Origin of the sequence: Nonomuraea sp. NPDC050310 (assembly GCF_040655795.1) — a bacterium.
Lineage (GTDB): Bacteria > Actinomycetota > Actinomycetes > Streptosporangiales > Streptosporangiaceae > Nonomuraea.
Genome location: NZ_JBFAKP010000029.1, coordinates 1 through 56136 on the forward strand (window position 1 = coordinate 1; position 56136 = coordinate 56136).

Consider the following 56136-nt stretch of genomic DNA (forward strand, 5'->3'; position numbering starts at 1 on the left):
GCACTGGCTTTTAACACACTGTTGAGTTCTCAAGAAACGGACGCGTTCACCGTCGTACCGCCCGGTGGCGCTTTTTCGTTTCGTTCGTTGTGTCTCTATTCTAGCGCCTCGCATTTTCGTGTCAAATTCGCTGATTTGACAGAATTCACGCAGGACGACAGGAATATCGACCACCCCGTCTCCGGGGCAACCCTCACAACTTACCGTGACATCTGCCCGCTGTCGAATCAAACGGTTTTCCGCCGATGCGAAGCCAAGCCGATGGAGGCTAGCCGAGAGAGTGGGTTCCGCCCCGGGCCCGTCCACCGCGTGGGTGTCCGGCTCGCTCCGTGGGCGAAGAGAAGACTAAGCCGGGATCGCGCCGCCGTCAAATCACGGCTCGGAACCGGCGCGGCGGCCCCGCTATCCTCGCCAGGTGACCAGCGCCCCCACGATCGCCAGACCGGAATCCGCCCGCCGGCGCCGCCCCGCCGTACCGCTGTGGCCCTTCCCCGCCGTGGCCGCCGGGGTCATCGCGCTGGCCGGCAGCACGACGCCCACGTTGAACGGCGACGAGCTGGCGACGCTGAGCGCGGCCAGGCGGTCGGTCTCCGGACTGTGGACGCTGGCCCAGCACATCGACGGGCACTTCCTGCCGTACTACCTGTTCATGCACCTGTGGCAGTTCGCCGGGGAGTCGGTGCTGTGGTTGCGGCTGCCGTCGATCCTGGCGGTGGCGGTCGCGGCGGGGTTGCTGACCGACCTCGGGCGGCGGGTCGGCGGCCCCTTGGCGGGGCTGGTCGCGGGCGGGTTGTTCGCGGTGCTGCCGTCGGTGTCCTACTACGGGGCCTTCGCCCGGCCGTACGCCTTCGCGGCGGCGGCCGTGGTGTGGTCGTTCTGGGCGTTGCACCGGGCTGTCGCCGGAGAGGGCGGAAGCCAGGAGGAGCACAAGGACGAGCGACACGAAGGGCGATCAGGAGCGCGGCGAACGGGACGGTGGGTGGTGTACGGCTGCTCGGTGCTGCTGGTCGGGTGCACGCACCTGTTCGCGGTGCTCGTGTTGCCCGCCCACCTGCTGCTGGCCCGCCGTACCACCGTGGTGAGGCTGGTGACGGCGCTGGCCGCCGGGTCGGTGCCGGCGCTGGCGCTCGGGGTGCTGGGGTACAGGGAGCGGCACGCGATCTCGTGGATCCCGCAGCGCGGACCTGACGTTCTGCTGAAGTATCCGGACATGGTGGCGGGGGCGGCGCTCCCCGGTCTGCTCCTGTTCGCCGCAGCCCTGCTCCCCCTGGTCCTGCTGCGCAAGCGGAGCCCGTGGTGGGCCTACGGCTGGTTGCTCCTGCCGCCTCTGCTGCTGCTGGCCACCTCACACCTGCTCACCCCGGTGTACGTGGACAGGTACCTGTTCGTCGCCGCCCCCGCGTTGGCGCTGCTCGCCGCGCTGGGCGTGACGGCACTCCCCCGGCCCGTCAACGCCGTCGCCTCCGCGCTCGTCGCCGTGGCGGCGGTCGGCCTCGCCGTACCCACGCACCTGGAGCTCCGCGAGCCGAACGGCCGGTTCGACAACCTGCCCTGGGCGATCTCCAGGATCGACGCCGAACCGGGTGACGCCCTGGTCTACGGGCACAGCCAGCTCCGCACCGGTTTCGAGTACTACGGCGGCCGGCTGCCGGACGACGTGCTCAAGCTGGGGCCGGACCCGCGGCCGGGCGGGTTCAGCTTCGACGAGCGGCCCGCGGCCCCCGAGGTGTTCGAGAAGCACGAGCGGGTGTGGCTGGTCTGGCGCGGGGATCGGAAGGCGGCGGCGAGGTTGCGCCGGGTGGCCGAGGTCGAGGCGGCCGGGTTCGAGCAGGCCCGGTCGTGGCACTCGGGCGACAGCCCCGGCCTGACCGTCGCCCTCTACACGCGCTCCTGAATCACCCGGCGAGCTCGTCCGCGCGCGCAGCCGACCAGATGCGGCTGCGCAGGTCGAGCCCCCTGATCACCTGCACCCGGTACGGCTCCAGCCGCAGCACGTGAAGCTTGGGATCGGCCGGGCTCTTCCAGAAGCTCCCGAGCGGATACCCCGCCCCTCGCGGGCTGCCCTTGCCGTACAGGCTCCAGACGTGCCGCTTGACGTCGATCTCGTCCACCCAGGTCGCCACCGTGTCCACGGCGACCGCGTTCTGCTTGGGCGTCCAGTAGGAGAAGCCGGCGTGCGGGTTGCCCGCGAGGTGGGCGGCCTTGACCGGGGTCCTGTACGTGGCCAGCCAGCCGAGCGGCCGGCCGTCCACGATCTCCCACACGGGGATCAGCACCCGGGCCCGGGGCCGGCCCCTGCCGTCCACGGTGGTCATGGTCGCGTACACGATGTCGCCGATGTACGTCTCGAACTCGTCCCTGATATCCGCGAAGTCGGTCATGACACCAAGGTGCCGTGACCGACTTCGGGTTCCCTTCGGATCTACTGCGGAGCGACCTCGACGCCGCCGATGGACTTCTTGCCCCGGCGCAGCACCAGGTAGCGCCCGGCGAGCAGGTCGGACTCGACCGGCACGTAGGACTCGTCGGCCACCCGCTCGTTGTTCAGGTAGGCGCCGCCCTCCTTGACCGCCCGGCGGGCCTCCGACTTGGAGCCGACCAGCCCGCTGTCGGCCAGGAGGTCCACCAGCGTCGCGCCGAGCGCGGGCACCTTCACGAAGGGCACCTCGGCCAGCGCCGCGCCCAGCGTCGCGGCGTCGAGCTCGGCCAGCGAGCCCTGCCCGAACAGCGCCTTGGAGGCGGCGATCACCCGGTCGAGCTCCTCGCGCCCGTGCAGCAGCGCGGTGAGCTCCTCGGCCAGCGCGCGCTGGGCTTCGCGGGCGAAGGGCCGCTCGGCGACCGCCTTCTCCAGCTCCTCGATCTCCTCGCGGGTCTTGAAGGTGAAGACCTTGAGGTAGTGGATGACGTCACGGTCGTCGGTGTTGAGGAAGTACTGGTAGAAGGCGTACGGCGAGGTCATCTCCGGGTCGAGCCAGAGCGTGCCGGTGCCGGTCTTGCCGAATTTCTGGCCGTCGGCCTTGGTGATCAGCGGCACGGTCATCGCGTGCACGTGCGCGCCCTCGACGCGGCGGATCAGGTCGGTGCCCGCGGTCAGGTTGCCCCACTGGTCGCTGCCGCCGACCTGCAGGACGCAGCCGTGCCGCCGGTAGAGCTCCAGGAAGTCGTTGGACTGCAGGATCTGGTAGCTGAACTCGGTGTAGCTGAGGCCGTCACCGGCCAGCCGCGCCGAGACCGACTCGCGGGCCAGCATCCGGTTGACCGGGAAGTGCTTGCCGATGTCGCGCAGGAAGTCGATGGCCGACATCTGCGCGGTCCAGTCGAGGTTGCTGACCATGACGGCCGGGTTCGGCAGCGCCTGGTCGAAGTCGAGGAAGCGCGAGACCTGCCCCTGCAGCCGCTTGACCCAGTTCTCGACCACGTCGGTGGCGTTCAGCGAGCGCTCGGAGTTGCGTCCGCTCGGGTCGCCGATGAGGCCGGTGGCGCCGCCGACCAGGCCGATCGGCCGGTGCCCGGCGAGCTGGAAGCGCCGGAGCGTCAGCAGGGGCACGAAGTGACCGACGTGCAGAGAGGCCGCTGTCGGGTCGAACCCGCAATACAGCGTGACCGAGCCCTCCGACAGCGCCTTGCGCAGGGCGTCGAGGTCGGTGGACTGCGCGATCAGGCCTCGCCAGGCGAGGTCATCGAGGATGTCGGTCACGTTTCTGACTTTCCTGAGGTGGATGGACTTGTGCGTACAGCCTGCCTGATCATCTCAGAACCTCGCCACTCGGATAACCTCGTTGTCCATGTGGAGGGTGCGCCGGGAACCGACGATCGCCAAGACGCTGGCCGCGCTGGCCTGCGCGGCGCTGGGCGTCTACTGGTATCTGCAGGGCGACGTCCGCGGGGTGATCCTGGCCGTGCCGGCGACGCTGCTGCTGGGGGCGATGGCGCTGCGCGACTTCGTGGCTCCGGTACGGCTGGCCGCCGACCACGACGGCCTCACCGTGGTCCACGGCTACGCCGGCCGGCTGCGCATCCCGTGGGAGCAGGTGCAGGACATCAAGGTCGACGTCACCCGCCGGTACGGCAGGCGGGGCGAGATGCTGGAGATCGACACCGGCGAGAACCTGCACATCTTCAGCCGCGCCGACCTGGGCACCTCGCCCACCGAGGTGGCCGCCGAACTGCGCCGGCTGCAACGCGCCTAGGTCCGTTTGCGCGGCACGTGCCGCCGGTAGGGCGACACGGTCGGGTCCCCGTCGATCCAGAAGCGCCACGGCGTCTCCGCCCCGGTCGCGACGCCGGTGCGCGGCCCGGCCTGGATCGTGCCCGGGGGCGTCCCGGTGAGCACGTCGCCGATCATGTCGCGGCCGTTCTCCGCGCGAGCGATCCCGAGCGCCACCGCGAGCCGGGCCGGTCCCCGGGCCAGCTCCCGGTCGGCCACCGCGCCGCCCCGCCTGGCGCGGGCGAGCTCCAGCCCGTCCACGATCTCGCCGCCGCGCAGCAGCACCCCGGAGCCGTGCCCCTCGGGCAGGCAGACGAGGTTGGCGCAGAAGTGCATGCCGTAGGTGAAGTAGACGTACAGGTGCCCGGGCGGCCCGAACATGACCGAGTTGCGGGGCGTCATCCCCCGGTAGGTGTGCGCCGCCGGGTCCTCGCCCGGCAGCCCGTAGGCCTCGACCTCGGTCAGCCGCAGCGCGACGCCGCCGTGCACGACCACGCGGCCGAGCAGTTCGGGGGCGACCAGCGAGGCGTGCCGGTCGAAGAAGGCACGCGGCAGAGCCGGGCCCCACGGGGAGACCCGGCTGTCGAAGGCCGCCGTGCTCAGGAGCCCGCGGCCCAGGCCGCCTGGCCGTCGACCGTCTCGCGCAGCGCGCCGAGCTGGTCGCGGACCCGGTCGGGCGCGGTGCCGCCGAAGGCCTTGCGGGCGGCGAGCGCCCCGGCCACGTCGAGCACGTCGCGCACGTCGGGCGTCAGGTGCGGGGAGACCTTGACCATGTCCTCGTCGGACAGCTCGTGCAGGTCGACGTCGTTGACCTGGCAGTAGACCACCAGGTGGCCGACCGCCTCGTGTGCCTCGCGGAACGGCACGCCCCGCCGTACTAGCAGCTCGGCCAGGTCGGTGGCCAGCGCGAAGCCGTCGGAGGCGGTCTCGGCCAGCCGGGAGGTGTTGACCCGCATGGTGGCGACCAGGCCGGCCATCGCGGGCAGCACCAGGAGCAGGGTGTCGACGGTGTCGAAGACCGGCTCCTTGTCCTCCTGCAGGTCGCGGTTGTAGGTCAGCGGCAGGCCCTTGAGCACGGTCAGCAGCGACATGAGGTTGCCGATGAGCCGGCCGGACTTGCCGCGGGCCAGCTCGGCCACGTCGGGGTTCTTCTTCTGCGGCATGATCGACGAGCCGGTGGAGTAGGCGTCGTCCATCTCGATCCAGCGGAACTCCTGCGAGGCCCACAGGACGATCTCCTCGCCCAGCCGCGACAGGTGGATGCCGATCATCGCGGCGTCGAAGAGGAACTCGGCGGCGAAGTCGCGGTCGGCGACGGCGTCCATCGAGTTGGGCGCGGCGGCCGAGAAGCCCAGCTCCTCGGCGACGGCGACCGGGTCGAGCGGCAGCGAGGAGCCGGCCAGCGCGCCGGAGCCGAGCGGGGAGACGCCCGCGCGCTTGTCCCAGTCGCGCAGCCGGTCGATGTCCCGCGCGAAGGCGTGCACGTGGGCGAGCAACTGGTGGCCGAAGGAGACCGGCTGGGCGTGCTGCAGGTGGGTCATGCCCGGAGCGGCGGTGTCGGCGTGCCGCTCGGCCTGCTCCATCAGCGCCGTCTCCAGCTCGACCAGGCGCGAGACGATGTTGCGCACGTGGTCGCGCAGGTACAGGCGCAGGTCGGTGGCGATCTGGTCGTTGCGCGAGCGGCCCGCGCGCAGCTTGCCGCCGAGCGAGCCGAGCCGCTCCAGCAGGCCGCGCTCCAGCGCGGTGTGCACGTCCTCGTCGGCGACGGTCGGCCGGAACTCGCCCGCCTTGCAGGCGCGCTCCAGGTCGTCGATCGCGCCCAGCATGCGCTCGAGCTCCTCCTGGCTCAGCAGGCCGGCCCGGTGCAGCACCCGCGCGTGCGCGCGGGAGGCCGCCAGGTCGTACGGCACCAGCCGCCAGTCGAAGTGCACGCTCACCGACAGCCGTGCCAGCGCGTCGGCCGGTCCGCTCTCGAACCGTCCGCCCCACAGCCGCATCGGCTTGCCACCTTCACTCATGGTCACGAATCCTAGCTTCGTTCGTTGTTCTCGGCCGACCGCTTGTCAGTGACGCCGGTAGTCGGACGCCGGATGTCAGTGACGCCGGTCGGCCAGTCTCAGCAGGGTCTCGGCCAGCACCGGGCCGCCCTGCGGGTCACGGCTGATGACGAGGATGGTGTCGTCCCCGGCCACGCAGCCCAGGATCGACTCCCAGCCGGCGTGGTCGATGGCCGAGGCGAGGTACTGGGCGGCGCCCGGCGGGGTACGCACGATCACCAGGTTGGCCGACGCCTCGGCCGAGACCAGCAGTTCCTCCGAGAGCCGGCGCAGCCGCGCCCCGGCGTCCTCCCCCGTGCCGACGCGGGCCAGCGGGATGCGCCGGCCGCCCTCGCCGGGCAACGCATAGACCAAGGAGCCGTCCTCGGCACGCAGCTTGAGCGCGCCGAGCTCGTCCAGATCGCGGCTGAGCGTGGCCTGGGTGACCTCCACGCCCTCCTCGGCCAGCAGCTTGGCCAGCTCGGGCTGCGAGCGGACCACCTGCCGTTCGAGCAGCTCGGTGATCTTGGCCTGCCTGGCGGCCTTGGTCATGGGAATCATCGTCGGGTCACCAGCCAGTGGAGCAGGGCCTTCTGGGCGTGCAGCCGGTTCTCCGCCTGGTCCCACACCACGCTCTGCGGGCCGTCGAGCACCTCGGCGGTGATCTCGTAGCCGCGGTAGGCGGGCAGGCAGTGCAGCACGACGGCATTGTCTCGCGCCCGGCGCATAAGGGTGGCATCGACCTGGTAGGAGGCCATCGCGGCGATCCGCTCCTCCTTGTCGTCCTGCCCCATGGAGACCCAGGTGTCGGTGGCCACCACGTCGGCCCCGGCGATGGCGTCCTCGGGGTCGGAGACGATGTGCAGGGTCGCGCCGGTCTGTTCGGCGACGGCCGCCGCGGCCTCGACGACCGCCGGGTCGGGCTGGTGGGTGGCCGGGGTGCCGATCCACACGTGCATGCCGGCCGCCGCGCCGCCGAGCAGGTAGGAGTGGGCCATGTTGTTGGAGCCGTCACCCAGGTAGGCCAGGACCAGGCCGCGGGTGTCGCCCTTGTGCTCGCGGATCGTCTGCAGGTCGGCGAGGATCTGGCAGGGGTGGAACAGGTCGCTGAGCGCGTTGACCACCGGCACCCGGGAGACCGAGGCCATGGCCTCCAGGTTGGCCTGGTCGTAGGTCCGCCAGACGATCGCGGCCACCTGGCGGTCCAGCACCCGGGCGGTGTCCTCGGCGGGCTCGCCGCGGCCCATCTGGGAGGAGCCGCCGTCGATGACCAGCGGCAGGCCGCCCAGCTCGCCGACGCCGACGGCGAAGGAGACGCGGGTGCGGGTGGAGGGCTTGTCGAACAGCACGGCGACGGTCTGGGGGCCCTCGAAGGGGCGGTAGCCGAAGCGGTCCTTCTTCATCGCCGCGGCCAGCTCGAGGACTTCGAGCTGCTCGGCCGGGGTGAGGTCGTCGTCGCGCAGGAAGTGTCTAGGCATGGTCGAGTACCCCGGGGACGGCGTCGAGGAAGGACTGGATCTGCTCGCCGGTGATGGTCAGGGGCGGCGCGAGCCGTACCGCGTCGGGCTGGAGGGCGTTGACGAGGAAGCCGGCGTCCTGGAAGGCAGCCTGCACCTCGGCCGACCTGGGCTCGGTGAGCACGAGGGCCAGCCACAGGCCGCGGCCGCGCACGCCCTTGAGCAGCGGGTGGCGCACGGCCTCCAGGCCGGAGCGGAGCTGCTCGGCGACGACCTGGACGTGGGCGAGGTCCACGTTGGCCAGGACGGCGAGCGCGGCGGCGCAGGAGACCGGGTTGCCGCCGAAGGTCGAGCCGTGGTCGCCCTTGTCGAACAGGGTGGCCGCCTGGCCGAAGCCGACGCAGGCGCCGATCGGCAGCCCACCGCCCAGGCCCTTGGCCAGCGTCAGGATGTCGGGCACGAAGCCCTCGGCCTGGTGGGCGAACCAGTGGCCGGTCCGGCCGATGGCCGACTGGATCTCGTCGGCGACCAGCAGCGCGCCCTGCGCGGCGGTGATCTCGCGGGCCGCCCGCAGGTAGCCGGGTGGCGGCGGCACGACGCCGGCCTCGCCCTGGGTGGGCTCCAGGAAGACGGCGACGCAGTCCTCGGTCACGGCCTGCTTGAGCGCGTCGGCGTCGCCGTAGGGGACGAAGCGCACCTCGACCGGGAACGGGCCGAACTGCTCGCGGATGGCGGGCTTGCCGGTGAGCGACAGGGCGCCGATGGTCCGGCCGTGGAAGCCGTTCTCGGTGGCGACGAAGAAGCTGCGGCCGGTCTGCTTGCCGTACTTCACGCAGAGCTTGTAGGCGGCCTCGTTGGCCTCGGTGCCGGAGTTGGCGAAGAAGACCCGGGCCGGCCGGCCGAGCAGCTCGACCAGCTTCTCGGCGAGCAGCACCTCGGGCTCGTGCAGGAAGAGGTTGGAGGTGTGGGCGAGGGTGGCGACCTGGGTGGAGACCGCCTCGACCAGCGCCGGGTGGGCGTGGCCGAGCGAGGTGACCGCGATCCCGCCGATCAGGTCGAGGTACGGCCGGCCGTCCACGTCCCAGACGGTGCAGCCCTCGCCGCGGGCCAGCGCGAGCGGCGGCACGCCGTAGTTGGGCATGAAGACCTGCTCGAAGCGGTCGCGCAGGGTCATGACGGCATCACCATGGTTCCGATCCCCTCGTCGGTGAAGATCTCCAGGAGCAGGGCGTGCGGTTCGCGCCCGTCGAGGACGTGCGCCTGGGGGACGCCTCCCCTGACCGCGGTGAGGCAGGCCTCCATCTTGGGGACCATGCCACTGGACAGGCCGGGCAGCAACGCCTCCAGCTCGCCGGCCGACAGCCGCCGGATGACCGTCGGATCGTCGGGCCAGTCGCGGTAGAGGCCTTCGACGTCGGTGAGGACGATGAGCTTCTGGGCCTGCAGGCCGACGGCCAGCGCGGCGGCCGCGGTGTCCGCATTTACATTGTAGATTTCTCCGTCGGCGCCGACCGCGATGCTGGAGACGACCGGGATGCGGCCGTCGTCGAGCAGCGCCCGGACGGCTCCGGGGTCGACCGCGACGATCTCGCCGACCTGGCCGATGTCCACCTTCTCCCCGTCCACCTCGGCGAACTTGCGCTCGGCGGTGAACAGCCGGGCGTCCTCGCCGGACAGGCCGACGGCGAAGGGACCGTGCCGGTTGATCAGGCCGACCACCTCGGGGCCGACCTTGCCGGTCAGCACCATGCGGACCACGTCCATGGCCTCCGGCGTGGTGACGCGCAGGCCGGCGGTGAAGTGCGACTCGATGCCCTGCAGGGCGAGCTGACGGTTGATCTGCGGGCCGCCGCCGTGCACCACGACCGGCTTGAGCCCGGCGTAGCGCAGGAAGACCACGTCCTCGGCGAAACGCTCGCGCAGGGACTCCTCGGTCATCGCGTTGCCGCCGTACTTGATGACGATGGTCGCGCCGTGGAAGCGGGCCAGCCAGGGCAGCGCCTCGATCAGGATCTCGGCCTTGCTCATCGAGGCGCTCACGAGCTGTAGGCCGAGTTCTCGCGGACGTAGGCGGCGGTCAGGTCGGTGGTGTGGATGGTGGCGCTGTGCGTGCCCGCCGACAGGTCGACGGTGATGGTGACGTCGCGCGGGCGCATGTCCACCTTGGACCGGTCGTCGCCCACCGCGCCGCCGCGGCAGACCCAGATGCCGTTGATCGCCACGTTGAGCCGCTCGGCCTCGAAGACCGCGTCGGTGGTGCCGACCGCGGCCAGCACCCGGCCCCAGTTGGGGTCCTCGCCGTGGATGGCGCACTTGAGCAGGTTGGAGCGCGAGACCGCGCGGCCCACGGTGAGCGCGTCGGCTTCGGAGGCCGCCCCGACCACCTCGACCGCGATCGCCTTGGAGGCGCCCTCGGCGTCCACCAGGAGCTGGCGGGCCAGGTCGGCGCAGACCTCGGTGACCTTGCGGGCGAACTCCGCCAGGTCGGGCCGCACGCCGGAGGCGCCCGACGACAGCAGCAGGACGGTGTCGTTGGTGGACATGCAGCCGTCGGCGTCGAGCCGGTCGAAGGTGGCGGCGGTGGCCGCGCGCAGCACGGCGTCGAGCTCGTCGCTGCTCACCTCGGCGTCGGTGGTGATGACGCAGAGCATGGTGGCCAGGGCCGGGGCGAGCATGCCCGCGCCCTTGGCCATGCCGCCGACCATGTAGCCGCCCTCGCCGCGCTTGAAGGAGATCTTCGAGACGGTGTCGGTGGTGCGGATGGCGTCGGCCGCGGCCAGGCCGCCGTCGCGGGTGAGCTGGTCCTTGGCGGTCTCGACGCCGGCCAGGAGCTTGTCCATGGGCAGGCGCTCGCCGATCAGGCCGGTGGAGCAGACGGCGATCTCGCCGGCCGAGTCCGCCAGCAGCTCGGCGACCTTCTCGGCGGTGGCGTGGGTGTCCTGGAAGCCCTCCGGGCCGGTGCAGGCGTTGGCGCCGCCGGAGTTGAGGATGACCGCGCGCAGGCGGCCGCCGCTCAGCACCTGCTGCGACCAGAGCACCGGCGCGGCTTTCACCCGGTTGGCGGTGAAGACGCCGGCGGCGGCGCGGCTCGGGCCGTCGTTGACGACGAGGGCGAGGTCGCGGTTGCCGCCGGACTTGATGCCGGCGGACACGCCTGCGGCGCGGAATCCCAAGGGGGCGGTTACGCTCACGGAGCTACTCCAGTGAAGGGGAGGCCGGTGGTCTCGGGCAGGCCGAGGGCCAGGTTGACGCTCTGGATCGCGCCCCCGGCCGTGCCCTTGGTGAGGTTGTCGATGGCGATGACGGCGACGATGCGCCGGGTGCGCTCGTCGAGGGCGACCTGGACGGCGGCGGTGTTGGCGCCGTAGGTCATCTGCGTGGCGGGCCACGTGCCCTCGGGCAGCAGGGTCAGGAAGGGCTCGGCGGCGAAGGCCTTGGCGTAGGCCTCGCGCAGGCCGAGCTTGGTGACGCCGGGCACGGCGGGCGCGGTGCAGGTGGCCAGGATGCCGCGGCTCATCGGGGCCAGGGTCGGCGTGAAGGAGACCTTCACCGGGCCGCCGGCCAGGGCCGACAGGCCCTGTTCCATCTCCGGGGTGTGCCGGTGCACGCCGCCGGCGCCGTAGGCGCTGACCGAGCCCATGACCTCGCTGCCCAGCAGGTTCGTCTTGGCGGCCTTGCCCGCGCCGCTGGTGCCGGAGGCGGCGACGACGACCACGTCGGGCTCGGCCAGACCGGCGGCGAAGGCCGGGAAGAGCGCGAGGTTGACCGCGGTCGGGTAGCAGCCGGGCACCGCGATGCGGCGGGCGGTGCGCAGCGGGTCGCGCAGGCCCGGCAGTTCGGGCAGGCCGTAGGGCCAGGTGCCGGCGTGCTCGCCGCCGTAGAACTCGGCCCAGGCGGCGGGGTCGGCGAGGCGGTGGTCGGCGCCGCAGTCGGCGACGACGGTGTCGGCGTCGAGCTGCGCGGCCACGGCGGCCGAATGGCCATGCGGCAGCGCGAGGAAGACGACGTCGTGCCCGGCCAGCGTCTCGGGGGTCGTCTCCTGGATGATGCGCCCGGCCAGTTGCGGCAGGTGCGGCTGGTGCGCGCCGAGCGGGTCGCCCGCGCTGGTGGCGGCGGTCAGCGCGCCGATCTCGATCCCTGGATGCCCGAGCAGCAGGCGGAGGAGCTCGCCGCCGGCATAGCCGGAGGCCCCCGCCACAGCCACCTTACTGCGCTGCATGTTTATTCACCTTTACTCATGTTCTTGCGTTGTGAAGATTATGCACGCGCAGGCATGGACATGCAAGCCGCCTGATCTAGCGCGCCGTACTGACCGGTCGGTAGTGTGAAATCCCGCACAACGTCACCCCTGGAGTTGCGCAACCATGAGCCCTACGAACGCCCAGGTCGAGGCCCAGCTCACCGCCCCTGGTCAGTTGTTCGAGATGGAGGAGATCGGGGACACCGGTGTCCGCACCTGGAAACACGCCCCCCAGCACTTCCGGACGCTCCTGGAGAACAGCCGATGGCAGGGCGCGAACGTCTTCCTGGCCTACGAGGACGAGCACCTCACCTATGAGGAGCACTACCGCCTCGCCGCGACGCTCGCCCGCCGCCTGGTGGAGGACTACGGCGTGGCCAAGGGCGACCGGGTCGCCATCGCGATGCGCAACTACCCCGAATGGGTCATCTCCTTTTCCGCGGTCCTGGCCGCCGGCGGCATCGCGGTGCCGCTCAACGCCTGGTGGACCGAGCAGGAACTGGCCTACGGCGTCAGCGACTCCGGCGCCAAGCTGCTGATCGCCGACGACGAGCGGGCCGAGCGGCTGGCCTCCACCGGCGTCCCGATGATCGTCGCGCGCAGCGAGCAGTGGCGCGAGGTCCTCGGCGAGGTGCGGGCCGACGTCACCCTCCCCGAGGTCGAGCTCACCGCCGACGACCCGGCGACGATCTTCTACACCTCCGGCACGACCGGGCACCCCAAGGGCGCCCTGGGCACCCACCGCAACCTCGGCCAGTCCCCCATGACCGTCGCCTTCGGCCTGATGCGCGCGGTCGCGCTGTCCGGCAAGGACCCCGGCGAGGCCAGCGCGGTGCGCCGGGTGACGCTGCTCACCGTGCCGCTCTTCCACGTGACCGGCTGCTTCTCGGCCCTCACCACCACCATGTTCACCGGCGGCGGGCTGGTCCTGATGTACAAGTGGGACCCGGAGCGGGCGCTGCAGCTCATCGAGCGCGAGCGGGTCACCACCATGATCGGCGTGCCGACCAACGCCTGGCAGCTCATGTCCCACCCCGACTTCGGCAAGTACGACCTGTCCTCGCTGACCACCCTCGGGTACGGCGGCGCCCCGGCTCCGCCCAAGCTGCTGGAACGCATCAACGACAATCTGCCGCAGCGCGCCGCCTCCAACGGCTACGGCATGACCGAGACCACCGCGCTGGCCATCGGCAACGGCGGCGCCGACTATCAGGCCAGGCCGGACAGCATCGGCCAGCCCTCCGCCGTGGTGGACGTGCGCATCGTCGGGCCGATGGGCGACGAGCTGCCGGTCGGCGAGGTCGGCGAGCTGTGCGTGCGCGGCCCCAACGTGATCAAGGGCTACTGGAACAAGCCCGAGGCGACCGCGCAGACCTTCGTCAACGGCTGGCTGCACACCGGCGACCTGGCCCGGGTGGACGAGGAGGGCTTCGTCTACATCGTCGACCGGGCCAAGGACATGGTCATCCGGGGCGGCGAGAACGTCTACTGCGCCGAGGTCGAGGCCGCCCTGTTCGAGCACCCGGCGGTGGACGACGCCGCGGTGATCGGCGTGCCGCACGACGAGCTCGGCGAGGAGGTCGGCGCGGTCGTCCGGCCGGTGCGCGGCGCCTCGGTCTCGCCCGAGGAACTGCGGGACTTCCTCACCGAGCGGATCGCCAAGTTCAAGATCCCGGCGCACTACTGGTTCCGCGAGGACGAGCTGCCGCGCAACCCCGGCGGCAAGATCCTCAAGACCCACCTGCGCCGGGAGGTCCTGGGCGCGTGATCAGGCCGCGGCGTCGTACGGCTCGCCGAGGTGCTCGGCGATCACGCGGGTGATCGGCGTGACGGTCGGCAGCCGTTCGGCGGCGAAGTAGCCGGGTTTGTGCGAGCGCAGCAACGCCTCACCGCTGCGCTCCCACCGGAAGCCCTTGCGGTTGAGCAGCCGCGCGAACACCGCCCCGGCCTTCTCCGGGTCGCGCGCGGCCAGCCGCCGGATCGGCACCGGCGAGACCGCGTCGCCGCGCAGGTAGCCGCTGAGCAGCTCGCGGTAGCGCGGCTTGACCAGCAGCCGCGGGTCGGCGAACACTTCCTCGAGCGCGGCGAAGTCGGCGTAGTAGCCCAGCCCGTCCACCTCGTCGAAGATCAGCCCGACGCTCTCGGCGCGGGTGACGTGCTCGGGCAGGGACACCGGCCCCGGCCGTGGCCCGCCGAGCCGATCGGCCTGGTAGGCGAGATACCCCGCCAGCCGCTCGGCCACCTCCGACCCGTGCGCCACGAACTGGTCGGCCCCGAAGTAGGCCACGAAGCACCGCCGCTGCTCGGCCTGGAGCAGCCGCGCCCGCGACAGGATCTCCGGGTTGCGGAAGACCAGCGCCGGATTGGCCAGCGCGGTGTGCGCCGCGGCCGAGGCGAGCTGCGCCCGCATGGCGGCGGTGTGCACCGCGGGCGGGCAGCTGATCAGCCAGTCCTGGCCGAGCGGCACGAGCCGGCCGACCACGAACATGCCAGGCTCCAGGTGGTCGAAGGCGCCCTTGCCGAGGTCGGAGAAGGTCCGGTAGGTCAGCTCGTCGACCAGGTTGAGCAGCACCACGGCCCGCGCCTCGACCTCGCGCACCTCGAAGATGCCCTCGACGACGTGCTTCCAGCCGAGCAGCAGCTCCCGCTCGCGCTCCGTCAGCTCGGGGTGATCGGCCACGAACCGGTCGAGCACCGTGTCGCCGCCGGGCAGCGGGTGCTGCAGCACGAAGTAGTCGACCGGCAGGGCGGCGTTCGCCTCGTCGGCGGGCGGGCCGGCGGCGTAGAACCGGTCGAGCACCTTGCGCAGCTCGGTGGCGAACCGTCCGGATGTGGCGTAGTGCACCAGCTCGGGCTTCAGCTCAGCGGCCCTCGTCAGCAGACTCATCATCACTCCTCGTGTCGGAAGCGACACTAACGGCATTCGGGGTGGGGGCGCCTGGAAATCGTTTGCTTTGGCCGCCTGCCGTACCTGAGAATCGACACTCGTGCCCGACCGGTTGAAGACTCTGCTGTCCCACCTGCGCATGGACCTCAGTCCGCTGCGCACTTCCAGCGACTTCCGGTTGTTGTTCGGCTCCGGGGCGATCGGCATGTTCGGGTCGTTCCTGTCGATGATCGTGCTGCCGTTGCAGATGTACGAGCTGACCCGCTCCACGCTGAACGTCGGGCTGATGAGCCTGGCCGAGTTCGTGCCCATGGTGGTCTGCGGGCTGTGGGGCGGCGCCATCGCCGACGCGCTCGACCGTCGCAAGATCGTGCTGTACACCGAGGTGGGTCTCTGCCTCGCGGTGGCGGCGCTGCTGGTCAACGCGATGCTGCCGGACCCGCAGGTCTGGGTCCTGTACGTCATGGGCGCGCTGGTGGCCGGGCTCGGCTCGCTGCAGCGGCCCAGCCTGGAGGCGCTCACCCCGCAGGTGGTCCGGCACGACCAGCTCACCGCCGCCGCCGCGATCAGCAGCTTCCGCTGGAACCTCGGCGCGATCGTCTCGCCCGCGCTGGCGGGCCTGATCTTCTCCTGGTACGGCGCGGCCGCCGCCTACGCGATCAACATCGTGACCTACGCGGCCTCGCTGGGGCTGCTCTGGCTCATCCGCGCCCGGCCTCCGGCGGAGCACACGCCTCCCGCGTCCTTGCGCAGCATGGTCGAAGGGGTGCGGTACGCGGTGAGCCGGCGCGACCTGATGGGGACCTACCTGGTCGACATCGCCGCGATGATCTTCGCCTTCTCCACCGCGCTCTACCCGCTCATCGCCGAGCGCTTCGGCGGCTCGCAGTGGGCCGGCCTGCTCTTCTCGGCCAGTGCCGTGGGATCGCTGCTCGCCTCGCTGACCTCCGGGTGGACGGCGCGGGTGCACCGGCACGGGCTGGGCGTCATCCTGGCCGCGGCCGGCTGGGGCGGGGCGGTCGTGCTGGCCTCGCTCATGCCCAGCCTCTGGGGCGTCCTGGCCTTCCTGGCCCTGGCCGGGGCCGCGGACATGATCAGCGGCATCTTCCGCGCCACCATCTGGAACCAGACCATCCCCAACGAGCTGCGCGGGCGGCTGGCCGGGATCGAGCTGCTGTCGTACATGACCGGCCCCATGCTCGGCAACGCCCGGGCCGGGTTCATGGAGCAGCTCGGCGGCTGGCGGTTCTCGCTCGGCGCCGGTGGTGCGCTCTGCCTGGCCGCGGTGGGCGCGCTGGCGGCCTGGCTGCCGTCCTTCCGGACCTACGACGCCCGGACCGACGAGCACGCCCTGCGCGAGAAGGCCCGCCGCGAGGCCGCCGAAGCCGCCGACCACCCCAAGCCAGGCTGACCCCCGGCCATGGCCGGCCGCGCCACGATCCAGGCGGTCGCGGCTCGGCCGGCGGGGCTTTGGGTCAGAGGTCTGCGGACTCGCCTCGCGCGAGCCGGGTGTAGGCCGTCTCCTCCTGCAGCCAGGCGTCGGCGTACTCCCTCCCGATCCGGCTGAGGTGGATGTCGTGGATGGGGAACCCCCGCGCCGGGCGAACGTCCCGGACGAACTGGACGGCCTCGCCGACCTTCAGCCACGGCCCGGCAGCCGGGATCAGCAGCGTCTCCACCTCGGCGTCCGGGACGAACAGCGAGTCTCCCGGGTGGTAGAGGCCGTCCACCACATACCCGAGGTTCGGACAGCCGGGCAGTGCGTCGATCACCTCGGCGTGCCTGCCGCCCACCGCCTGCACGGTGAAGCCCGCGATCTGCCTGCGCTCCCCCGCCTCGATGGCCAGCCCGCCCAGGTCACCGGCCAGCGCCGCATGGGTGTGCACGGTCAGCGCCGGGTCGCCCGCCTGAGCGGCCTTCAGCGCCTCGACGTCCACGTGGTCGGGGTGCTCGTGGGTCACCAGCACGGCGGTGGCCCCGGCGAGCGCCGCCGCGGCATCGGCGAACGTGCCCGGGTCGATCACCAGCGCGCGGTCACCGTCGTCCAGGCGGACGCAGGCGTGCCCGAAATGCGTCAGTCTCATCGGCCCACCCTAGGCCGCGAGGACCCCGGGCACCATCCAGTCGATCACTCCTGCTCGCGCCAGCCGCCCGCCTGCTCGGCCAGCTCGTCCAGCCGGGTCAGGTCCTCGCGGGTCAGCCGGTCGTCCGCGTCCTCCACGACCACGAGCCATTGGGCCGCCTCCGCGTCGTCCTCACCGGCCAGCGTCTCGCGCACCACCTTCGGGATGCCGAGCCATGGGTGCCACTCCGCCACGGTCTCGGCCGCTTCCTCGGCGTCGTCGCGCTCCTCGAACACCAGCAGCTGCCTCATCGCCCCAGTATCCCGCCACCCGCAGGCCTCCCGGAAAACGCCGGCGGGCCCACCGGATCCCCGCAGAGAACCGATGGGCCCGCCGGCCCGCGTGCAAGGTCAGGCGCCGCGGAGGCGGGCGCCCACCCGGTCGGCGGCGACCGCGACGGCGGCGTCACGGGCCGCGGTGGTCTCCTCCACCGTCAGCGTCCGGTCGGCCGCACGGAAGCGCAGCGTGTAGGCCAGGGACTTGTGCCCCTCCCCCACCTGCTCCCCGCTGTACACGTCGAACAACCGCACCGACTCCAGCAGCTCGCCCGCACCGTCGCGCAGCGCGGCCTCGACGTCGGCCACCGGGGTGAAGTCGGGCACGATGAGCGCGACGTCCTGGGTGGCCACCGGATAGGACGCCACCCGCGGCGTCTCGACCGGCCCGGTCAGGTGCGCCTCGACCCGGGTGAGCTCGAACTCCATGGCGCTCGTGCGCGGCGGCAGGCCGTACGCCTCGATGACGCGCGGGTGCAGCTCGCCGGCGTGGCCGACGAGGGTGTCCCCCACGTACAGGGCGGCGCAGCGGCCCGGGTGCCACGGCTCGTGCTGGTCGGCGGAGACGTTCAGCTCGACCCCCGCAGCACGCGCGATGGTGCGGGCGGCCTCGACCGCGTCCGCCCACCCGGCCGCACGGCCCTTGCCCCACCAGCCGGACCGCTCGAACTCACCGGCGAGCACGACCGCGACCCGGTACGGCTGCGCGGGCAACGCCTCGGCGACGGAGGCGAGCTCCTCCGCCGAGGGCCGCCGGTCGACGCGGAGCACGGGCGCCTGGGCAGGAGCCCCGGCCCGCGGCCGGTAGACCAGGCCGTTCTCGAACAACGCGACGTCGGCGAAGCCGCGGCCCACGTTGCGGGCGAGCATCTTGAGCAGCCCGGGCAGCAGGGTGGTCCGCATGAGCGGCTCGTCCTCCGACAGCGGGTTGGCCAGGCGGGTGGCCAGGCGCCGCGAGTCGTCGGCGGGCAGCAGCAGGTTGTCGAGGTCACGCTCACCCATGAACGGGTAGGCCAGCACCTCCACATACCCGGCGGCGGCCAGCGCCCGGCCGACCCGGCGGCGCAGGCGCTGCCCCTCGGTCAGCCCGGCCCCGGCCGGGGCCTTCGGCAGCACGGAGGGCAGCTTGTCGTAGCCCTCCAGCCGGATGACCTCCTCGGCCAGGTCGTTGGGGTCAGTCAGGTCGGGCCGCCACGACGGCGGGGTGACCGTGATCATGTCGTCGCCGATCACGGACAGGTCGACCTCGCCGCCGGAGACGACCCCGGTGGCGTCGACGCCGCCGCGCCGCCCGGCGGGCGAGGAGCCCGCCTCGACGAGGCAGCCGACCTGCTCCAGGCGGGCGATGACCGCCTCGCGCGGGTAGGAGATGCCCGCCACCGCGCCGGGATGCCCGGTCGGGATGGCGATCCGCTGCGGCTCGACCTCGGTCTGGGCGTGCGTGACGCCCGGCCGCACCTGGGCACCGCCCAGCTCGGCCAGGAGCTGCACCGCCCGCCAGGAGGCGATGAGCGGCAGCTCGCGGTCGACCCCGCGCTCGAAGCGCTTGGACGCCTCGGAGACCAGACCGTGCCGGCGCGACTCGCGGGCGATGCCGGAGGCGGAGAAGTGCGCCGCCTCGATGACGATCTCGGTCGAGCTGTCGGAGATCTCGGTCTCGAGGCCGCCCATGGTGCCGGCCATCGAGATCGGGCCCGAGTCGTCGGTGATGAGGATGTCGTCGGGGTTGAGCGTGCGCACGACGTGGTCGAGCGTCTCGAGCTTCTCCCCCGCGCGGGCCCGGCGCACCACGATCTCGCCGGACAGCTTGGTCCGGTCGAAGGCGTGCAGCGGCTGGCCGAGCTCCAGCATCAGGTAGTTGGTGATGTCGACGGCCAGCGAGACCGGGCGCATGCCGGCGCGGGTCAGCCGCGTGCGCATCCGCAGCGGGCTGCGCGCGCCGGGGTCGAACCCGGAGACCTCGCGCAGCACGAAACGGTCGCACGCGCTGTCGTCGGCGATGGAGGCCGGGTAGGAGCCGGGCGCGTCCGCGTCGGCCGCGGCCATCGCCTCGGCGCCGATCAGGGCCGGGTCGCGGAAGGGCACCTCGAAGGCGGTCGCCGCCTCGCGGGCGACGCCGCGGATGGACAGCGAGTACCCCAGGTCGGGGGTGATCTCCAGCTCCAGGACCTCGTCACGCAGGCCGAGCAGCTCGACGACGTCCTCCCCGATCGGGGTGTCGGCGGGCAGCACCATGATGCCGTCGTGGTCGTCGCCCAGGCCCAGCTCGCGCTCGGAGCAGATCATGCCCTCCGACAGCCGGCCGTAGGTCTTGCGCGCGCCGACCTCGAAGCCGCCGGGCAGCACGCCCCCGGGCAGCACGACCGGCACCTTGTCGCCGACGGCGAAGTTGGTCGCGCCGCAGACGATCTGGCGCGGCTCGGCCCCCTGGTTGCCGGGGCCGACCTCGACGACGCAGTGCCGGATCGGCTTCTTGAAGCCGGTCAGCTCCTCGATGGCCAGCACCTGCCCGACCACGACGTTCTTCACGTCGTGGCCGTGGGAGGTGATGGCCTCCAGCTTGAGTCCGGCGGCGGTGAGCCGGTCGGCGACCTCTTGCGCGGTGACCGCGGGGAGGTCGACATACTCCCGCAGCCAGGAAAGCGGGACCCTCATCAGATCTCCATTCCGAACGGGAGGGTGAAGCGGACGTCGCCCTCGACCATGTCACGCATGTCCTCGGCGTTGTGGCGGAACATCAGCGTCCGCTCCACGCCCATGCCGAAGGCGAAGCCGGAGTAGACCGACGGGTCGACCCCGGCGGCGATGAGCACGCGCGGGTTGACCATGCCGCAGCCGCCCCACTCGATCCAGCCCTCCGACTTGCAGGTGCGGCAGTGCGGGTTGCCGGGGATCGCCGAGGCGCCGCGGCAGACGAAGCACTTGAGGTCGAGCTCCGCCGAGGGCTCGGTGAAGGGGAAGTAGTTGGGGCGGAAGCGCGTGGTGATGCCCTCGCCGAACATGACCTCGGCGAAGCGGTCGAGCGTGCCCTTCAGGTGCGCCATGGTCAGGCCCTTGTCGACGGCCAGGCCCTCGACCTGGTGGAAGACCGGGGTGTGGGTGGCGTCGAGCTCGTCGGTGCGGAAGACCTTGCCGGGCGAGATGACGTAGACCGGCAGCTCGCGCGTGAGCAGCGCGCGGATCTGCACCGGCGAGGTCTGGGTGCGCAGCACCTTGCCCGAGTCGGTGGACTCCACGAAGAAGGTGTCGTGGTCGGAGCGCGCCGGGTGGTCGGTGGCGATGTTGAGCGCGTCGAAGTTGAACCACTCGCCCTCCAGCTCGGGGCCCTCGGCGACCTCGTAGCCCATGGCCACGAAGGTGTCGGCGATGCGCTCCTGCAGCGTGGTGAGCGGGTGGCGCGCGCCGACGGGGCGGCGGTCCCACGGCAGCGTCACATCGACGGCCTCCTCGACCAGCACGCGGGCGTCGCGCTCCGCTTCGAGCTCGGTCTGCCGGGCGGCGAGCGCCTCGTTGATCGCCTTGCGCGCGCCGCCGATGCGCTTGCCCGCCTCCGACCGCGCGGCCGGCGGCAGCGCACCGATCTCACGGTTGGCCAGGGCGATGGGCGAGCGGTCGCCGGCGTGCGCGAGCCGGACCTGCTTGAGTGCGTCGAGACTGTCGGCGGCCTTGATCGCCGCGAGGGCGTCGGCCTCCATGCGGGACACCTCGTCGGCATGCAACGGGGTCACCTCGACGGGGTCGTAGTCAGACAAGACATAGCTCCGTATCCAGGGCTTGAGCGGACCCGAGTCTAGCCGGGTCACGCCGAAGGGATCGCGCCGCTCGGGGCGCCTGTGGAAAACCTTGGAAGCCCACCGGGGCCGGCGACCTCGTCAGGCGAAGTCGGGTGTGCCGGTGGGCACGGTAAATCGGAACTCGGCGCCGCCCTCGGGGGCACGCTGCACGGTGATCGTGCCGCCGTGCGCCTCGACAAGGCCCTTCACGATGAACAGGCCGAGACCGGTGCCGCCGCGCCGGCGGCTGTTGCCGCGCCAGAACTGGCGGAAGACGCGCGGAGCCAGCTCGGGCGCGATGCCCTCGCCCTGGTCTCGCACGCTCACAGCAGCTCCCCAGCCGACGGATTCGATGTCTATGGTCACTTTACCGCGTCCGTGGCGCACGGCGTTTTCGACCAGGTTGGCGAGAACCTGGTCAATTTTGTCCTGGTCGAGCCACATCTCCGGCAGGTCGGCCGCGGCCCGCAGGTCGAAGCGGTCGGGCGGCTCCCCGGCGGCGATCCGGCCGGCGATGACGCGCTGGGCGCGGGCGGGCAGGTCGACGACCTGCCGGTGCACCTCCAGGCGGCCCGACTCGATGCGGGAGACGTCGAGCAGTTCGGTGATCAGCCGGGTCACCCGGTCGGCGTCGTGGTTGACCGTCTCCAGCATCACGCGCTTCTGCTGGTCGGTGAAGCGCTCCCACTTGGCCAGCAGCGTGGCGGTGAAGCCCTTGACGCTGGTCAGCGGCGAGCGCAGCTCGTGGGCGACGGTGGTGACCAGGTCGGCGCGGCTGCGTTCGAGGCGGGTGCGGGCCCCGCCGTCCCGCAGGGTGATCGTCACGCGCTGCACCTCGCCGCCGCGTTCGGGCTCGCGCACCAGCCGCGCGGCGACATAGAGCTCCTGGCCGCCGGGCAGGTGCACCGGCCGCTCGGGGACCCGGGTGCGGGTGCGCAGGCCGCTGTGCACGTCGAGCGACTTCCACCACTCGCGGCCGTCGTGGTCGCGGAAGGGGAAGACGTCGTCCATCACCTGGCCGCTAGCGCGCTCGGCGCTGACGCCGGTCAGCCGCTCGGCGGCCCGGTTGACCGCCAGCACCTGCCCGTGCCGCCCGGCGACGATGAGACCGTCGGGCAGGTCGTCGATGGTGATCATGCTCTCGGGAGCCCTCGGGCTCCCGCCGCACGCCGAGTCCGCCGCCTGACCGCCGGTTTCCTCGCCGTGCACGAACCCCGCCTCCTCGACCTACAACGCCGACAATAGCGGGTTTCCCGTCAGGCCGGGGAGCGCTGAGCGCGAGCGGACGCGTACAGGCAGACAGCGGCCGCGGTCGCCAGGTTGAGGCTCTCGGCCTGTCCGTAGATGGGCACCCGGACGGCCTCGTCGCACACGTCGAGCACCTCCTGCGGCAACCCCCACGCCTCGTTGCCGAACACCCAGGCCGTCGGACCGGACAGGTCCACCTCGTCGAGGGTCCGCTTGCCGCTGCCGTCGGCCGCCAGCACGCGCAGCCCCCGCGCCTTCAGATCCTGTACGGCACGCGTCACCGGAGCACCGATGACGACCGGCAGGTGGAACAGGCTGCCCGCGCTGGCCCGCACGCACTTGCCGTTGTAGGGGTCGACCGAGGCGTCGGTGAACACCACCGCGTCGGCCCCGGCGGCGTCGGCCGTCCGCAGGACCGTGCCGGCGTTACCGGGGTCGCGCACGTGCGCCAGCACGGCCACCAGCCGCGCCTCGGCGGTGAGCGCCTCCTCCAGGGGGACGTGCACGAAGCGGCAGACCGCCAGCAGCCCCTGCGGCGTCACCGTCTGGGCCAGCTCGGCCATCACCTCGCCGCTGGCGCGGTGCACCTCGGCCCCGCCCAGCCGCGCCTCGGCCAGCAGGTCGGCATGGCGCAGCTCGGCCTCACCGGTCGCGAACACCTCCAGCGTGACCCCGTCCAGGCGCAGCGCCTCGCGCACCGCCTGCGGGCCCTCGGCCAGGAACCTGCGGTCCTGCTCGCGGAAGGAGCGCTTGGTCAGCCGGCGCGCGGCCTTGACCCGCGGCGCGCGGACGTTGGTGAGCTCGGACCCCGTCATGCGTCCCCCATCCCATCGGAAGCGAGCGGCCCGCCCCGCCGGGGCGCCGCGTGAAAAAGGCGAAGGGCCCACCGGACAACGTCGGTGAGCCCTAGGCGAAGTCGCTGGATCAGCCGGCGACCGGCGCGTTCACGTTCGCCGGAAGGGCCTTCTTGGCGGCCTCGACGAGCGCGGCGAAAGTCTGGCCGTCGTTGACCGCGAGGTCGGCCAGGATCTTGCGGTCGACCTCGACACCCGCCAGGCGCAGACCCTGGATCAGGCGGTTGTAGGTCATGCCGTTGGCGCGGGCCGCGGCGTTGATGCGCTGGATCCACAGGCGGCGGAAGGCGCCCTTGCGGTCCTTGCGGTCACGGTAGGCATAGGTCATCGAGTGGAGCATCTGCTCCTTGGCCTTGCGGTAAAGGCGCGACCGCTGGCCACGGTAACCGCTCGCCCGCTCGAGGACGACCCTGCGCTTCTTCTTGGCGTTGAGCGCCCGCTTCACGCGTGCCATGTTCTTATCTCCCCGGGGTTCGTCGCGTTACTTAGCGAGCAGCTTCTTGATCTTCTTGGAGTCGGCGTCGGACAGCACGACATCGTTCTTGAGACGGCGCGTCAGGGTGGACGACTTCCACTCGTTGTAGTGCGCACGGTTCGCACGACGCCGCTTGATCTTGCCAGAGCCGGTCAGCTTGAACCGCTTCTTCGCACCACTGTGCGTCTTCATCTTCGGCATATGCCGTCTCTCCCTCAAAATCGTCGTTCACACGGAGCAGGGCAGCCGCGATCGCGACTTCCTCCCCCGTCCTCCTGGGCGGTCTGCCGGGCCCGATGGGGATCAGGCCGGTCCCGCCTGGCGCCGCGCGCCGGGCGGGCCTCGGGGCCCGGCCCGGGCGGCGGCATCCCGGTCTGCGGTGGCTGGGTCACCCGCGGCTGTCGCCAGGCCGTCGACGATCGGAACGTCGGCGGCGGCGGTCCGCCAGTAAGGCTAACCCGAACGGAGCGTTACGACTCCCCGTCGTCCAGGCTCTCGCCCGGCTCCGCGCCTTCCCGCTGCGCCTTGGCGGCCGCCTTCTCGGCCTTCGCCTCGGCCTTCTTCTTGTGCGGACCGATCACCATGATCATGTTTCGGCCGTCCTGCTTGGCGTGGGACTCCACGAAGCCCAGCTCGCTGACGTCGTCCGCCAGCTTCTGGAGCAGGCGGAAGCCCAGCTCCGGACGCGACTGCTCACGCCCGCGGAACATGATCGTCACCTTGACCTTGTCCCCCGCCTTGAGGAACCGCACCACGTGACCCTTCTTGGTCTCGTAGTCGTGCGGGTCGATCTTCGGCCGGAGCTTGATCTCCTTGATGATCGTGTGCGCTTGATTCTTGCGCGCCTCGCGCGCCTTCATCGCGGACTCGTACTTGAACTTGCCGTAGTCCATGAGCTTGCACACGGGCGGTCGTGCCGTGGCCGCGACCTCGACGAGGTCGAGGTCGGCCTCCTGGGCGAGCTTCAACGCGTCGTGGATCGAGACGATGCCGACCTGCTCACCGTTGGGGCCGACGAGGCGAACCTCGGGCACACGGATGCGCTCGTTGATGCGGGGCTCAGTGCTGATGGGGCCTCCTAGGTTTGCGATCCCTACGATGCTCGTCGTGCTCGGGGCCCTGGAGAACCTGCTGGAGGAAAACCAAAAGCCCCGCACGTCGCGCATGCGGGGCCACTGAACCCGCTGGTGCGAGTTCCCCGGAGTGAAGTCCGGCGTGATCCTGGACCCGGCCGCCTCGCGGCGACTCAGGTGGGAGGGAGACCTCCGCTTGCGCGTCTGGCGGAAGTGCCAGACCGATCGACGAGCTACGTTACCACAACCACGCGCGAGCTCGAAATCATCCCGGCGGACCGGATCACCGCGCCGACCACCGGGCCGACCACCGGGTTGACCACCGGATCAACCCGCCGGAGCACTCCGCCGGCTCAGCTCGGCCTCGCCCGCCGCGCGCATCGCCTCGACCGGCACGCCGGTGCGGCCGGTCATCAGCTCGACCTGCCGCACCGCCTGATGCAGCAGCATCGCGAACCCGCCGACCACCGTCCCGCCCGCCTGCCGTACGGCAAGCGCGGCCGCGGTGGGCCACGGCGAGTAGACCACGTCGAACAACGCCGGCACCCGCGCCAGCCGTACCGCGTGCTCGTCGGCGGCGCGGCCCGGCAGGGTCGAGACGACGAGGTCCACGTCGAGGAGGGCGTCGAGCTTGTCCAGCCGCTCGACCCGCAGGGCGACGCCGAGGCGCTCGGCGACCGCGAGGGTCTCCCCCGCCCGGGCCGGCTCGCGCACCGCCAGCGTGGCCTCGCCCAGGCCGAGGTTGCGCAGGGCGGCCAGCGCGGAGGCGGCGGTGGCTCCGCCGCCCAGCACCAGCGCGCTGCGCGGCGCGGGCACGCCCGCCTCGGCCAGGGCCTGCTCGATGCCGTACACGTCGGTGTTGTCGCCGTGGGCGCCGCCGTCCCGGAAGATCACCGTGTTCGCCCCGCCCACCTCGACGGCGAGCTCGGAGACCGAGTCGAGCAGCGGCAGCACGGCCCGCTTGAGCGGCATCGTCAGCGACAGCCCCGCCCACGGCCCGTCCAGGGCGGCCAGGAAGGCGGGCAGCCGGTCCTCGCCCACCTCGAAGGCGTCGTAACGCCAGCCGTCCAGGCCCATCGCGGCGTAGGCGGCCCGGTGCAGGAAGGGCGAGAGCGAGTGCTCGATCGGGGAACCGAGCACCGCGGCGCGCATGGCTTGACTGTGACCCACGGGCTCAGACCCTACTGGCTGTTGCGGTTGAGCTCCGCCTCCAGCACCCGGAACTCCGCCTCCGTAGTGGCGAACTTGGTGACGTTGCTGTTGGGGTCGGTCGCCACGAAGTACAGCCAGCTACCCTTGGCCGGGTTGAGCGCCGCGTCCAGGGCGTCCTCGCCGGGGTTGGCGATGGGCCCGATCGGCAGGCCCTCCCAGTAGTAGGTGTTGTACTTCGACTTCGACTGCGTGTCGGCGTGGGTGGCGCGCGTGCCGTACTTCTTGAGCCCGTACATGGTGGTGCTGTCCATCTGGAGCTTCATCGGCAGCGCGAGCCGGTTGTAGATGACCCGGGCGATCTTCGGCATGTCCTCGTGCCGGCCGGCCTCGGCCTGGATGATCGAGGCGATGATGACCACCTGGTGCGGGGTGAGGTCCAGCTTCTTGGCGCCGCTCTCCAGGCCGACCTTGTCGGCGGCCTCGCCGAAGCGGTGGACCATCTTGGCGAGCACGTCGGAGGCGCTGTCCTTGGGCTGGAACTCGTAGGTCGCGGGGAAGGCGTAGCCTTCCAGGCCCTTGGCGTAGGCGGGCAGGCCCAGGTCGCCGAGGTTCTTGGCGGCGGCGGTGAACTCGTCCTTCGGCTTGCCGGTCGCCTCGGCCAGCACGGAGATCGTGTCCGTCAGCCGCAGGCCCTCCTTGATCAGTGCCTTCTTGGTCACCCGCTTGCCGGAGTCGAGCATCGCGACCGCGTTGGCCGCGGACATGCCCTTGCGCATCTCGTAGGTGCCCGGCTGCAGCGAGCTGCTCTTGCCGGCCGACTCGATCGCGTTGGTGAAGGCGCGGGCGCTCTTGACCACCCCGAGCCGGACCAGCTCCTCGGCGACCTCGGCCGCGCTCTGGCCCGACTTGATCTCGACGCTGACCTCGCCGCTGCCGGCGCCGGTGTAGTCGTCGGGCACCATCGCCTGGGTGACCCACAGGTAGCCGTAGTAACCGCCCCCGCCGAGGATGCCGGCGAGCACGATGAAGGCCAGCAACGGCGCCAGGAATCGGCCCCGGCCGGCGCGCTTGCGCCGGCGGCGGGCCGCGCGTCTGTTTCCGCGGGGCTCGCTGCCGAGCATGGTGTCGAAGTCGAGATCGTTCATAGGTGCGCTCGCCAATCTCCCGGTAGGGCCGGGCCGGCGTCAAGGGGATGCGCCAAACCGGTGGGGGTTACCGGGCTGAACGTGGGGGACCGCCGGCCAAGTGCGGGTGACCAGCGATTATCACACTGAGTAGCCATGCTAGGCGACGCGCGGAGCGCCGCCGACACGCATGAGTGATCAGTTCATGCCGAGTTTTTCGTTCAGCTCTTCCCGGTATCTCACGAACTCACTCTCTTTGTCGGTGAATTTCGTGATTCTACGCTGCGGATCCGTGGTCACGAACCAGAGCCAGTCGCCCTCGGCCGGGCGCAGGGCAGCTTGCAGGGCCTTCTCCCCCGGGTTGGAAATCGGTCCGGGCGGCAGGCCCGGGCGCAGATAGGTGTTGTACGGCGAGCGGACCCGGGTGTCGCTCTCCAGCACGCGCAGGGTGTGCCGGCGCTGGGCGTAGAGCACCGTGGTGTCCAGTTGCAGCGGGGTCCCGTTGCGGAGGCGGTTGTAGATCACGCGGGCGATCTTGGGGTAGTCGGCGTCCCTGCCGCCCTCGGCCTGGACGATGCTGGCCACGGTGACCAGTTGCAGCGGCTCCAGGCCCAGGCGCTCGGCGCCCTCGGCGACGCCGAGCTGCTCGGCCGCCTGGGCGAACCGGGCGACCATGGCCTTCAGCAGGTCGGCGGCGGTCTGGCCGGGTTCGACCTCGTAGGTGGCCGGGAAGAGCAGGCCCTCCAGGCCCTTGCCGTACGGGGTGGAGACCTCGGCCGAGCGGAAGTCGGCCAGCGGGAAGCCGGTGGCCTTGGCAGCCAGGGCGAAGACCTCGGTCAGGCGCAGGCCCTCCGGGACGGTCACCTTCTTGACCACCCTCGACACCGGGGCCAGCAGGAGGTCCAGGGCCGCTTCCGCGGCCATGCCGCGGCGGAGCTGGAAGTGGCCGGGGCGCAGGCTGCCCGCTTTGCCACGTTCCATGGTCACGTTGGTGAAGGAGCGGGCGCTGGCCACCACGCCCGCGCCGGCCAGGGTCTCGCCGACCTGGGAGGCGGTGGCGCCCGCCGGGATGTGGACGGTCACCGAGCCGGTGCCGGCGCCCTCGAAGTCCTCGGGGACCAGGCGGGGTTTGACGACCAGGTAGGCGACCGTGCCCAGCAGGGCGGCCGAGACGGCCAGGCCGGTCAGGAGGCGGACGGCCTTCCGTTTCGCGGTAGGCCCGCCCGTCCCCGGCTCCCCGGAACCGGACCCGCGGGCTGGAGTGGATCCTGGGGAGGGGACGCCGGGCTCGGCGGACGCACCGGCTGCGGTGGATCCTGAGGAGGGATCGCCGGGGTCGGCGGACGCACGGCCTGAGGACGGGTCGCCGGGGTCGGCGGACGCGTGGGCTGGGGTGGACCCTGGAGAAGGGGTGGCACCCTCGGTGGACGCGTGGGCTGGGGTGGATCCTGGGGAAGGGTCCTCGGATCCACCGTCCGTTGCGGGCTCGGGGGTGTCGTCGCGCCAGAAGAAGCCGGAGTCGTCGTCGCGCTCACGCATCGCCGGCCCCGCCGTCCGCCGCAGGGGGCGGATCGACGGGTTTGCCGGGTGGTTTCCCGGTGGCGCGCTCGACGTCGAGCGCGTCCTGGAGCAGGACGACCGCGGCGGCCTGGTCGACCACCCCGCGCTGCTTCTTGGCCTTCACCCCGCTGGCCCGCAGGCCGGCGGCGGCGGCGACGGTCGTGAGACGCTCGTCGAACAGCCGCACCGGGATCGGCGCCAGCCGTACGGCGAGCTGCTCGGCGAAGGCGCGCGCGAGCGCGGCCGCCTGCCCCTCACGGCCCGACAGGGAGGTGGGCAGGCCCACCACGACCTCGACCGCCTCGTGCTCGGCGGCCAGCAGGGAGATGCGGTGCAGGTCGCCCTTGCCGCGCTTGACGGTCTCGACCGGCGTGGCGAGCATCCCCGAGGGGTCGCTGCGCGCCACGCCGATGCGGACTGACCCGACGTCGATGCCGAGCCGCGTGCCGAACCTCATCTCAGCCGAGCTGTCCCGAGACGGACTCGCCCACCTGGCGCAGTGCGTCGGCAATGGACTCGACCCGAGTCCCCCCGCCCTGCGCGACGTCGTCCTTACCGCCACCGCCACCCCCAAGCGCCTTGGCGGCGACGCCGACAAGCTGGCCGGCCTTGAGCCCGCGCGTGCGTCCCGCCTCGTTGACCGCGGCAACCACGACCGGCCTGTCGCTGGGGGCTCCGGCGATCACCACGACCGCCGCGCGGTCGGCCGGGAACCTGCCGCGCACATCAAGCGCGAGCTTACGCAGGTCGTCGGCGCTGGTGCCATCAGGCGCGCGGTGCGTGACCAGAGAGACTCCGTTCACGTCGCGCGCCTGCGCGGCCAGCTCGCCGGCGATGGCGAGCACCTGGGAGGAGCGCAGCTTCTCGAGCTCCTTCTCCGCGGTGCGCAGCCGGGAGACGATGCCGTCGATGCGCTCGGGCAGCTCTTCGCGGCGGGCCTTGAGCTGCTCGGTGAGCTGGGCGACCAGCACCGACTCCTTGGCCAGGAAGCGGAAGGCGTCGATGCCGACCAGCGCCTCGACGCGGCGCACGCCGGCGCCGACGGACTGCTCGCCGAGGATCTTGACCAGGCCGAGCTGGCCGGAGCTGTGCACGTGGGTGCCGCCGCACAGTTCGCGGGAGTAGTCGCCGATCTCGACGACGCGGACTTCCTCGCCGTACTTCTCGCCGAACATGGCCAGCGCGCCCATCGCCCGCGCCTCCCGCTGGGAGGTGTAGAAGGCGTTGACCTGGAGGTCGTTGATGAGGACCGCGTTGACCTCGTCCTCCACGTCGCGCAGGACGGCCGCGGGGACCGCGCCGGCGGCGGTGAAGTCGAAGCGGAAGCGGCCGGGCGAGTTCTCCGAGCCGGCCTGCGCCGCGGTCTCGCCCAGGAAGTTCTTGAAGCCGCGGTGCACCATGTGGGTGGCGCTGTGGCTGCGCGAGATCGCGCGGCGGCGCTCGACGTCGACCTCGGCCTGGACCTCGTCGCCCAGGCGCAGCTCGCCGCTGCGGACCTTGCCGCGGTGCACGACGAGGCCGCCGAGCGGCGACTGCACGTCGGTGACGTCGACGACCGCGCCCGCGGTGCGCAGCACACCCTGGTCGGCGAGCTGGCCGCCGCCCTCGGCGTAGAACGGGGTGCGCGAGAGCACGACCTCGACGGCGGTGCCGGCGTCGGCCGCGGGCACGCTCATGCCGCCCACGAGGATGCCGATCACGCCGGACTCGGCGGTGGTGGTGTCGTAGCCGAGGAACTCGACCTTGCCCGCCTTCTCCAGCATCTGCCCGAAGACGGAGATGTCGGCGTTGCCGGTCTTCTTCGCCGCCGCGTCCGCCTTGGCGCGCTCGCGCTGCTCCTTCATGAGCCGGCGGAAGCCCTCCTCGTCGACCTGGAGGCCGTGCTCGGAGGCCATCTCGAGGGTGAGGTCGATCGGGAAGCCGTAGGTGTCGTGAAGCTGGAAGGCCTGCTCGCCGCCGAGGCGGGCGCCGCCCTTGCGCTTGGTCTCCTCGACGGCCACGTCGAAGATCGCGGTGCCGGTGCGCAGCGTCGACAGGAAGGAGGCCTCCTCCGCGTCGATGACCGCGTGGATCTGCGGCGCGTCGGCCTTGAGCTCGGGGTAGGTCTCGCCCATCGCGTCGATGGTGGTCGCGGTGAGCTCGTGCATGTAGCGCTCCTCGCCCGAGCCGAGCAGGCGCAGGTTGCGGATGGAGCGGCGCAGGATGCGGCGCAGCACGTAGCCGCGGCCCTCGTTGGAGGGGGCGACGCCGTCGGCGACCAGCATGGTGCTGGTGCGGACGTGGTCGGCGATCACGCGCAGCGACACGTCGGCGCGCGGGTCGCGGCCGTAGCGGGTCTTGGTGAGGTCGGCCGCCCGGTCGAGGATGCGGTAGGTCGTGTCGATCTCGTAGAGGTTGTCGACGCCCTGCAGGATCGTCGCCATGCGCTCCAGGCCCATGCCGGTGTCGATGTTCTTGGCCGGCAGCTCGCCCGCCACGTCGAAGTCGACCTTCGAGCGGACCTCGCTGAGCTGGTACTGCATGAAGACGTTGTTCCAGACCTCCAGGTAACGGTCCTCGTCGGCGACGGGACCGCCCTCCAGGCCGTGCTCGGGCCCGCGGTCGTAGTAGATCTCCGAGCAGGGGCCGCCGGGACCGGGCACGCCCATGTGCCAGTAGTTGTCCTCCAGGCCGCGGCGCTGGATGCGGTCCTCGGAGACGCCGACCTTCTTCCAGATCTCGATCGCCTCGTCGTCGTCGAGGAAGACGGTGACCCAGAGCTTCTCCTCCGGGAAGCCGAAGCCGCCGTCGGACTCCGACCGGGTCAGGAGCTCCCAGGCGAACGGGATCGCCTGCTCCTTGAAGTAGTCGCCGATCGAGAAGTTGCCCAGCATCTGGAAGAACGTCGCGTGCCGCGTGGTCTTGCCGACCTCTTCGATGTCGGGGGTGCGCACGCACTTCTGCACGCTGGCCAGCCGGGCCGCCGGAGGCTTTCGCTGCCCCAGGAAGTACGGCTTGAACGGGACCATGCCCGCGTTCACCAGCAGCAGCGTCGGATCTTCGGCGATCAGGCTGGCCGAGGGCACGATCTTGTGCCCACGCTCCTCGAAGAAGCGCAGGAAGCGGCGCGCGATTTCTGCCGACTCCATGTCTCGGCCATCCTTTTCGTTAGTTTGTGGTGGTGGCAGAGTCGTCGAGCCCGAAGCGGGCCCGCAACTCGTTTTCGCGCTCGGCGGCCTCGTCGAGCGCGTGCTGGGTCAAGTCTCTCACCTGCACGAGCATGCTCGCCGCGCGATCAGCGGTACGGCGGGCCACGTGCTGGGGGTGCAGAGCCTGGAGTTTGCGCAGCACCCAGAGGGTGAGCGCGGCGCCGAGCGCCATGTAGAACAGCCTGCGGATCATCGCCGGGTGATCGCCTTCCGCTTTTGCGCGCCCAGCGCCACCCCGATGCCGTGGAGCAGCGCGGACAGCTTGACCAGGGGGCCGGTGAAGAGGGTCTGCACGATGCCGCTGAGCCTGGCGGCGTGCCCGCTGACCTGCTTGACGTCGTGGGCGATGGCCTCGACGGCGACGAGCTGGCGGTTGGTCTCGCCGACGGTGGCCGAGACCTCCTCCAGCAGCGGCACGACCTTGTTGCTCAGGTCGGCGACCATCCTGGTGGTCTCGGTGAGCAAGCGGGCGAGCTTGACCAGCACGACGGCCAGGAAGCAGACGAGGATCGCCCAGAAGACGGCGACGAGGAGTCCGGCGAGCTCTCCTGCGGTAAGCATGGGGAAGACCCTATCGCGACCGGACCAGTTCCACTTCGAAGCCCGCCGCGTTCTCCAGGTAGGCGGCGTAGTGCCCGGGGCCGCCGGCGTGGGGGTGGCGGTCGACGAACAGCAGCCGCCAGCCGTGGGCCTGCGCCTCGGCGGTCACCTCGTCCACGTCGGCGCAGTGGAAGGCCAGGTGGTTGAGCCCGGGCCGGAGCCGGTCGTACGGCTCGCGCCGCACGTCGGGCGACTCCTCCAGCACGATGTAGGTCTCGCCGTGCCGCCACGAGCGCCCGCCAGGCCAGTTTTGGAACTCGGTGTAGCCGAGGCGTTCGAGCAGCCACGCCATGCTGGGCAGCGTCTCCTCCAGCGAGCTGACCCACAGCTCGACGTGGTGGAGCATTCACTCCCCCCGCAGGAAGGCGCGGATCTTGGCCCAGCGCTCGGCGATCGGCGCCTCGGCGCCGTGCCGGGTGGGCTCGTAGTAGCGGCGTGAGCGCACCTCGGCGGGCGCGTAGTCCTGGCGGACCAGGCCGTGCTCGAAGTCGTGCGGGTACTTGTAGCCCTCGCCGTGGCCGAGCTTGGCGGCGCCCGGGTAGTGGGCGTCGCGCAGGTGGCCGGGGACCTGGCCGATCAGGCCCTTGCGCACGTCGCCGGAGGCCGCGCCGATGGCCTTGATCACCGCGTTGGACTTGGGCGCGGTGGCGCAGTGGATGACCGCGTGGGCCAGGTTGATGCCTCCCTCGGGCAGGCCGATGAGCTGGACCGCCTGGGCGGCGGCGACCGCGGTCTGCAGGCAGGTCGGGTCGGCCAGGCCGACGTCCTCGGAGGCGAAGATGACGATGCGGCGGGCGATGAAGCGCGGGTCCTCCCCGGCCTCGATCATCCGGGCCAGGTAGTGGAGCGCGGCGTCGGCGTCGGAGCCGCGCATCGACTTGATGAAGGCGCTGATGACGTCGTAGTGCTGGTCGCCCTGGCGGTCGTAGCGGACGGCCGCCTTGTCGACGGCCTTCTCGACCACCTCGACGGTGATCTCGTCGGCCAGCAGCGCCGCCGCCTCCAGGTAGGTGAGCGAGCGGCGCGCGTCGCCGCCGGCCAGCCGTACCAGGTGGTCGAGGGCTTCGGGGGCCAGGGTGGCGCGGCCGGCCAGGCCGCGCTCGTCGGTCACGGCCCGCTCCAGCACGGCGCGGACGTCGTCGTCGGACAGCGACTCCAGGGTGAGCAGCAGCGAGCGCGACAGCAGCGGGGAGATGACGGAGAAGTACGGGTTCTCGGTGGTGGCGCCGATGAAGGTGACCCAGCGGTTCTCCACCGCGGGCAGCAGCGCGTCCTGCTGGGCCTTGTTGAAGCGGTGCACCTCGTCGACGAAGAGCACGGTCTGGCGGCCGGTCATGCCGAGCTCGCGCCGGGCGGTGTCGATGGCGGCGCGCACGTCCTTCACGCCGGCCGAGACGGCCGAGATCTCCACGAAGCGGCGCTTGGTGACGCCGGCGACGACGTAGGCCAGCGTGGTCTTGCCGGTGCCGGGCGGTCCCCACAGGAACAGCGACATCGGCGCCTCGCTCTCCACGAGGCGGCGCAGCGGGGTGCCGGGTCCGAGCAGGTGGCGCTGGCCCAGCACCTCGTCGAGGTTGCGGGGCCGCATGCGCACCGCGAGCGGCTGCGGAGTGGCCTCCTCAGCCGCCGAATCGAACAGACTCTCCACAAGCCGAGATTACAGGCCCCACACGGCTCTCGCTCCCGAGTCGCCGGAGCGGAAGACGTAGTAGGCGGCGGCCAGCGCGAGCAGCACGGTGACGACGGAGGCGACGGTCTTGGCCACGCCCTTGGGGACGAAGACCATGGCCAGGGCGGCGACGGCCAGCCCGAGCGTGACCAGCAGCAGCGGGGTGGCGTAGCTCTCGTGCTCGGCGATCTTGGCCTTGAGCGCGTCGTCGACGCCGGAGAAGCGGGCCTCCTTCAGCGCGCCGCCGCTCTGCCGGGCGGCGAAGACCGCGCCGGGGGCGATGACCGACAGCCCGACGACGGCCCAGCCCAGCCGGGGCTGGAAGCGGGGCAGCACGGCGTAGGCCACGCCGACCAGCGCCAGCAGCGGGGTGAAGATCACCGCGGCATGGACGATCAGCGGGTGGGCGGGCAGGCCGAGAACCTCGTCGAACATGACGCACTCCGTTTCTTTTTCAACTACTACGGATCGTACGGTGCTCCGGTTCCCGCCACTTCAGTCACTTTCCGTCACTTACGTCCAGCACATTCCAAGACGGGTAGCATTCGCGGAGTTGTTTCGTCATGTGTTGGCAAACTGGAGGAGAACGGTGAGCGGCGAGGACCGCCTGAGCCGGATGGCGCAGGAGCACAAGGAGCGGCAGGCGCAGCGCGCCGCCGAGGGCAGAGCCGCCAAGAGCAAGCGGAACGCCATCATCGGCGCGGTCGTTGCCCTGGCCGTGGTGGGCGGCGGCGTGACCGCCTTCGCGATGACGCGGCCGGAGGACGCCGGCTCGAACACGGCCGTGGCGCCGCCCGTGACCGTGGCGCCCGACCCCTCCACGTCCGCCTCCGCCTCGGCCGAGCCGCTGGCCGACGGCCAGACGGAAGGGCCCAAGGGCCCGGTGACCTGCGACTACAAGCGGGACACCAGCGGCGTGCCGCAGAAGTTCGTGGGAATGCCGCCGGCCAGGCCGCGCGGGAACTACGACAAGATGCTGATCACCACCAACCGCGGCGACATCGAGATCCAGCTCGACGCGAAGCTCACGCCGTGCTCGGTGAACTCGATGGCCTTCCTGGCGGCCAAGAACTTCTACGACAACACCAAGTGCCACCGCCTGGTCACCCCGGAGCAGGCCGGCGTCTTCATGCTGCAGTGCGGCGACCCCAAGGCCAAGGCCGACGGCAAGAACCCGACCGACGGCCAGGGCACCGCGGGCTACTTCATCCCCGACGAGGCCGTGGACGCCGTGCAGTACACCCGCGGCGTGGTCTTCCTGACCCAGCCCAGCGAGGCGTTCAACCAGAGCAGCAGCCAGTTCGCCATCTCCCTGGCCGACGAGAACGCGCAGATCGGCGGCGGTTACACGCCGATCGGCATGGTCACCAAGGGCCTGGAGTGGATGGACAAGCTGGACAAGGAAGAGCTCCTGGTCAACGACGGCGACGTGATGGGCAACGACCAGGGCTCCACCGCCCCGAAGAACCCCATCATCATCAAGAACGTGCGGCTGGTCGGCAAGAAGGCCTGACGCCGCCGATCCACGAGAGCTGACCGACGAGAACGGCCCCGTAGCGCTCGCTACGGGGCCGTTGCCGTCGGCGGCTCAGGCCTCCTTGGGCTTGGCGTCGACGCCGGCCTCCTTGCGCTGCTCGGCCGTGATCGGCGTCGGCGCGGCGGTGAGCGGGTCGAAGCCGGAGGCGGTCTTCGGGAAGGCGATCACGTCACGGATCGACTCGGTGCCGGCCAGCAGGCCGACGATGCGGTCGAAGCCGAAGGCCATGCCGCCGTGCGGCGGCGGGCCGTACTTGAACGCCTCCAGCAGGAAGCCGAACTTGCTCTCGGCCTCGCCCTTGGAGACGCCCAGCACGTCGAAGACGCGCTGCTGCATCTCGGCGCGGTGGATACGGATCGAGCCGCCGCCGATCTCGTTGCCGTTGCAGACCATGTCGTAGGCGTAGGCCAGGGCCTCGCCCGGGTGGTCCTGGAAGCTGTCGGCCCACTCCGGCTTGGGGCCGGTGAAGGGGTGGTGGACCGCGGTCCAGCCGCCCTCGCCGTCCTCCTCGAACATCGGCGCGTCGACGACCCACAGGAAGCTCCAGCGCGACTCGTCGATCAGGCCGCAGCGGCGGCCGATCTCCAGGCGCGCCGCGCCCAGCAGGTCGCGCGAGCCGGACCTGGCGCCGGCGGCGAAGAAGATCGCGTCGCCGGGGGCGGCGCCGGTCTTGGCCGCCAGGCCCGCGGTCTCGGCCTCGGAGAGGTTCTTGGCCACCGGGCCCCCCAGCGTGCCGTCCTCCTGGACCAGCACGTAGGCCAGGCCCTTGGCTCCGCGGGACTTGGCCCACTCCTGCCAGCCGTCGAGCTCCTTGCGGGTCTGCGAGGCGCCGCCCGGCATGACGACCGCGCCGACGTAGTCGGCCTGGAAGACGCGGAAGGTGGTGTCGGCGAAGAACTCCGTCATCTCGACCAGCTCGACGCCGAAGCGCAGGTCGGGCTTGTCGGAGCCGTAGCGGGCCATCGCCTCGGCGTAGGTCATCCGCGGCAGCGGCAGCGGGATCTCGTAGCCGATGGTGTCCTTCCACAGCCGCGCCACCAGCCGCTCGCCGACCTCGATGACGTCCTCCTGGTCGACGAAGGACATCTCCAGGTCGATCTGGGTGAACTCGGGCTGGCGGTCGGCGCGCAGGTCCTCGTCGCGGTAGCACTTGGCGAGCTGGTAGTAGCGCTCCAGCCCGGCCACCTGCAGGAGCTGCTTGAACAACTGTGGCGACTGCGGCAGCGCGTACCAGTTGCCCGGCTGCAGGCGCACCGGCACCAGGAAGTCCCGCGCGCCCTCGGGGGTCGAGCGGGTCAGCGTCGGGGTCTCGACGTAGACGAAGCCGAGCTCGTCCAGGACCGCGTTGGTGAGGTAGGTCGCCTTCGAGCGGATCTTGAGCGCCTGGGCCTGCTTCTCGCGGCGGAGGTCGAGGTAGCGGTACTTCAGCCGCGTCTCCTCCGACACGTTGACGTTGCCCTCGATCGGGAAGGGCAGCGGCGCCGACTCGCTCAGCACCTCGACCTCGGTGGCGACGACCTCGATCGCGCCGGTGGGCAGGTCGGGGTTCTCGTTGCCCTCGGGGCGGACGCGGACCTCGCCGACCACCTTGACGCAGTACTCCGCGCGCAGGTCGTGCGCGTGGTCCTCCTCGCGGAAGACCACCTGCGCCGAGCCGGAGGCGTCACGCAGGTCGATGAAGACCACACCGCCGTGGTCGCGGCGCCGCGCCACCCATCCGGCGAGCGTGACCTGCTGGCCGGCGTTCTCCTTCCGGAGGCTGCCTGCCGTGTGCGTGCGAATCACTGCACCTTCCCCTTCAAAATGTCGATGACCGAGTCCAGCGGGACCTCGGTCTGCTCAGCGGTGGTCAGGTCCTTCACCTGTACGGCTCCCGCCGCCAGGTCGCGCTCGCCGAGGATCAGCGCGTACCGCGCGCCGCTCCGGCCGGCGTTCTTCATCGCGCCCTTGACGCCACGGCCGCCGAAGGCCATGTCGGCGGCGACGCCCGCCTGGCGGAGCCCGTCGACGAGAAGGAACATCCGGCGGCGCGCTTCGTCGCCCAGCGGGACACCGTACACCGCGACGCTCGCCCGCTCCTCGTCGGCGAGCAGTCCCTCGGCCTCCATCGCCAGGATGGTGCGGTCGACGCCGAGCGCCCAGCCGACGCTGGGCAGCGGCGGGCCGCCGATCTGCTCCGACAGTCCGTCGTAGCGCCCGCCGCCGCCGACCGAGGCCTGCGCGCCGAGCCCGCCGTGCACGAACTCGAAGGCGGTGCGGGTGTAGTAGTCGAGGCCGCGCACCAGCTTGGGGTCGTCGGTGTACGGCACGCCCGCCGCGTCCAGCAGCGCGCGGACCTCCTCGTGGTAGGCCTTGCACGCCTCGCACAGGTGGTCCACGGCCAGGGGCGCGTCGACGAGCTGGGCCTGCACCTCGGGCCGGTTGTCGTCGAGCACCCGCAGCGGGTTGATCGCGACGCGGGCGCGGGTGGCCTCGTCGAGGTCGAGCTTCTCCAGGAAGGCCACGAGCGTCGCGCGGTAGGCCGGGCGGCACTCGCGATCACCCAGGGAGTTGAGCAGGATCTCCACGCGCTCCAGGCCGAGGCTGCGGTAGCCGCGCCAGGCCAGGGCGATGAGCTCGGCGTCGAGCGCCGGGTCCTCCGCGCCGAGCGCCTCGGCGCCGACCTGCCAGAAGTGGCGGTAGCGGCCGCGCTGGGCTCGCTCGTAGCGGAACTGGCTGCCGGAGTACCACAGCTTGACCGGCAGCGACCCGGCCTGGTGCAGGTTGTGCTGCAGGACGGCGCGCACCACGCCCGCGGTGCCCTCGGGGCGCAGGGTGATGGAACGGCCGCCCTTGTCCTCGAAGGTGTACATCTCCTTCGTGACCACGTCGGTGGACTCGCCGACGCCGCGCTTGAACAGGTCGGTGTCCTCGAAGGTGGGCGTCTCGACGTAGCCGTAGCCGGCCTGCCGTACCGGCAGGGACAGGGCCTCGCGCACGGCGAGCGCCACCTCCGAGCGCGGCGGCAGCCAGTCGAAGGTGCCCTTCGGTGCTTGGAAAGACATTCAGATTCCCCTAGTGGGGCCGGCGTGCGGCGCGGCCTCCCGCAGATACGGGTTGGTGGCGCGCTCGGTGCCGACCGTGGTCTGTGGTCCGTGGCCGGGCAGGACGACCGTCTCGTCCGGCAGCGGCAGCACCTTGGCGGCCAGGCTGCGCAGGATGGTCGGGTAGTCGCCGCCCGGAAGGTCGGTGCGGCCGATGGAGCCGGCGAACAGCAGGTCGCCCGAGAACATGATCTGCTCGCCGGGCATGCGGAAGCTCACCGACCCCCTGGTATGGCCGGGGGTGTGGTCGACGAGCAACTCGAGCCCCGCCAGCTCGAGCACCGCCCCGTCGGCCAGTGTTCGCACGTCGTCCGGCTCGCTCAGCTTGAGGTCGCCGAAGATCGGCATGCCGATGCCCTTGGCCGGATCGCTCAGCATCTCGCGGTCGTCCGGGTGGATCCACGCGGGGATGTCACGCGCGCCGCAGACCGGCCCGACCGACCACACGTGGTCGAGGTGCCCGTGGGTCAGCACCACGGCGACCGGCTTGAGCCGGTGCTCGCGCAGCAGCTCTTCCACGCCGTCCACCGCGTCCTGGCCGGGATCGACGATGACGCACTCCTCGCCCGCGCCCGGTGCGACGACGTAGCAATTAGTCTGAAAGGCCCCTGCGGGGAAGCCGGCGATGAGCATCTGACGTCCAAAAAGCCAATGGGAATGTAACCGAAGGGTACCGGTGCGGCTCGCCGGGCTGCGAACCATTGCCCGTTGGCCGATACGATTCGCCCACCTCGATTTATCGGATCCGTCTAGGAGGCAACGCGGTGGCCACCGGCAAGGACCGCCAGAAGCAACTGGCGCGCGAACACCACGAGCGTCAGCTCAAGCGGCGCATCGAGCGGGAGCAGAAGGCCAAGAAGCTCGCGGTGGTCGGCTCGACCGTCGGTGTGATCGTGGTCGTGGGCGGCATCGTGGCGGCGACGGCCCTGCTCGGCGGCGACTCCGAGTCCACCGCGGCGGCGGCCAGCCCGACGCCGAGCGCCGGGGTGCCGACCCCGGAGGGCTCGCCCACCCCGGAGAACACGGTCACCCCCGCGGCGGGTCCGAAGGCGTTCGACGCCAAGACCGGCACCTGCGACTACGTGGCCGACGAGATGGGCTCGGTCAAGAACGTGGGCCTGCCGCCCAAGAAGATCAAGCCCAAGAAGCTGCCCGCGACGCTGACCTTCAAGACCAGCCAGGGCGACATCGAGATCAAGCTCAACACCGACAAGGCGCCGTGCACCGTCAACGCCCTGGCCTTCCTGGCCGAGAAGGGCTACTACGACGGCAGCAAGTGCCACCGGCTGGGCAACGCGCAGTTCCCGATGCTGCAGTGCGGCGACCCGACGGCCAAGGCGGACGGCAAGGGCGAGGCCGACGGCCAGGGCGGCCCCGGCTTCCGCATGGCCGAGGAGAACCTCCAGGGCGCGACCTACAAGCGCGGCGTGATGGCGATGGCCAAGACGATGGCCCCGGGCACCACCGGCAGCCAGTTCTTCCTGGTCTACGGTGACATCGGGCTGTCCCCCGACTACACACCAGTCGGTACGATCACCAAGGGCCTGGACATTCTCGACAAGGTGAACAAGGCAGGCGTCATCACTCCCGGCCCCGCCGGGGACGGCACCGGCGCACCCAAGGAGAGCGTCGAAATCAAAAGCGTGACAACATCCTGAAGTAGGGATTCGATGAAAGTGCGGGAGGACACGGTGAGCACCGACCCGTGGGGCCGGGTGGACGAGGACGGCACCGTCTACGTGCGTACGGCTGAAGGGGAGCGGGCTGTCGGCTCGTGGCAGGCCGGGGAAGCCGAGGAGGCACTGGCCTACTTCCACCGCAAGTACGAGGAACTGGCCGGTCAGGTCCAGCTTCTCGAGCAGCGGGTGAAGGGCACCGACCTGTCCCCCGCCCAGGCCGAGGCGAGCATCGGCAAGCTGCGCGAGGCGGTCGCCGACGCGCACGCCGTCGGCGATCTCGACGCGCTGGCCGGGCGGCTCGACGCGCTGACCTCCGTCGTGGCCCAGCGCCGCGAGGAGGGCAAGGCGGCCAGGGAGCAGGCCCGCAACGAGGCCAAGGGCATCAAGGAGCGCATCGTCGCCGAGGCCGAGCGCATCGCCGAGGAGACGACGCACTGGAAGACCGGCGGCGAGCGGCTGCGCCAGCTCGTGGAGGAGTGGAAGGTCGCCGAGCGCACCGACCGCGTCACCGAGGCCGCGTTGTGGAAGCGCCTGTCGGCGGCCCGTACGGCTTTCGCCAAGCGGCGCAAGGCCTACTTCGCCGGGCTCGACCAGCAGCGTGAGGGGGTGCGCTCGCTCAAGGAGCGCATCGTGGAGGAGGCCGAGCAGCTGGCCTCCTCGACCGACTGGGGCCAGACGGCCTCGGCCTACCGCGAGCTCATGCAGCAGTGGAAGACGGCCGGGCGGGCCTCGCGTGAGGCCGAGGACGAGCTGTGGGGCCGCTTCAAGGCCGCCCAGGACCAGTTCTTCCAGGCCCGTTCGGCGGTCTTCGCCGAGCGCGACGCCTCGCTGGCGGCCAACGCGGAGGCCAAGGAGGAGTTGCTGACCGAGGCGGAGAAGATCCTCCCGGTCACCGACGCCCGCTCGGCCCGCGCGTCGCTGCGCGGCCTGCTGGAGCGCTGGGAGGCGCTCGGCCCGGTGCCGCGCGAGCAGCGCGACCGGCTCGAGGGCGGCCTGCGCCGCATCGACGAGGCGGTCCGCAAGGCCGAGGAGGCGGAGTGGAAGCGCTCCAACCCCGAGGCGCGGGCGCGGGCGCAGAGCACGGTCGACCAGTTGCGCTCCTCGCTGGCGCAGCTCGAGAGCCGCCTGGCCAAGGCTCAGGCCGCCGGCCGGGCCAAGGACGTCAAGGAGGCGGAGGAGGCCATCGAGGCTCGCCGCTCCTGGCTGGAGGAGGCCGAGCGCACGCTCGCCGAGTTCAGCTGACCGATGCCCAGGAGACTGCCCGGAGCCGCCGCGTGCGGCGCCGGGCAGTTCGCTTTTCCGGCTTTTGCCGGGACGGTGAAGTGATCGCTGATTCGTGGCGAAATGATCTCTGTGGCGGCGGCTGATCGTCTATCGTCGCCTTTGTGACGAGTGACCCTGCGAAGATCCCGAACGTCGCGCGGATGTACGACTACTACCTCGGCGGCAAGGACAACTTCACCGTCGATCGCGAGGCCGCCGACCGGGTGCTGGAGCTGGTGCCGGAGATCCGGGCAGGCGCGATGGCCTCCCGGGCGTTCCTGCGCCGGGCCGTGCAGGCGCTGAGCGAGCTGGGCGTGGACCAGTTCGTGGACATCGGCTCGGGGCTGCCGACCGTGGGCCACGTGCACGAGAGCGCGCCGGAGGCGTCGGTGCTCTACGTCGACAACGACCCGGTGGTGCTGGCCCACTCCCGCGCGCTGCTGCCGACCGGGGAGCGCGTCTTCGTGCGCGAGGGCGACCTGCGCGAGCCGGAGAAGATCATGGCGACCGCCGCGGAGCTGCTCGACTTCTCGCGGCCGGTGGCGGTGCTGCTCGTCTCGGTGCTGCACTTCGTCACCGACGAGGAGGATCCGGCGGGCATCGTGGCGGCGATCCGCGAGGCGCTGCCGTCCGGCGGCTACCTGGTGCTGACGCACGTCGCGCCGGACGCCCGCCCCGAGCGCGCGCCGCAGGTCAGCGCGGTCTACCAGCGAGCCTCCGCGCCCTTCACCGCGCGCCGGCGGCCGGAGTTCGAGCGCTTCTTGGCCGGGCTGGAGCTGCTGGAGCCGGGCATCGTCAACAACCAGGAGTGGCGGCCGGTGACGCCGCCGGTCGAGGAGGTCGGCGACTACCATCTGGTCGCGGTGGGCCGGAAGCCCTGAAGACTATTGCCAGCCCTGGCTCCTTCGTGAAACTTTCCGTCCATGAGCCTGCGCCGCTTAGCCGCCTCCTGCCTCATGGCCCTGCTCCTGCCCCTCCTCTCCCTGCCCCAGGCCGCCGCAGCCGCCTGCACCCCTGACCCGGCCACACCCAAACGCCAGTTCCGTGCGATGTGGGTGGCCAGCGTCGCCAACATCGACTGGCCCAGCCGGAGCGGCCTCAGCGCCGCCGCCCAGCAGGCGGAGTACCGCTCCTGGCTCGACCTCGCCCAGCGCCGCAACTTCAACGCCGTCGTCGTGCAGATCCGCCCCACCGCCGACGCCTTCTGGCCCTCCGGCTTCGAGCCCTGGTCGCAGTGGCTGACCGGCACCCAGGGCGGCAACCCCGGCTACGACCCGCTGGCCTTCATGGTGGCCGAGGCCCACGCCCGGGGCCTGGAGTTCCACGCCTGGTTCAACCCCTACCGCGTCGCCAACCACGACGACGCCAGCAAGCTGGTCACCACCCACCCGGCCCGGCAGAACCCCTCCTGGCGCTTCGCCTACGGCGGCAAGCTCTACTACAACCCCGGCATCCCGGCGGTCAGGGCCTTCATCCAGGACGCCATCATGGACGCCGTCTCCCGCTACGACGTCGACGGCGTGCACCTGGACGACTACTTCTACCCCTATCCGGTCAGCGGCCAGGCCATCCCCGACTCGGCCGCCTTCAGCCAGTACGGCGGCGGCTTCACCAATGTCGGCGACTGGCGGCGCGACAACGTCAACCGGCTCATCCAGGAGCTCGGCCAGCGCGTCCGCACCGCCAAGCCGCACGCCACCTTCGGGGTCAGCCCGTTCGGCATCTGGCGCAACGCCGGCAGCGACCCGCTCGGCTCGCAGACCTCCGGCCTGCAGTCCTACGACGCGATCTACGCCGACACCCGCAAGTGGGTCAAGCAGGGCTGGATCGACTACGTCACCCCGCAGCTCTACTGGCACGTGGGCTTCGCCGCCGCCGACTACTCGGTGCTGACCGCGTGGTGGTCGGAGGTGGTCAGAGGTACGGCGGTGCAGCTCTACATCGGCCAGGCCGCCTACCGGGCGGGCGCCTCCGGGCAGGAGGCCGCCTGGCAGCGGCCCGAGGAGCTCAGCTCGCACCTGACGATCAACCGCGGCCACCCGGAGGTCCTCGGCGACGTCTACTTCAGCGCCAAGGACGTGCGCGACGACCGGATCGGCAGCATCACCCGGCTGGTCGCCGACCACTACACCAAGCCCGCCCTGCTGCCGGCGCACGGCTCGGCCGCCGCCCCGGCCGTGCCCTCGATCACCTCGGCCGTGCGCGGCACCGGCGGGGTGGCGCTGAGCTGGCAGGGCTCCGGCGGCTCCTACGCGGTCTACCGCGTGGGCGGCTCAGGGCCGGCCGACGCGTGCGCCTTCGCCGACGCCCGCAACCTGCTCAAGGTCACCTCGGCCACCTCGTTCACCGACACCACCGCCTCGGCCTCGGCGACCTACACCTACTACGTGAGCGCGCTCAACCGCACCCACCAGGAGAGCGCGCCCAGCGCCGGCAAGGTGGTGACCGGCAGCGGCGGGCCGTTCAGCGCGGTGATCGACGGGCCGGCGGCCGGGTCGGCGTGGGGCACCTCGGCCTTCTCCGCGCAGCGGCACGGCGCCGACTACCGGTTCGCCTCGCCGCAGGCGGTCAGCGATCCGGCCTGGTTCCGCGCGACGATCCCGAGCGCGGGCGACTACCGGGTGGAGGTCTGGTACCCGGCCGATCCGGGCTACAACAGCGCCACGCCGTACATCGTGGCCACGAGCACGGGCAACCGGACGCTCACCGTGGACCAGCGCACCGGCGGCGGGCAGTGGCGGCTGCTGGGCACCTTCCCGCTGGCCGCCGGGACGGCCAACGTCGTCGGCGTCAGCCGGTGGACCTCGGCCACGGGCTACGTGATCGCCGACGCGGTGCGGATCACCGCGGCCGGCTGACCCGGCTGACCCGGCCCTCCCGCCGCTGAGCACGCCGGCGAGGGGCGCACCCGGCGGGGTGCGCCCCTCAGCCGCTCGCGCCGCTGACGCGGTAGACGTCGAAGACGCCCTGGATGCTGCGGACCGCCTTGAGCACGTGGCCCAGGTGCTTGGGATCGCCCATCTCGAAGGTGAAGCGGCTGATCGCCACCCGGTCACGCGAGGTGGTCACCGACGCCGACAGGATGTTGACGTGCTGGTCGGACAGCGTGCGGGTGACGTCCGACAGCAGGCGCGGCCGGTCGAGCGCCTCGACCTGGATGGCCACCAGGAAGACCGAGTCCTCGCTCGGCGACCAGCTCACCTCGACCAGGCGGTCGGGCTGGGTCTTGAGCTGCTGCACGTTGGTGCAGTCGGCCCGGTGCACCGAGACGCCGTGGCCGCGGGTGACGAAGCCGACGATGTCGTCGCCCGGCACCGGCGTGCAGCACTTCGACAGGCGCACCCACACGTCACCGTCGCCGGCCACCACCACACCCGCGCCGCCGCCCCTGGGACGGCCCTTGAGCCGCGTGGGCAGCGAGGTCTCGGCGATGTCCTCCTCGGCGCCCTCGACGCCGCCTATGGACGCCACAAGCTTCTGCACGACCGCCTGGGCGCTGACGTGACCCTCGCCGACGGCCGCGTAGAGCGCCGAGACGTCCGGGTAGCGCAGGTCGCGGGCGAGCGCCAGCAGCGACTCCCCCGACATCAGGCGCTGCAGCGGCAGGCCCTGCTTGCGCATCGCCCGGCCGATCGCCTCCTTGCCGCCCTCGATCGCGGTCTCGCGGCGCTCCTTGGAGAACCACTGCCGGATCTTGTTGCGGGCGCGGCCGGACTTGACGAACTTGAGCCAGTCCCGCGAGGGGCCGGCGTCGGGCGACTTGGAGGTGAAGATCTCGACGGTGTCGCCGTTGCCCAGGCGCGACTCCAGCGGCACCAGGCGGCCGTTGACCCGCGCGCCGATGCAGCGGTGGCCGACCTCGGTGTGCACGGCGTAGGCGAAGTCGACCGGCGTCGCGCCCTCCGGCAGGGCGATGACCGTGCCCTTCGGGGTGAAGACGTAGACCTCGCTGACCGACAGGTCGAAGCGGAGCGACTCCAGGAACTCCCCCGGGTCGGCGGTCTCCTTCTGCCAGTCGAGGAGCTGGCGCAGCCAGGCCATGTCGCCGCCCGGCTTGACCTTGCCGCCGGCCGGGGCGCCGACCTCCTCCTTGTACTTCCAGTGCGCGGCCACGCCGTACTCGGCCCGGTGGTGCATGCCGTGCGTGCGGATCTGCAGCTCGACCGGCTTGCCCTCGGGACCGATCACCGTGGTGTGCAGCGACTGGTACATGTTGAACTTCGGCATCGCGATGTAGTCCTTGAACCGGCCGGGCACCGGGTTCCATCGCGCGTGGATCGTTCCGAGCGCCGCATAGCAGTCGCGCACGCTCTCCACCAGGACCCGGATGCCGACCAGGTCGTAGATGTCGTCGAAGGCGACGTCGCGGGCGATCATCTTCTGGTAGACCGAGTAGTAGTGCTTCGGCCGGCCCTTGACCTCGGCCTTGATCTTGGCCTCGCGCAGGTCGGCGGAGACCTTCTCGATGACCTCCTGCAGGAACAGGTCACGGCGCGGGGCCCGCTCCGACACCATGCGCGCGATCTCGTCGTAGCGCTTGGGATAGAGCATCGCGAAGGCGAGGTCCTCGAGCTCCCACTTGATGGTGTTCATGCCCAGGCGGTGGGCCAGCGGGGCGAAGATCTCCAGCGTCTCGCGCGACTTCTGGTGGCGCTTGTGCTCGGGCAGGTAACGCATCGTGCGCATGTTGTGCAGGCGGTCGGCGAGCTTGATGACCAGCACGCGGATGTCGCGCGACATGGCCACGACCATCTTGCGCACCGTCTCGGCCTGCGCGGCGTCGCCGAACTTGACCTTGTCGAGCTTGGTCACCCCGTCGACCAGCAGCGCGATCTTGTCGCCGAAGTCGGAGCGCAGCTCGTCGAGGCCGTAGGCGGTGTCCTCGACCGTGTCGTGCAGCAGCGCGGCGCAGAGCGTCTCGTCGTCGGTGCCGAGCTCGGCCAGGATCGTCGCCACCGCCAGCGGGTGGGTGATGTACGGGTCGCCGCTCTTCCGCTTCTGGTCGCGGTGATGGTAGGCGGCGACCTCGTAGGCGCGCTGGATCAGCCGCAGGTCCGCCTTCGGATGTGTGGCGCGGACCGTGCGAAACAGCGGCTCGAGCACCTGGCTCACGGTCCCACCCCCAAACCTTCTGCGCCGCCCCCCACCGGCGGGCGTGGCCGTGCTCCCGTTCGCCGCCGGGGCGGTTTCGGGCGTCGTATCGCTGTCTACGGCCACGTCACGGGGCACACAGACTCCTCACGTCCGAGTCCAGATCCCCCAGTGTATCCAGCGTCAGACAATCACCAGGGACCGGAGGTCGACTCCGGTCAGCCGCTCGCGTCCCTTGAGGAACGACAGCTCCATCAGCACCGTCACCCCGACGACCTCGGCGCCCGCCCGGCGGACGAGATCGACGGCCGCCGCCGCCGTGCCGCCGGTGGCCAGCACGTCGTCGACGATCAGGACCCGGTCACCGGGGGCGAAGGCGTCACGGTGGACCTCGATGGTGGCCGAACCGTACTCCAGATCGTAGGACTCCTCGAGGGTTTCGGCGGGGAGTTTGCCCTTCTTCCTGACCGGCACGAATCCCGCTCCGGCGTGGGTGGCCACCGGCGCGGCCAGGATGAAGCCGCGGGCCTCGATGCCGACGATCTTGTCCGCCTGGTGCCAGGAGGCCAGGTCGTCGACCAGCTCGCGGAAGGCGGGGCCGTCGGCCAGCAGCGGGGTGATGTCCTTGAAGAGCACACCGGGCTTGGGGTAGTCGGGCACGTCCCTGATCAGGCTCTGCCACTGGGTCATCGGGGTCTCCCTCGTCTCGTACGGCTGTCGCGTCATCGGGTACGGCTCGCCGGCCGTACCCATGACGACGCCTCCGCCCCTGAGACGGGACGGAGGCGTGCGGCGGCGCGGCTGGGCGTCAGCCCTTGGCCGCGGCGGTCTTGGTGGTGCCCTTCGGCTTGCCGCCGCCGGAGGTGGCGGCCAGGCGGCGGGCGATGGCCTGGTACTTCGGCTCGCGCTCCTTGAGGGTGACCAGCAGCGGCGTGGCCACGCACAGCGAGGAGTAGGTGCCGACGATCATGCCGACGAACAGCGCCAGCGACAGGTCCTTCAGCGTGCCCGCACCCAGCAGGGTGGTGCCGATGAACAGGATCGCCGCGACCGGCAGGATGGCCACCAGCGAGGTGTTCAGCGACCGGATCAGCGTGTGGTTGAGCGCGTCGTTGGCGGCCTGGGTGTAGGTCTTCTTGGAGGTCGTGCCGAGCTTGGCGGTGACCTCCTTGATCATGTCGAAGACCACGACCGCGTCGTAGAGCGAGTAACCGAGAATCGTCAGGAAGCCCAGCAGGGTCGCCGGGGTCACCTCGAAGCCCGACCACGCGTAGATGCCCGCGGTGATCACCAGGTCGTGCACGAGCGCGACGATGGCGGCCAGCGCCATCTTCGGCTCGAACGCCATGCTCAGGTACAGGATGATCGCCAGCATGAAGACGCCGAGGCCGATCCACGCCTTGGCGGCGACCTCACCGCCCCACGAGGCGCCGATGTTGTCGTTGCTGATGTCCTTGGCGGCGACCTTGTAGTCGGTGATGATCGCCTGGGTGACCTGGTCCACCTGCTGCTCGTTGAGCGTCTCGGTGGTCACCCGCCAGCCGTCGCCGGCGGTCTGGACGATCGGCTGGTGCACGCCCTCGTCCTTGAAGGTCTCGCGGACCTGCTCGATGCTGGCGCCGGGCGCCTTGAAGGAGAAGACCGCGCCGCCCTTGAACTCCACGCCCAGGTTGAGGCCGTTGATGACCATGCCCAGGATGGAGAAGGCCAGCAGGAACGCCGACAGGCCGTACCAGAGCTTGCGCTTGCCGACGAAGTCGACGTCGATCTCGCCGCGGTAGAGGCGACTCCCGAGTCCCATCTCAGGCCTCCTGCGGAGTGGTCGTGGCGGGGGTGTGGTGGTGGTCGGCCATGCGCTCGGCGTCCAGACCGGACAGCTTGTGCCCGCGGGAGAAGAACTTCAACCGCGCCAGCAGGGCGATGAGCGGCTTGGTGAACATGAACACCACGACGATGTCGATCAGCGTGGTCAGGCCCATCGCGAAGGCGAAGCCCGCGACGCCGCCGACGGCCAGGAAGTACAGGACCACGGCGCAGATGAACATGACCGCGTCGGCGATCAGGATCGTGCGGCGCGCCCGGACCCAGGCCACCTCGACGGCCGCGCGCAACGTGCGCCGGCCCTCCTTCATCTCGTCCCTGATGCGTTCGAAGTAGACGATGAAGGAGTCGGCGGTGATGCCGATCGAGACGATGAGGCCGATGATGTGCGGCAGCGACAGGCGGAAGTTCGCGCCCGCGCCCAGCACCACGACGGCCTGGTAGGTGATGACCGTGGCGACCACGAGGCTCAGCACCGCGACGATGCCCAGGCCCCGGTAGTAGAACAGGCAGTAGAGCACGACCAGGGCCAGACCGATGAGGCCGGCGATGATGCCGCCCTCGAGCTGGTCGGCACCGAGCGTCGAGGACACGGTGACCGCCGAGCTCAGGTTGAACTTCAGCGGGAGCGAGCCGTACTTCAACTGGTCGGCGAGCGTGGTCGCGGTCTCCTGGGTGAAGCCGCCGGTGATCTCCGCCTGACCGCCCGGGATCGGGTTGATGATCTGCGGGGCGGTGATGACCATACCGTCGAGGACGACGGCGACCTGGTTGCGCGGGGCCTGCGAGTTGTAGGCCTTGGTGGTCAGCTTGCTCCACTCGGCCGGGCCGTTGCCCTTGAAGGAGAGCTGCACGATCCACTCGGTACGGCCCTGCGGGATGCCCGCGGAGGCGGTGTCGATGTCGGTGCCGACGACCTTGGCGACGTCGAGGATGTACTTGGCGCTGCCGTCGTCGGAGCAGGCGGCGAACTGCTTGTTCGGGTCGTCCTGGATACCCTGGCCGCGCTTGTTCGGGTCGAGGCAGTCGAGCGCCTGGAAGGCCTTCAGCGTCTCGGGCGACACGCCCTCGGTGCTGCCGTACAGCTCGCCCTGGGGCTGCTGCTGCGGCTGCTGCGAGGGGACCGGCGTGCCGGACGGGGCCGGGGTGGAGGTCGCGTTCGCGGACGGCGTGGGCGTGGGCGTCGGGGCGGTCAGCGCCTGCGAGAGCGCCTTGCCGGTGGGGGAAGGCTTGGGCGAGACGGTCGCGCTCGGCCGGCCGCTCGGCGCCGGGGACCCGGTGGGCGTCGCGGACGGGGATCCGCTCGGCTTGGGCGCCTCGGTCTGCAACTCGGCCGGCAACTGCGTGGCCTCCATGGCCAGCACCTGGCGGAAGCGCAGCTCAGCGGTCTTACCGACCCTCTCGACGGTCTCCTTCTGCCCCGCGCCTGGCACGGAGATGACGATGTTGTCGCCGGTCTTGGCGACCTCGGCATCGGACAGGCCGCTGCCGTTCACCCGGTTGCGGAGGATGTTGACCGCCTGGTCGAGAGCCTCCTGCGAGGGTGCCTTGCCATCGAGCGTGACGGGCGAGAGCGTCACCGTCGTTCCGCCGGCCAGGTCAAGGGCGAGCTTGGGCGTCCACGCCTTTTGCAGCGCCATCGCCCCAGCCATGGCGAGAATGAGCGCCAGGAGAAGCAGGAGCGTACGTCCTGGCTTGCTCTGGCGACTGGTCGGTCGGGCCACTGGTCGTCTGTTCTTTCAGGTAGGGGTTTGAGCAGAGCCTAGTCAGGACTTGGGGGTGGTGGAGTCCTGGCCGCCGTCGACGGTTCCCTTGGCGGGAACGTCGGCGTCGTCCGTGACCTGGTCGTCGGTGTGGTCGGTGACCACCGGCTCGTCACCCGGGGTGACCACGCGCCCGATCGCCGCCTTCACCCAGCGGGTCTCGACACCCGGCGCGACCTCGATGATCACATCCTCGTGGTCGATCGCCACGATCGTGCCGAACAGGCCGGTCGTGGTCATCACGCGAGTGCCCGGGGTGAGCGAGTTCTGCATCTTGACGGCTTCCTGCTGCCGCTTCTTCTGCGGGCGGATGAGCAGGAACCAGAACGCCACCACCATCAGGACCAACATCAGGATGGTGGACAAGCCACTGCCTTGCATGGGGCACCTTCCATCTTTCGTACAAGATGTTTACACCGGCCTTGGGCCGGAAATTCCGCTTGTCGCGCTGCTAGCACACCGCTCAGCCCGCCAGCCTACACAGCCAGCCAAGCCACGGAGTGTAGGCGGTTGTCGTGAAACGCGGCAACGAACCAGCGTTCCGGCGCGCGGGGAAGTTCCCAATTCGCAACGTTGGTACCGATCTGTGACGCGGGCTCCGATGCGGCTCGGACCCAGCCGGGGCTCCGGGTCCGCCGGCTCCGGTGCTCTGTGACCTCCGTTGACCTGGCTTTGCCGTGATCAGCCCGATCCCTCGACGGCGGCCAGGGCCTCCTCCAGGGTGAACGCCCGGGCGTAGAGGGCCTTGCCGACGATGGCGCCCTCGATCGGCAGGGCGGCCAGGGCGCGCAGGTCGTCCAGGGAGGCCACGCCGCCGGAGGCGATCACCGGCCTGGCGGTGCGGGCGCAGACCTCGCGGAGCAGGGCGAGGTTGGGGCCGCGCAGGGTGCCGTCCTTGGTGACGTCGGTGACGACGTAGCGGGAGCAGCCGGCCGCCTCCAGGAAGGCCAGAGCCTCCCACAGGTCACCGCCCTCACGGGAGGCGCCTCGGGGAGCGAGGGTGGTGCCGCGGACGTCGAGGCCGGCGGCCACGCGGTCGCCGTGCTCGGCGACGACCTCGCGGCACCACGCGCGGTCCTCCAGGGCCGCGGTGGAGAGGGTGACGCGGGCGCAGCCGGTGGCCAGGGCGGCCTTCAGCGAGGCGTCGTCGTGGACGCCGCCGGACAGGTCGACCGGCACGTCCAGGCGGGCGGTCACCTCGGCGAGGAGGTCGTGGTCGGAACCGCGGCCGAAGGCGGCGTCCAGGTCGGCCAGGTGGACCCACCGGGCTCCAGCGGCCTGCCAGGCGAGGGCGGCGTCCAAGGGGCTGCCGTGGACGGTCTCGGTGCCCGCCTCGCCCCACACCAGGCGCACGGCCCGACCGGCGGCCACGTCCACGGCGGGCAGGAGCAGCAGCGTCATGGGACAGCACCCTATCGACCGGGGCCGGCTCCCGGCCGAGGCCGTTTCAAAGGGGGCGAAAGCGGCCATCCTCTCCCGATGAGCCGCGAATCCCTTCAGCCCTTCGACCGCGTCGATCTCTTCCGGCAGGAGGCCGAGGCCTTCACGGCCGCGGCCCGGCGGGCGCTGCCGGACGCGCCGCAGGTGCCGAGCTGCCCGGACTGGTCGGTCGCCGACCTGGTGCTGCACCTGGCCGGTGTGCACCGGACCGTCGCCAGGCTGATCGAGCAGCGGATGGACACCCTGCCCGACCCGTCGACCATGGCCGGCCAGCTTCCCCGGGACCTGGCCGGGTGGCCGGATCCGGCGAAGGCGCCCAGCTACGGGCCGATGCCCGAGTCGTTGCTCGAGTGGTTCGGCGAGGGGGCGCGGCGGTTGGCGGAGGTGTTCCGCACGACCGACCCGGCGACCGAGGTGTGGACGTACGGGGCCGACCGGACGGTGGCCTTCTGGGTGCGGGTGCAGACGATCGAGGTGGCGCTGCATCGATGGGACGCCGAGCTGGCGGTCGGGACGCCCGGGGCGATCGACCCGGCGCTGGCGGCGGACGCGGTGGCGCAGACGTTCGAGGTGATGGTGCCCTTCCGGCGGGCCATGACCCAGGCCCCGCCCGGCGCGGGCGAGACCTACCGCTTCCGCCGCACGGACGGGCCGGAGAGCTGGACGGTCCGGTTCGACGGCCCCGACCTCCACGTGCACGGGACGGGCGCGGACGCCGGTGAGGGCGTCGATGTGGAGCTTGCCGGTACGGCGGAGCAGCTCATGCTCCACCTGTGGCACCGCACCCCGGCCAACACCCTCGCGGTGACGGGTGACCGTACCGTCCTGGAGCGGTACTTCACCCTCGCGCCCCCCGTCTGACGGCGGGCGGGTCAGTCGGCGAAGGCGGCCCCGAACGCGTCGGCGGGCGGCTCCATGCCCAGGTGCAGCCACGCGGCCGCGGTGGCGACCCGCCCGCGCGGGGTGCGCGCGATGAGTCCCTGCCGGACCAGGAAGGGCTCGGCGACCACCTCGACCGTCTCGGGCTCCTCCCCCACGGCGACCGCGAGGGTGGACAGCCCCACCGGCCCGCCGCCGAACTTGCGCAACAACGCCGACAGCACCGCCCGGTCGAGCCGGTCGAGACCTTCGGCGTCGACCTCGTACAGGTTGAGCGCGGCCGCGGCCAGATCCCGGGTGATCACCCCGTCCGCCCGGACCTCGGCGAAGTCACGCACCCGGCGCAGCAGCCGGTTGGCGATCCGGGGCGTGCCGCGCGAGCGGCGGGCGATCTCATGGCCGCCGTCGTCCGGCAGCTCGACGCCCATCAGCCGCGACGAGCGCCTGAGCACCTGCTCCAGCTCCGGCACCTCGTAGAACTCCATGTGCGCGGTGAAGCCGAACCGGTCACGCAGCGGCGCGGGCAGCAGCCCGGCCCGCGTGGTCGCGCCGACGAGGGTGAAGGGCGCGATGTCGAGCGGGATGGCGGTCGCGCCGGGGCCCTTGCCGACGACGATGTCCACCCGGAAGTCCTCCATCGCCAGGTAGAGCATCTCCTCGGCGGGCCGGGCCATCCGGTGGATCTCGTCGATGAACAGGACCTCGCCCTCGCCGAGCGTGGACAGGATCGCGGCCAGGTCGCCGGCGCGCTCCAGGGCGGGGCCGCTGGTGATGCGCAGCGGCGTGCCGAGCTCGGCGGCGATGATCATGGCCAGCGTGGTCTTGCCCAGACCGGGCGAGCCGCTCATCAGGACGTGGTCGGGCGCCTTGCCGCGGCGCAGCGCGCCCTCCAGCACCAGGGAGAGCTGCTCGCGCACCCGCTGCTGGCCGATGAACTCCGCCAGTCGCTTGGGCCGCAGCGCCGCCTCGATCTGCAGTTCGTTGTCGTCGGCGGCGGAGGAGACGAGGTCGCGTTCGAAGCTCATCGCACGCTCAACGCCCTCAGCGCGGCCTTGAGCATCGCGCCGACCTGCGGCTCGCGGCCCTCGGCCAGCTCGATCTCGGCCATCGGCTCGACGACGGCCAGGGCCTCGTCGGCGTCCTTGCCCGAGTAGCCCAGCCCGACGAGGCCGGAGTGCACCTGCTCGCGCCAGGTCACGCGGCGCGGCGCGCCGGCGATGGCGGCGTTGACCGCCTCCTCGGGCGTGCCCAGCCGGTTCTTCAGCTCGACGATGATCCGCTGGGCGCCCTTCTGCCCGATGCCCGGGACCTGCGTCAGCGCCTTGACGTCGGCCGCCGACACCGCCACGCGCAGGGCGTTGGGTGTGTGCACGGCCAGCATGGCCAGGGCCAGCTTGGGACCCACGCCGCTGGCGGTCTGGAGCATCTCGAACACGACCCGCTCGTCCTCGTCGGCGAAGCCGAACAGGGTCAGCGACTCCTCGCGCACCACCAGCGAGGTGGCGAGCCTGGCCTGCTCCCCCACCCGCAGCGTGGCCAGCGTGCCCGGCGTGCAGTGGACCAGGACGCCCACCCCGCCGACCTCGATCACGGCTCCGTCCGGACCGGCCGCGGTCACCGTGCCCCGCACCGATGCGATCACACCACTCGCCCCCTCGTCGCCCGCGCGACCGCCTCGGCCAGCCGCTGCTGGTTGCCGCCGCGCCACACGTGGCAGATCGCCAGCGCCAGCGCGTCGGCGGCGTCCGCCGGTTTCGGCATCTCCTTGAGCCGCAGCACGCGGGTGACCATGGTGCCGACCTGTGCCTTGTCGGCCGAGCCGTGCCCGCTGATCGCGGCTTTGACCTCGGAGGGGGTGTAGAGCGAGACCGGCAGCCCGCGCCGCGCGGCGCAGAGCACGGCGATGCCGGAGGCCTGGGCGGTCGCGATGACCGACTGCGTGTTGTGCTGGCTGAAGACGCGCTCGACCGCCACCATGTCGGGGGCGATCTGGTCGAGCCAGCGTTCGAGGCCCTGTTCCAGGGCGACGAGCCGGTCGGGCAGCGGGTCGTCCGCCGGAGTGCGGATCACCCCCACGTCGACCAGCGACAGCGGGCCGCCCACGCGTCCCTCGACCGCTCCGACGCCGCATCGCGTCAGCCCAGGATCCACACCCAGCACCCGCACCCGCGCACACCCCTCCATCCGCCGAACACTTGTTCGGCGGGAGCCAGCCTAACGGCCGGAGACGCTCCGCGCACGCACACCGGCCCGTTCAGACCGGGCTTCCGGGAAGGGGAGCACGGGCTGCCGGGGCGTGCGGCGGCGCCCTATACGCTCACCGGCATGAACGGCATCACCCTGCGTGAGCTGCTGGCTTTCGACGAGGCCGACGTCCTGCGCCTGGTGCTCGCGCCGGCCGGTGAGGACGTGCGGTTCGACGGCGTGGTCATCGGCGACGAGGGTCCGGCCCGTTCCTGCACCGGGCGGGTCGTGCTGGCGATCGGGCTGCCGGTCCAGGAGGCGGCGCGGCGCGACGCGGCGGCGGTGGTGGTGCGGGCGGACGGGTTCGACGAGGAGACGCTGCACACCGCCGACCAGTACGGCCTGGCCTTGCTCGCCAGGGCCGAGTGGGCGGACTGGGACGACGTGGCGACGCTGCTGCGCTCGGCGCTGGCCTACGCGGGAGCCGGCCGGGGCGACCGGATGGCGGACGCGACCGAGAGCGGCGGGCTGGCCGCGCTGGCGTCGGTGGTGGCGGAGTTCACCGGCGGCTCGATCACCATCGAGGACACCCGGTTCCGGGTCCTGGCGCACTCGGCGACCGGGCCCGAGGCCGACGAGATGCGCCGTTCCACCATCCTGGGCGGGCGGGTGCCCGACTGGCGGGTCGAGGAGCTGCGGCGCAGCGGGCTGCTGCGCGCGTTGTGGTCGTCGGACGAGGTCATCCACCGGCCGGCCGACGGGGACACGCCCGAGCGGCTGATCATCGCGATCCGCAGCGGGCGGGAGATGCTCGGCTCGATCTGGGCCGCGGCCGACGGGCGGGCGCTCAGTCCGAACGCGGCGAGCGCGCTCAGCCGGGCGGCCGAGGTCGCTGTGCCGTACCTGCTGCAGCACCGGCTGCGGGAGAGCGGCGCGCGGCGGCGGGAGGAGCACGCGCTGCGCGGGCTGCTGAGCGGGGAGGGCGATCTGAGCACGCACGCGTGGTCGCTCGGGCTGGCTCCCGAGCTGCGGTGCGCGGTGGTGGTGGCCGAGCTCGACGGCTCGCCGGGCGCGGCCGGTGAGCGGGTGCTGGGGACTCTGGCGCTGCAGGCGGCCTCCTACCGGGGGGCGGCGCGGGTGCTGCGGGAGGCGGGGCGGGTGACCGTGCTGCTGCCGGTGGGCGACGGGGAGGAGTACGGGGCGGCGGGCCTGGCGCGGGAGCTGGACGGGCTGGCCGCGGCGACGCCCGGGGCGGGGCCGGTGTGGGTGGGCGCGGGCGGCGTGGTGCCCTCGCCCCTGCGGGCCGCCGCCTCGCGGGAGGAGGCCGCGCTGGTCGTCCGGGTCCTGCGCGAACGCGGCGGCCTGCCGGAGAAGGGCGGCCCCGCGTCAGGAGCGGCCTCGGTGCGGCGGTGGGCGGGAGCCGCGGAAGTGGCGCCGGCGATCGACGTGCTGCGC

General features: G+C 71.6%; 53 protein-coding genes (1 of these 53 only partly in view). 11 read left to right on the forward strand and 42 right to left on the reverse strand.

The window, feature by feature from the left end:
- Window positions 1-415: 415 nt before the first annotated feature.
- A complete protein-coding gene (locus tag AB0I67_RS38745) occupies window positions 416-1894 on the forward strand; it encodes a glycosyltransferase family 39 protein (RefSeq protein WP_357934744.1) in 1479 nt (492 codons plus the stop codon).
- Between the two features lies 1 nt (window position 1895).
- Here the strand turns inward: AB0I67_RS38745 and AB0I67_RS38750 are convergent, their stop codons facing one another.
- Window positions 1896-2381, reverse strand: a complete 486-nt coding sequence (locus AB0I67_RS38750) for a pyridoxamine 5'-phosphate oxidase family protein (protein WP_357934747.1) — start codon at window positions 2379-2381, stop codon at window positions 1896-1898.
- 41 nt (window positions 2382-2422) lie between these two features.
- The gene (gene tyrS / locus AB0I67_RS38755; RefSeq protein WP_357934750.1) at window positions 2423-3697 is read right to left on the reverse strand and encodes a tyrosine--tRNA ligase; all 1275 of its coding nucleotides are present in this window, start codon (window positions 3695-3697) and stop codon (window positions 2423-2425) included.
- Between the two features lie 88 nt (window positions 3698-3785).
- Between tyrS and AB0I67_RS38760 the strand changes: the two genes are divergently transcribed.
- Window positions 3786-4190 (forward strand): PH domain-containing protein, encoded by a 405-nt coding sequence (locus AB0I67_RS38760; RefSeq protein WP_357934752.1) that lies wholly within the window; start codon window positions 3786-3788, stop codon window positions 4188-4190.
- Here AB0I67_RS38760 and AB0I67_RS38765 read toward each other — a convergent pair.
- From AB0I67_RS38765 to argC, 8 genes are all read right to left on the reverse strand, one after another.
- Window positions 4187-4825: a DNA-3-methyladenine glycosylase gene (locus tag AB0I67_RS38765; protein WP_357934947.1), complete on the reverse strand. Its 639-nt coding sequence runs from the start codon at window positions 4823-4825 to the stop codon at window positions 4187-4189. The genes AB0I67_RS38760 and AB0I67_RS38765 overlap by 4 nt on opposite strands.
- Entirely contained in the window at window positions 4807-6225 is a 1419-nt protein-coding gene (gene argH / locus AB0I67_RS38770; RefSeq protein ID WP_357934755.1) for an argininosuccinate lyase, read from the reverse strand. The genes AB0I67_RS38765 and argH overlap by 19 nt, the downstream gene beginning before the upstream one ends.
- Before the next feature lie 75 nt (window positions 6226-6300).
- Window positions 6301-6804, reverse strand: coding sequence for an arginine repressor (locus AB0I67_RS38775; RefSeq protein WP_357934758.1), 504 nt, complete (start codon window positions 6802-6804; stop codon window positions 6301-6303).
- The gene (argF, locus tag AB0I67_RS38780; RefSeq protein ID WP_357934761.1) at window positions 6801-7721 is read right to left on the reverse strand and encodes an ornithine carbamoyltransferase; all 921 of its coding nucleotides are present in this window, start codon (window positions 7719-7721) and stop codon (window positions 6801-6803) included. The genes AB0I67_RS38775 and argF overlap by 4 nt, the downstream gene beginning before the upstream one ends.
- Window positions 7714-8874, reverse strand: a complete 1161-nt coding sequence (locus AB0I67_RS38785; RefSeq protein ID WP_357934764.1) for an acetylornithine transaminase — start codon at window positions 8872-8874, stop codon at window positions 7714-7716. The genes argF and AB0I67_RS38785 overlap by 8 nt, the downstream gene beginning before the upstream one ends.
- Window positions 8871-9728, reverse strand: coding sequence for an acetylglutamate kinase (gene argB / locus AB0I67_RS38790; protein ID WP_357934766.1), 858 nt, complete (start codon window positions 9726-9728; stop codon window positions 8871-8873). Before argB ends, AB0I67_RS38785 begins: the two co-directional genes overlap by 4 nt.
- 8 nt (window positions 9729-9736) lie before the next feature.
- Window positions 9737-10891 carry a bifunctional glutamate N-acetyltransferase/amino-acid acetyltransferase ArgJ gene (gene argJ, locus AB0I67_RS38795; RefSeq protein WP_357934769.1) on the reverse strand — a complete coding sequence of 385 codons (1155 nt, stop codon included), beginning with the start codon at window positions 10889-10891 and terminating at the stop codon, window positions 9737-9739.
- Window positions 10888-11919, reverse strand: a complete 1032-nt coding sequence (gene argC / locus AB0I67_RS38800; RefSeq protein ID WP_357934773.1) for an N-acetyl-gamma-glutamyl-phosphate reductase — start codon at window positions 11917-11919, stop codon at window positions 10888-10890. Before argC ends, argJ begins: the two co-directional genes overlap by 4 nt.
- Window positions 11920-12064: 145 nt before the next feature.
- Here argC and AB0I67_RS38805 point away from each other — a divergent pair, with 145 nt between their 5' ends.
- Window positions 12065-13708: an AMP-binding protein gene (locus AB0I67_RS38805; RefSeq protein ID WP_357934776.1), complete on the forward strand. Its 1644-nt coding sequence runs from the start codon at window positions 12065-12067 to the stop codon at window positions 13706-13708.
- Here AB0I67_RS38805 and AB0I67_RS38810 read toward each other — a convergent pair whose 3' ends face one another.
- Entirely contained in the window at window positions 13709-14827 is a 1119-nt protein-coding gene (locus AB0I67_RS38810) for a hypothetical protein (RefSeq protein ID WP_357934779.1), read from the reverse strand.
- Window positions 14828-14927: 100 nt separating this feature from the next.
- Between AB0I67_RS38810 and AB0I67_RS38815 the strand changes: the two genes are divergently transcribed.
- A complete protein-coding gene (locus tag AB0I67_RS38815) occupies window positions 14928-16238 on the forward strand; it encodes an MFS transporter (RefSeq protein ID WP_357934781.1) in 1311 nt (436 codons plus the stop codon).
- A 64-nt stretch (window positions 16239-16302) separates the two neighbouring features.
- Here AB0I67_RS38815 and AB0I67_RS38820 read toward each other — a convergent pair whose 3' ends face one another.
- The 19 genes from AB0I67_RS38820 to AB0I67_RS38910 form a co-directional block, all read right to left on the reverse strand.
- Complete coding sequence (locus AB0I67_RS38820; RefSeq protein ID WP_357934784.1) at window positions 16303-16911, reverse strand: MBL fold metallo-hydrolase; 609 nt, start codon at window positions 16909-16911, stop codon at window positions 16303-16305.
- A 44-nt stretch (window positions 16912-16955) separates the two neighbouring features.
- On the reverse strand, window positions 16956-17201 hold the full coding sequence (locus tag AB0I67_RS38825; RefSeq protein ID WP_357934787.1) for a hypothetical protein: 246 nt from the start codon (window positions 17199-17201) through the stop codon (window positions 16956-16958).
- Between the two features lie 99 nt (window positions 17202-17300).
- Window positions 17301-19880 carry a phenylalanine--tRNA ligase subunit beta gene (locus tag AB0I67_RS38830; RefSeq protein WP_357934790.1) on the reverse strand — a complete coding sequence of 860 codons (2580 nt, stop codon included), beginning with the start codon at window positions 19878-19880 and terminating at the stop codon, window positions 17301-17303.
- Window positions 19880-20920 (reverse strand): phenylalanine--tRNA ligase subunit alpha, encoded by a 1041-nt coding sequence (pheS, locus tag AB0I67_RS38835; protein WP_357934951.1) that lies wholly within the window; start codon window positions 20918-20920, stop codon window positions 19880-19882. Before pheS ends, AB0I67_RS38830 begins: the two co-directional genes overlap by 1 nt.
- A 177-nt stretch (window positions 20921-21097) precedes the next feature.
- Window positions 21098-22135: an ATP-binding protein gene (locus AB0I67_RS38840; protein WP_357934954.1), complete on the reverse strand. Its 1038-nt coding sequence runs from the start codon at window positions 22133-22135 to the stop codon at window positions 21098-21100.
- Window positions 22136-22254: 119 nt separating this feature from the next.
- Window positions 22255-23061, reverse strand: a complete 807-nt coding sequence (locus AB0I67_RS38845) for an RNA methyltransferase (protein WP_357934793.1) — start codon at window positions 23059-23061, stop codon at window positions 22255-22257.
- 109 nt (window positions 23062-23170) lie between these two features.
- Window positions 23171-23554: a 50S ribosomal protein L20 gene (gene rplT / locus AB0I67_RS38850; protein WP_357934796.1), complete on the reverse strand. Its 384-nt coding sequence runs from the start codon at window positions 23552-23554 to the stop codon at window positions 23171-23173.
- 27 nt (window positions 23555-23581) lie between these two features.
- Complete coding sequence (gene rpmI, locus AB0I67_RS38855) at window positions 23582-23776, reverse strand: 50S ribosomal protein L35 (RefSeq protein ID WP_357934799.1); 195 nt, start codon at window positions 23774-23776, stop codon at window positions 23582-23584.
- A gap of 269 nt (window positions 23777-24045) precedes the next feature.
- Window positions 24046-24645: a translation initiation factor IF-3 gene (gene infC / locus AB0I67_RS38860; protein WP_357934957.1), complete on the reverse strand. Its 600-nt coding sequence runs from the start codon at window positions 24643-24645 to the stop codon at window positions 24046-24048.
- Between the two features lie 330 nt (window positions 24646-24975).
- Complete coding sequence (locus AB0I67_RS38865; RefSeq protein ID WP_357934802.1) at window positions 24976-25800, reverse strand: shikimate dehydrogenase; 825 nt, start codon at window positions 25798-25800, stop codon at window positions 24976-24978.
- Window positions 25801-25829: 29 nt separating this feature from the next.
- Entirely contained in the window at window positions 25830-26945 is a 1116-nt protein-coding gene (mltG, locus tag AB0I67_RS38870; RefSeq protein ID WP_357934804.1) for an endolytic transglycosylase MltG, read from the reverse strand.
- Window positions 26946-27122: 177 nt separating this feature from the next.
- Window positions 27123-28463 (reverse strand): endolytic transglycosylase MltG, encoded by a 1341-nt coding sequence (gene mltG / locus AB0I67_RS38875; protein WP_357934807.1) that lies wholly within the window; start codon window positions 28461-28463, stop codon window positions 27123-27125.
- A complete protein-coding gene (gene ruvX / locus AB0I67_RS38880; RefSeq protein ID WP_357934810.1) occupies window positions 28456-28941 on the reverse strand; it encodes a Holliday junction resolvase RuvX in 486 nt (161 codons plus the stop codon). Before ruvX ends, mltG (AB0I67_RS38875) begins: the two co-directional genes overlap by 8 nt.
- Before the next feature lies 1 nt (window position 28942).
- Window positions 28943-31612, reverse strand: coding sequence for an alanine--tRNA ligase (gene alaS, locus AB0I67_RS38885; RefSeq protein WP_357934813.1), 2670 nt, complete (start codon window positions 31610-31612; stop codon window positions 28943-28945).
- 19 nt (window positions 31613-31631) lie between these two features.
- Window positions 31632-31865, reverse strand: a complete 234-nt coding sequence (locus tag AB0I67_RS38890; RefSeq protein ID WP_357934816.1) for a hypothetical protein — start codon at window positions 31863-31865, stop codon at window positions 31632-31634.
- A complete protein-coding gene (locus AB0I67_RS38895) occupies window positions 31862-32233 on the reverse strand; it encodes a DUF948 domain-containing protein (RefSeq protein ID WP_357934819.1) in 372 nt (123 codons plus the stop codon). Before AB0I67_RS38895 ends, AB0I67_RS38890 begins: the two co-directional genes overlap by 4 nt.
- Before the next feature lie 10 nt (window positions 32234-32243).
- Window positions 32244-32618: a VOC family protein gene (locus tag AB0I67_RS38900; protein WP_357934822.1), complete on the reverse strand. Its 375-nt coding sequence runs from the start codon at window positions 32616-32618 to the stop codon at window positions 32244-32246.
- Complete coding sequence (locus AB0I67_RS38905) at window positions 32619-33920, reverse strand: replication-associated recombination protein A (protein ID WP_357934825.1); 1302 nt, start codon at window positions 33918-33920, stop codon at window positions 32619-32621.
- 9 nt (window positions 33921-33929) lie between these two features.
- Window positions 33930-34376, reverse strand: a complete 447-nt coding sequence (locus tag AB0I67_RS38910) for a DUF2231 domain-containing protein (protein WP_357934827.1) — start codon at window positions 34374-34376, stop codon at window positions 33930-33932.
- Window positions 34377-34530: 154 nt separating this feature from the next.
- Between AB0I67_RS38910 and AB0I67_RS38915 the strand changes: the two genes are divergently transcribed.
- The gene (locus AB0I67_RS38915) at window positions 34531-35454 is read left to right on the forward strand and encodes a peptidylprolyl isomerase (RefSeq protein ID WP_357934830.1); all 924 of its coding nucleotides are present in this window, start codon (window positions 34531-34533) and stop codon (window positions 35452-35454) included.
- Between the two features lie 75 nt (window positions 35455-35529).
- On the opposite strand, the gene aspS is transcribed toward AB0I67_RS38915, so the two are convergent.
- From aspS to AB0I67_RS38930, 3 genes are read right to left on the reverse strand one after another with little or no spacing between them, the layout of a single operon-like run.
- Window positions 35530-37263: an aspartate--tRNA ligase gene (gene aspS, locus AB0I67_RS38920; protein WP_357934833.1), complete on the reverse strand. Its 1734-nt coding sequence runs from the start codon at window positions 37261-37263 to the stop codon at window positions 35530-35532.
- Entirely contained in the window at window positions 37260-38522 is a 1263-nt protein-coding gene (gene hisS, locus AB0I67_RS38925) for a histidine--tRNA ligase (protein ID WP_357934836.1), read from the reverse strand. Before hisS ends, aspS begins: the two co-directional genes overlap by 4 nt.
- Window positions 38523-39194: an MBL fold metallo-hydrolase gene (locus AB0I67_RS38930; RefSeq protein ID WP_357934839.1), complete on the reverse strand. Its 672-nt coding sequence runs from the start codon at window positions 39192-39194 to the stop codon at window positions 38523-38525.
- 131 nt (window positions 39195-39325) lie between these two features.
- On the opposite strand from AB0I67_RS38930, the gene AB0I67_RS38935 reads away from it, so the two are divergent.
- From AB0I67_RS38935 to AB0I67_RS38950, 4 genes are all read left to right on the forward strand, one after another.
- Window positions 39326-40219 carry a peptidylprolyl isomerase gene (locus AB0I67_RS38935; RefSeq protein ID WP_357934842.1) on the forward strand — a complete coding sequence of 298 codons (894 nt, stop codon included), beginning with the start codon at window positions 39326-39328 and terminating at the stop codon, window positions 40217-40219.
- 12 nt (window positions 40220-40231) lie between these two features.
- Window positions 40232-41482 (forward strand): DUF349 domain-containing protein, encoded by a 1251-nt coding sequence (locus AB0I67_RS38940; RefSeq protein ID WP_357934844.1) that lies wholly within the window; start codon window positions 40232-40234, stop codon window positions 41480-41482.
- Window positions 41483-41625: 143 nt separating this feature from the next.
- Window positions 41626-42384, forward strand: coding sequence for an SAM-dependent methyltransferase (locus AB0I67_RS38945; RefSeq protein ID WP_357934847.1), 759 nt, complete (start codon window positions 41626-41628; stop codon window positions 42382-42384).
- Between the two features lie 42 nt (window positions 42385-42426).
- On the forward strand, window positions 42427-44361 hold the full coding sequence (locus AB0I67_RS38950; protein WP_357934850.1) for a family 10 glycosylhydrolase: 1935 nt from the start codon (window positions 42427-42429) through the stop codon (window positions 44359-44361).
- Between the two features lie 67 nt (window positions 44362-44428).
- Here the strand turns inward: AB0I67_RS38950 and AB0I67_RS38955 are convergent, their stop codons facing one another.
- The 6 genes from AB0I67_RS38955 to priA all read right to left on the reverse strand — a co-directional run bounded on the left by AB0I67_RS38955 (window position 44429) and on the right by priA (window position 51579).
- Window positions 44429-46615 carry a bifunctional (p)ppGpp synthetase/guanosine-3',5'-bis(diphosphate) 3'-pyrophosphohydrolase gene (locus AB0I67_RS38955; protein WP_357934853.1) on the reverse strand — a complete coding sequence of 729 codons (2187 nt, stop codon included), beginning with the start codon at window positions 46613-46615 and terminating at the stop codon, window positions 44429-44431.
- Between the two features lie 162 nt (window positions 46616-46777).
- The gene (locus tag AB0I67_RS38960) at window positions 46778-47284 is read right to left on the reverse strand and encodes an adenine phosphoribosyltransferase (RefSeq protein WP_357934856.1); all 507 of its coding nucleotides are present in this window, start codon (window positions 47282-47284) and stop codon (window positions 46778-46780) included.
- A 118-nt stretch (window positions 47285-47402) separates the two neighbouring features.
- On the reverse strand, window positions 47403-48395 hold the full coding sequence (gene secF, locus AB0I67_RS38965) for a protein translocase subunit SecF (RefSeq protein ID WP_357934859.1): 993 nt from the start codon (window positions 48393-48395) through the stop codon (window positions 47403-47405).
- Window position 48396: 1 nt separating this feature from the next.
- Entirely contained in the window at window positions 48397-50055 is a 1659-nt protein-coding gene (gene secD, locus AB0I67_RS38970; RefSeq protein ID WP_357934862.1) for a protein translocase subunit SecD, read from the reverse strand.
- A 126-nt stretch (window positions 50056-50181) separates the two neighbouring features.
- Window positions 50182-50559 (reverse strand): preprotein translocase subunit YajC, encoded by a 378-nt coding sequence (gene yajC / locus AB0I67_RS38975; protein ID WP_357934865.1) that lies wholly within the window; start codon window positions 50557-50559, stop codon window positions 50182-50184.
- A 300-nt stretch (window positions 50560-50859) separates the two neighbouring features.
- The gene (priA, locus tag AB0I67_RS38980; RefSeq protein WP_357934868.1) at window positions 50860-51579 is read right to left on the reverse strand and encodes a bifunctional 1-(5-phosphoribosyl)-5-((5-phosphoribosylamino)methylideneamino)imidazole-4-carboxamide isomerase/phosphoribosylanthranilate isomerase PriA; all 720 of its coding nucleotides are present in this window, start codon (window positions 51577-51579) and stop codon (window positions 50860-50862) included.
- Window positions 51580-51657: 78 nt separating this feature from the next.
- Between priA and AB0I67_RS38985 the strand changes: the two genes are divergently transcribed.
- The gene (locus tag AB0I67_RS38985; RefSeq protein ID WP_357934871.1) at window positions 51658-52479 is read left to right on the forward strand and encodes a maleylpyruvate isomerase family mycothiol-dependent enzyme; all 822 of its coding nucleotides are present in this window, start codon (window positions 51658-51660) and stop codon (window positions 52477-52479) included.
- A gap of 11 nt (window positions 52480-52490) precedes the next feature.
- Here AB0I67_RS38985 and ruvB read toward each other — a convergent pair whose 3' ends face one another.
- The 3 genes from ruvB to ruvC are packed head-to-tail and all read right to left on the reverse strand — an operon-like array spanning window position 52491 to window position 54663.
- The gene (gene ruvB, locus AB0I67_RS38990; protein WP_357934874.1) at window positions 52491-53522 is read right to left on the reverse strand and encodes a Holliday junction branch migration DNA helicase RuvB; all 1032 of its coding nucleotides are present in this window, start codon (window positions 53520-53522) and stop codon (window positions 52491-52493) included.
- The gene (gene ruvA, locus AB0I67_RS38995; RefSeq protein ID WP_357934877.1) at window positions 53519-54139 is read right to left on the reverse strand and encodes a Holliday junction branch migration protein RuvA; all 621 of its coding nucleotides are present in this window, start codon (window positions 54137-54139) and stop codon (window positions 53519-53521) included. Before ruvA ends, ruvB begins: the two co-directional genes overlap by 4 nt.
- Window positions 54136-54663 (reverse strand): crossover junction endodeoxyribonuclease RuvC, encoded by a 528-nt coding sequence (ruvC, locus tag AB0I67_RS39000; protein ID WP_357934880.1) that lies wholly within the window; start codon window positions 54661-54663, stop codon window positions 54136-54138. The genes ruvA and ruvC overlap by 4 nt, the downstream gene beginning before the upstream one ends.
- Window positions 54664-54822: 159 nt before the next feature.
- Between ruvC and AB0I67_RS39005 the strand changes: the two genes are divergently transcribed.
- On the forward strand, window positions 54823-56136 hold the 5' portion of the coding sequence (locus AB0I67_RS39005) for a helix-turn-helix domain-containing protein (RefSeq protein WP_357934882.1). The gene runs 297 nt beyond the window's last position; the window shows 1314 of its 1611 coding nt (coding positions 1-1314); its start codon is at window positions 54823-54825; its stop codon lies beyond the right edge, outside the window.

Bases quoted from the DNA above. Each gene is read 5' to 3' on its own strand.
- AB0I67_RS38750 (WP_357934747.1), bottom strand. From the start codon at position 2,381: ATGACCGACTTCGCGGATATCAGGGACGAGTTCGAGACGTACATCGGC.
- AB0I67_RS38760 (WP_357934752.1), top strand. From the start codon at position 3,786: ATGTGGAGGGTGCGCCGGGAACCGACGATCGCCAAGACGCTGGCCGCG.
- argH (WP_357934755.1), bottom strand. From the start codon at position 6,225: ATGAGTGAAGGTGGCAAGCCGATGCGGCTGTGGGGCGGACGGTTCGAG.
- AB0I67_RS38775 (WP_357934758.1), bottom strand. From the start codon at position 6,804: ATGATTCCCATGACCAAGGCCGCCAGGCAGGCCAAGATCACCGAGCTG.
- argF (WP_357934761.1), bottom strand. From the start codon at position 7,721: ATGCCTAGACACTTCCTGCGCGACGACGACCTCACCCCGGCCGAGCAG.
- AB0I67_RS38785 (WP_357934764.1), bottom strand. From the start codon at position 8,874: ATGACCCTGCGCGACCGCTTCGAGCAGGTCTTCATGCCCAACTACGGC.
- argB (WP_357934766.1), bottom strand. From the start codon at position 9,728: ATGAGCAAGGCCGAGATCCTGATCGAGGCGCTGCCCTGGCTGGCCCGC.
- argC (WP_357934773.1), bottom strand. From the start codon at position 11,919: ATGCAGCGCAGTAAGGTGGCTGTGGCGGGGGCCTCCGGCTATGCCGGC.
- AB0I67_RS38805 (WP_357934776.1), top strand. From the start codon at position 12,065: ATGAGCCCTACGAACGCCCAGGTCGAGGCCCAGCTCACCGCCCCTGGT.
- AB0I67_RS38810 (WP_357934779.1), bottom strand. From the start codon at position 14,827: ATGAGTCTGCTGACGAGGGCCGCTGAGCTGAAGCCCGAGCTGGTGCAC.
- AB0I67_RS38820 (WP_357934784.1), bottom strand. From the start codon at position 16,911: ATGAGACTGACGCATTTCGGGCACGCCTGCGTCCGCCTGGACGACGGT.
- AB0I67_RS38825 (WP_357934787.1), bottom strand. From the start codon at position 17,201: ATGAGGCAGCTGCTGGTGTTCGAGGAGCGCGACGACGCCGAGGAAGCG.
- AB0I67_RS38830 (WP_357934790.1), bottom strand. From the start codon at position 19,880: ATGAGGGTCCCGCTTTCCTGGCTGCGGGAGTATGTCGACCTCCCCGCG.
- pheS (WP_357934951.1), bottom strand. From the start codon at position 20,920: ATGGAGGCCGACGCCCTCGCGGCGATCAAGGCCGCCGACAGTCTCGAC.
- AB0I67_RS38840 (WP_357934954.1), bottom strand. From the start codon at position 22,135: ATGATCACCATCGACGACCTGCCCGACGGTCTCATCGTCGCCGGGCGG.
- AB0I67_RS38845 (WP_357934793.1), bottom strand. From the start codon at position 23,061: ATGACGGGGTCCGAGCTCACCAACGTCCGCGCGCCGCGGGTCAAGGCC.
- rplT (WP_357934796.1), bottom strand. From the start codon at position 23,554: ATGGCACGCGTGAAGCGGGCGCTCAACGCCAAGAAGAAGCGCAGGGTC.
- rpmI (WP_357934799.1), bottom strand. From the start codon at position 23,776: ATGCCGAAGATGAAGACGCACAGTGGTGCGAAGAAGCGGTTCAAGCTG.
- AB0I67_RS38865 (WP_357934802.1), bottom strand. From the start codon at position 25,800: ATGCGCGCCGCGGTGCTCGGTTCCCCGATCGAGCACTCGCTCTCGCCC.
- mltG (WP_357934804.1), bottom strand. From the start codon at position 26,945: ATGAACGATCTCGACTTCGACACCATGCTCGGCAGCGAGCCCCGCGGA.
- mltG (WP_357934807.1), bottom strand. From the start codon at position 28,463: ATGCGTGAGCGCGACGACGACTCCGGCTTCTTCTGGCGCGACGACACC.
- ruvX (WP_357934810.1), bottom strand. From the start codon at position 28,941: ATGAGGTTCGGCACGCGGCTCGGCATCGACGTCGGGTCAGTCCGCATC.
- alaS (WP_357934813.1), bottom strand. From the start codon at position 31,612: ATGGAGTCGGCAGAAATCGCGCGCCGCTTCCTGCGCTTCTTCGAGGAG.
- AB0I67_RS38890 (WP_357934816.1), bottom strand. From the start codon at position 31,865: ATGATCCGCAGGCTGTTCTACATGGCGCTCGGCGCCGCGCTCACCCTC.
- AB0I67_RS38895 (WP_357934819.1), bottom strand. From the start codon at position 32,233: ATGCTTACCGCAGGAGAGCTCGCCGGACTCCTCGTCGCCGTCTTCTGG.
- AB0I67_RS38900 (WP_357934822.1), bottom strand. From the start codon at position 32,618: ATGCTCCACCACGTCGAGCTGTGGGTCAGCTCGCTGGAGGAGACGCTG.
- AB0I67_RS38910 (WP_357934827.1), bottom strand. From the start codon at position 34,376: ATGTTCGACGAGGTTCTCGGCCTGCCCGCCCACCCGCTGATCGTCCAT.
- hisS (WP_357934836.1), bottom strand. From the start codon at position 38,522: ATGTCTTTCCAAGCACCGAAGGGCACCTTCGACTGGCTGCCGCCGCGC.
- AB0I67_RS38930 (WP_357934839.1), bottom strand. From the start codon at position 39,194: ATGCTCATCGCCGGCTTCCCCGCAGGGGCCTTTCAGACTAATTGCTAC.
- AB0I67_RS38940 (WP_357934844.1), top strand. From the start codon at position 40,232: ATGAAAGTGCGGGAGGACACGGTGAGCACCGACCCGTGGGGCCGGGTG.
- AB0I67_RS38950 (WP_357934850.1), top strand. From the start codon at position 42,427: ATGAGCCTGCGCCGCTTAGCCGCCTCCTGCCTCATGGCCCTGCTCCTG.
- AB0I67_RS38960 (WP_357934856.1), bottom strand. From the start codon at position 47,284: ATGACCCAGTGGCAGAGCCTGATCAGGGACGTGCCCGACTACCCCAAG.
- secF (WP_357934859.1), bottom strand. From the start codon at position 48,395: ATGGGACTCGGGAGTCGCCTCTACCGCGGCGAGATCGACGTCGACTTC.
- secD (WP_357934862.1), bottom strand. From the start codon at position 50,055: ATGGCGCTGCAAAAGGCGTGGACGCCCAAGCTCGCCCTTGACCTGGCC.
- yajC (WP_357934865.1), bottom strand. From the start codon at position 50,559: ATGCAAGGCAGTGGCTTGTCCACCATCCTGATGTTGGTCCTGATGGTG.
- priA (WP_357934868.1), bottom strand. From the start codon at position 51,579: ATGACGCTGCTGCTCCTGCCCGCCGTGGACGTGGCCGCCGGTCGGGCC.
- AB0I67_RS38985 (WP_357934871.1), top strand. From the start codon at position 51,658: ATGAGCCGCGAATCCCTTCAGCCCTTCGACCGCGTCGATCTCTTCCGG.
- ruvB (WP_357934874.1), bottom strand. From the start codon at position 53,522: ATGAGCTTCGAACGCGACCTCGTCTCCTCCGCCGCCGACGACAACGAA.